The organism is Methanoplanus endosymbiosus (assembly GCF_024662215.1).
Lineage (GTDB): Archaea > Halobacteriota > Methanomicrobia > Methanomicrobiales > Methanomicrobiaceae > Methanoplanus > Methanoplanus endosymbiosus.
In genome coordinates, this window is sequence record NZ_CP096115.1 from 1,960,114 (window position 1) to 2,017,784 (window position 57,671).

The following is a 57,671-nucleotide window of genomic DNA, read 5'->3' on the forward strand; positions in this document are numbered from 1 at the left end:
AAGTCCGGAAGTCCGCACTGCGGGGTAAGCTTGTAGTGCGTAAGGGAGACAACCCAGACCGTGGTTAATGTCCCTGAGTGTAGGTTAAGTGTAAACACTAAATGAGGTCCCAGGCCAAAAACAACTGGAAGGTGAGCTTAGAAGCAGCTACCCTTTAAAAAGTGCGTAACAGCTTACCAGTCTAGGTTTGGGGCGCAGAAAATGGACGGGGCTCAAACCTACCACAGATACCACGGACCATATATTAATATGATGGCGTAGAGAGGCGTTCTGCATGGGCAGAAGCAGGGGTGTAAGCTCCTGTGGACCGTGCAGAAATGAGAATTCTGGCATTAGTAGAAGCATTAGATGGGTGAGAATCCCATCCGCCGGAGGGGCTAGGTTTCCTCGACAATGTTCGTCAGTCGAGGGTTAGTCGGTCCTAAGGTGTATCGTAACTCGAGTACGTCGAAAGGGAAACAGGTTAATATTCCTGTACCATCGGCCAATAATCCTGACGCTTCGGGATATGCTGTGCAGGGCCGTCGCCCTGTTTAATCGTATAAGCTCTTGGAGAACCGCAATGGTGAGAATTGAGTGAAAGCGTGATGAAGTAATACAGCAAATTCCTGGAGCCCGTGAAAAGGGGGCCAGATGACCGTACCGAGATCTGACACAGGTGCCCCTGGCTGAGAAGGCCAAGGCGTATCGGTTTAATTGTGTTTAGGGAACTCGGCAAAATAGCTCCGTAACTTTGGAATAAGGAGTGCCTGCTTGGAGATCAAGCAGGTCGCAGTGACTCGGGGACTCCGACTGTCTAATAACAACATAGCAGACTGCAACTCGGAAACGACTAGTATAGTCTGTGATTCCTGCCCAGTGCGGGCATCTGAAAACCGGGTACAACCGGACGAAGGACCCGTAAACGGCGGGGGTAACTATGACCCTCTTAAGGTAGCGTAGTACCTTGTCGCTTAATTGGCGACTTGCATGAATGGATTAACGAGAGTCCTACTGTCCCAAACACAAGTCCGTTGAACATTTTATCCTAGTGCAGAGGCTAGGGACCCCATATGGGAAGTGAAGACCCCGTGGAGCTTTACTGCAGCCTGTCGTTGTGTTACGGTATTCCTTGCGCAGAGTAGATGGGAGACTTTGATCCTGCCCTTGTGGGGGCAGGTTAGTCGTAATCTGAGACACCATCCTTGGTTTACTGTAACACTAACTCGTTTACGAGGACATCGGTAGGTAGGCAGTTTGGGTGGGGCGCCACACCCTCGAAAAGGTATCAAGGGTGCCCCAAGGTCAACTCATGTGAGTCAGAAACTCACAGAAGAGTGTCAAGAGCAAAAGTTGGCCTGACGCTGATACGAATAGCAAGTATCTGCGAGAGGAAACTCGGGTCTAACGAACCAATACGCGCTTTTGATGAGTGCTATTGACGACAGAAAAGCTACCCCGGGGATAACAGAGTCGTCGCCGGCAAGAGCACATATCGACCCGGCGGCTTGCTACCTCGATGTCGGTTCTTTCCATCCTGGCTGTGCAGCAGCAGCCAAGGGTGAGGTTGTTCGCCTATTAATGGGGATCGTGAGCTGGGTTTAGACCGTCGTGAGACAGGTCGGTTACTATCTATATGGGGTGTCGGGAGTCTGAAGGTAAGATGGAAATAGTACGAGAGGAACTTTCCGTCGTCGCCACTGGTAGACCGGTTGTCCGACAGGGCAATGCCGGGTGGCTACGCGATAAGGGATAAAAGCTGAAAGCATCTAAGCTTGAAACCTGACCTGAAAAGAGACTCCGTCACAGGACGCGGGTAGAAGACCCGTTTGATAGACCTGGGATGTACGCACGAAGGCAACGACGTGTTCAGTCCACAGGTACTAAAGTCCGATAATTCGGCAACGGAAACATTACTTAACCGTTAAAATCCAGACGAAATCGTTGTGTGAATGCCAATATGCCGGATAATTGCAGACAATAATTCAGGTTCGTGACCTGATGTCCGGTCTGTGATTGCGGCCATAGCGGCGGGGAAACACCCGGACTCATCTCGAACCCGGCAGTTAAGCCCGCCCACGTTGGGTGCTGTACTAAGATACGAGAGTTCTTGGGAACCACCTAACGCTGCAATTGCTCATGTGAGTGATTGTCTCTTCTGAAAAGTTAATTGCCTCTACTGGCCAGTTTATCTCTGTAATTTTAAATTCTGCTCTAATGCCGTTTTTTGCTCAATTAGTGTTTATTTATTTTTTGTTTTATTCCCGGAGATCTGTATTATCCCGTGACACGTCATATCTGGCAATGGATGATCAATAATGTCAAAAAAGGAGATCCTGAACCAGATCTTATTTCCCCTGAGATCAGGGAATTTTAATGAAGATTCTAATGATGACGGGACTGAAGAACCAGATATATCTCTGCCGGAAGCCCTGCCGATAACTGTAAACTTTGGACTTCTTGTAAATTGTGATGAATTTAATGTTGATGCAGTCTCCGGTTCAGTAATTGAAACCTTAAAGAGAGTTGATAAAGTATTATCTGAAACTCCTCATATCTTTAAATTTCTTCTTCCGGGATGTCACGGAAAGAAGGAAGAAATGCTCAGAATGGTCTTTGAAAAACTGATCTGCACAGAGGATCTGAGGCTTGAAACTCAGTTTTTCATTCATTCTGAATCTCATGCGGATATTAATGAGTTTTTCATCCCTGGAATTTCATGTAGTATTCAGGAAATCTCCGGAGAAAGACGTGCATTGGGCTATGACCCTATATCAACCACAATTGTTGAAAATGGCACCCTGATGATAATTATCGGTGATTCTGATACTGATGATCCGGATATCAAACCGGGCAGCATATATCTGCTTGCAAAGCGTTATGGAAGAACTGTAGTCTCTGTCAGTCCTGCTGACGGGAAAATAAGTGATTATCCTCATGATGACCGGATTTTTGAATCATATTCATGTCTGAATGAATATAATAAGGAAAAAATCAGTATTCATGCCTTTAAACAGAGAAGGAAAACCTCCATAGAGAAACTCCGGAGTGAATATCTAAAGGCCGGAATAGATGAAGATATGATAAAACCATCCTATGATTATCTGCTTCCGCATTATCTGAAGGCAAGAATTCTCGGCAGACAATACTGGTTTAAATATGCCCTCGTAGGTGTGATGATATATCTTCTTTCAGCCTTTGCTGTCTTTACAATTACTATGCAGACACTGTTTTTCCCGGATAATCCGGAGTTTGTATGGGTTGAAGTTGCTGAAATTGCATTAATTATACTTCTGATGGTATGTTCAAGAACCGGGAATTATCATATTAAGTGGATTGATTACAATTTTCTGGCAGAAAGAATCAGGAGTGCTTTCTTTCTGAGGTTTGTATGCACAGTATGTGAAAAACCTGAAGACCTCCCTTCTATGAGTCCTGTAAGGGTACCAAATGACTGGATGGTTATGACTTTTGAGGCTATAATCTCATCAGGTAAAATGAGTTACTGCAACAGGGAAGTGCCTTTTGACCCGGTAAAAAAATTCTTCATATCAGCGTGGATCCAGAACAGGATCGAATTTTATGAACATGAAGCAGGAATGGCCGGATTAAGATATCACACTTTTGCTATATGTGGAGAGATTATATTTGCAGTAACCATGGTTCTTGCCATTGCTCATGCACTTGGAATCGGTCACTGGGAGAGATTTATGGGTGCCGAAGTTCCGTTGATAATGGCTTTTCTGACAATTACACTCCCTGCATTTGGTGCTGCATTATCTGCAATCAGAGTTCAGAGGGAATATCATAGAAATTCGGAGAGGTACTCACATCTGCTGAGGCACCTTACTGCAATAAAGACGGAGATGATACATATTACAAATATGAGTGATCTATGTGTCCTCTTAAGGGAGATGAATGAAATGACATTCCGGGAAATTAATGACTGGAAGATAGTATTCAGATACCATAATATTGAGGCTGTCTAAGGCGGATCAGATCTTATGAATCTTTTTAATCCACCTGATTATTTTTTCCAAATATTTTTCTGATTTTTCCGGTTCAATACATTATTTTATACAGTCCGGATTTTCAGAGTATTATTCTCCTGAAATTTCTTTAACTCTTCCGACCTGTCCGTCAGAGAGCCTCACCTTAATCCCATGCGGATGGTATGAGGAGTTTGTCAGTATTTCACTCACCTTTCCGTCTGTGAGCTTTCCGCTTCTCTGATCTCTCTTCAGGACAATTTTAACCAAAATTCCGGGAGTGATATTATTTCTCTGTCTTGCATCGGTAATGATAGTCATCTCTTTACTTTTTCTCTTCATTATTTTAGGCAGAAATGAAATATTTCTTTGGTTTGCGGAAATCCGGACTCGTCTGATCTCATCTCTGATGTCTCTTCTCCCCTCTTTAGATCATCTTAGTTATGATCAGGCGCTGTTCTCATATGATTTATTGATCTAATCTTCTCTATATCCGGATGCTTTCTTTTCAGCGTCTATTACTTCCTTTTCTCCGGCGAAGTACTGCATAAGGATAGGATCATATGCAGGAATCAGAGTATGTTCTTGAAACTAAAGGACTTATAAAAAATTTTGACGGCAGACGTGCCCTTGATGGTGTCAGTATGTCTGTATATAATGGTGAGGTCTTTGGTCTTCTTGGTCCAAACGGCGCAGGAAAGACAACGATGATACGGATAATCCTGGATGTATTCAGGCCTGATGAAGGCGATGTAAGGATTCTGGGCGGCCCCTTCTCTGAAAATACCAAGGACAGAATAGGTTATCTCCCGGAAGAAGGGGGACTTGACAGAAAATTAAAGGTTATTGATGCCCTCAGGTTTTTTGCCGGACTTAAGGGTATGACAAATCCCGAACCTGAGATTGAACTCTGGCTAAACCGCATGAAACTCTCTGATTATCGGGAGAAGAAGGTTGGTGATCTAAGCAAAGGTATGTCAAGGCGACTTCAGTTTATTGTTTCAGTAATACACAGGCCTGAGCTTCTGATTCTGGATGAACCGTTTTACGGCCTTGATCCGGTGAACAAAAAACAGATTAAGGACATCCTACTCGAACTGAAGAGAGATGGTATGACCATAATAATGTCAACCCACCAGATGGATGAGGTTGAGAGGATGTGCGACCGCATCCTGATGATTAATAATGGCAGGTCTGTATTATACGGCAATATCAATGAGATAAAAGAGAGATTTGGCTTCTCAGCAGTGGTGGATTATGAAGGCATTCTTCCACAGATGGATGATGAATATATTGAATCGGTGAATGATTACGGCAGCCATGCTGAGATGGTCTTAAAACCCGGTGCAGACAGTCAGAAGATTCTTAAGCATCTGATGAAGTCTGTCAGTATAAGAAAGTTTGAGGTCAGCACAAGATCACTGAATGATATCTTTATTGGGGTCGTTGAAGATGAACAGTAAAACCTTAAAGATAGCGGGGCATGAATTTAAAAAAACCGTCATAAGAAAGGGTTTTATCTTTGGGACATTTGTTCTGCCTCTGCTAATCGTTTTAGTATTTGGTCTGGTATTTTCCCAGATGCCTGCAATAGAAGAGGGATTTTCTGACTCCGGAGATCTCGGTTTTATTGATAATTCCGGAGTTATTTTCCCTTCCGGAAAATTCATTCAGTATGATTCCCGGAGTTCTGCCTCGCAGGCAGTTGCAGCGGGTGATATTTCCGAGTATTTCGTTGTCCCGCAGGATTATATTGAATCCGGAAATATAACTGTTTACTCTGAAAACAGTCCCTTAAGCTCCGGAAATTCAATAGGTGATATTGAGGAGTTTCTCAGGGGCAATATCGTTGAAATTTCTGTCAATGATCCGGTAAATTCCGGAAGAATCATATCTCCGGTATCAAACGCCGGATATGTCACAATCGGCAGTGAAGGTGAAGAGAAGGAGAGTAAATCCGCGGGTATGATCTTAATTACATTCTGCCTCTCATTTATGCTTGTATTCAGCATTCTTACCTCATCAGGCTATCTTATGCAGGGGATCGGTGAGGAGAAGGAGAGCAGAAGCGGTGAACTTATTCTCTCATCTGTATCTGCCGATCAGCTGCTCAGGGGTAAGGTGCTGGGATACGGCGGTGTCGGATTTTTGCAGATGGGCGTCTGGCTTGCAATGGCAGGAGCTGTGATATTATTAATTCCTGTACCCGGACTTTTTGAAGATCTCTCCCTCTCATGGATGTTTATTCTGACGCTTGTATATTTTGTCCTGGGATACTTCCTCTATTCGGTTTCGATATCATGCACCGCCTCAATTGCCTCAACGTCAGCCGAGGCTCAGCAGACCTCTATGATATTTACCATGTTTGCAGTCATTCCCCTGATTATGCTCCAGTTTATTATGGCAGTGCCCGATTCTCCTCTTGCAGTTATTCTGTCATACTTCCCCTACACATCTCCATTTATTATGATGTTTAGAATTGCACTCGGAGATGTTCCGGCCTTTGAGATTTTCCTGAGCCTTGCAGTTCTTGCAGTCTCAATTATGATTGCTGTGAAGCTCTCTGCAAAGATCTTCCGTGCCGGAATGCTGATGTATGGTAAAAAGCCGTCTCTTAGGGAGATCCTGAAATATCTGAAGAACTGATGTCCGGAATGTGGGGCATCCTCTGACAATACTCCGGAATCTTTTTTTTGGTTAATCTGTGGCTTTCTGGCTGATTTTTGCAGTTCTGCCGGTTTTTATCTTTCTGCCGCAATAATCAGTTATATATGTGGCTTTTGGTTTGCTCTTCCGGTTTATATATTTATTAATTCCGGGTGAAAAAATTATCAGTGGGGCTTATTAATTTACTATAAGACTAAGTTAACCATTGGCGTTGGGGGCGCCGGAAAGAGAAGGAGAGAATATCATATGTCAGACAAGATTATGGATAATCAACATCAGATTAATTTTCCAGTGCCTGAGAGACATTACAGTACAGTCCTTCACAGAAGAAATCCTCATGCACAGAGTGAAGATGCCATTATATTTCTCAGCAGCATTTTAAACCGCTACGAAGAGAATCTGAGGGCATCAGGTACACTGCCGGCTCTCTCATCCGGAGTTACAGATCAGTTATTTAAGATGACTGATGCAATGCCGGTCAGTGACCGTTTACTCATTTCAATGGCACTTGTAAATTTTGGAAATCCATCATCGACAGCTCTCTTTATAAATTCTCTACACCATGAAAATAGCATAGTCCGGTACATCTCTGCCGAAAGTCTGGCAAAAATCTGTGATCCGAGATCCATCGATCAACTCTTCACCCTTTACAATGATGAATCCGTGTCTGTACGTCTTGCAGCTGATAAAGCCCTTATTAAGATGCTCTAAGGGTAAATGTTCGCTGTAATATCCATTCAGGTATAAATATCCGGAGAACTGCCAGAAAAGTACCGGAAAAAACTGCGGGGGCAAATAATATTTTCCATAAATATTGCGTCAAAAATCAGAATTAATTACACCAGAATTAAATGATGCGCGTATCTATGGTGAGATATTTTTTGCCGGCCCGGGTAATTTTTTTCAGGGCTGGTTAAGGTTTAATTTTTTATTCATGAAGTTCCCATCCGCAGGTGGGCAAAAGTTTACTCTGAAGAATTTTCTGTGTTTATTATATACGGTACTGATGCATTTTTATAATACTGAAACAGTCTCTCTCCCCACATACATGCTTCAGGTGAAGTGCTTACAAGGTACTCTATAGAATCAAAAAATTTACAGTTGTCTGTCATTAATTTCATCTCAAAATACTTTTCTGTAACTATAATACTGAATGTGTGTGGGAATTTTGAGATGTGAATTTTTACAAAAGATGTTAATCTTTCATCAATATCCCTGATATGTTCTCTCAATTCAGGTCTCTCTTCTGCTTCATCTTCTGAAATAACGAATTCACAGTTGTGGTGGCGGCAGATCCGTGGAAATGATATTGACGGAAGGGAATGGAGTGAATAATCTGAAACACCGTGAAGATATTTCGGCTCAAGAAGATGACTGCTGTTCAGTTCTTCGTTACTTATTATCTCATCCGGAGAATTATAATGAACTTCAGCATGTATCAGTTCGTACAATGTGTCCTTTGCAAAGTCGGGCATCCAGTCGAGTGAGTGCCCTGCCCAGAAGTCTTCATTTCTGTATATAACTGCCGATGTCAGAATATATTCCTCAAGATGTACTGCTACAATTCTGCCCTTTTTTGTGAGGCAGTATTCATGATCCTTCTCATCAATGAGTCCTTTCTCTTTTAACCATGCTATTTTAGGTGATAATGCCACAGAGGAACTTCCGGTAATCTCCCTTAACAGGTACCTGGATTTCATCTCCTCATATAGTGCCAGAAGTATTGTTGTCTGGATGGTAGATCGTATTATTGCCTGGGCATCTGATTTGTTCCTGATAAAAAAAGAGATGTCTTCTTCACTGTAATCCCTTTCTTCCTGTTCACTGCTCAGTTTATGGCATTCCCTGTTAATTGAAATTATAAATCCTTTTATTTTGTCTGCGATTATAGATCCGGGGACAGTGAGCCTGTACTCATTGTTATTTTTATTGACAATATTTTTTTCTTTAAGAGCTTTAAGCCTTGAAGTGATATTCGGGGTGCTTGAATTGTTAATTTCGCATAATTCCCCCATGTTTTTTGGGCCGTCTGCGAGGGCAAATATAATTGTGGCGGCTATATCTGCTATAAGTGGGAACTGAATTGCAGCAAGGTTATCTTTATAGTGCTTAAGTTTCATCTCAAGTGATACTGAATGGCTGGCATCGCCCTCTTTCTTCTCCCCTTTCCTGAGTAATCTCTGGAAGTATGATATATACTGAAGATCTCCCCGACTGTTATAATGCGGCGTGATATAATTCTTATAGCGCTTTCCCATATATTCCTCATAAAAGATTGTCTCCTCTCCTTCTTCGGCGGTTTTATCTATTAAATTATTTTTTATTTCCGCAATCTGATGGGGAAGAATATCATAGAATGACATCCCTGTAATGTCGGGCTTTAAACTGTCTGAAAAAGAATTAATAAAATTTCTGCCCCCTTTGTTGACAGTAATTATTTTTTTGTCAGCATTAAGGAGGTATGCTGAATCAGGGGAATGTTCTATCATATCCTGCATTGCCTGTCTCTTATCCGACTGTGTAATTTTAATTATTCTCTCTTCTACAAGGGGTGGTATTTTTCTTTTAAGTTCAGAACATATACTGTCTATCTCAGCATCCTTTAACAGATAAAAATCAACTCCGGAATTTAAGGCTTCAATTACTACCTCTTCACTGCTTTTTCCGGTGAATATGATATATGGGATGTCATCTCCCCTGCCTCTGATAATTTTGAGCAGCTCCAGTCCATTCATTCCGGGCATGTCATAATCAGATATGATTGTGTCATAGGAGGTATTCTCAGTCATATCGAGTGCCTGCATGCCTGAATGTGCAGAATCTACCTTAAAACCGGTGAGCATCTCCATTGTGGGTTTAAATGTTTTATGCAGTATGCTTTCATCATCCACATAGAGAATGCTGATCTCTTTTTTTATACTCATAAAGCATTTTTACTTGTTGTTTATCTAGTATATATATATTTTTCAATTAAGCGGTTGCATATATCCTCAGATTACAACTATGGATGTATTTATGCTGCTTTATGTGTGGTGTGGAAGGGGATATTTTATATGTCTCCGGATTGTTTTATATTTCTCATGAAACATTCACATTCAGGCACCTGAATGCTTCATTTCTATCTGTTGCAGGCAGAAGTTGCCTGCGCATGAGTGACTTATTGTCAGGACGGTAGTTTATGCAGGAAGGAGTGGAAAAAAAGGCATCACAGCAGACAAAACTGGCACTTGGTTTTTTTGTTATATTTTTCATTCTTATTCTGATCATCTCTGTTGCAACATATACCACTTTTAGAACAAGTTTTGAAACTCAGTATGATGATCGTATGGATGATGCGGTTGTTGTTGTGATAAATCATGTAAATCTGGTTAATACGGGCTTAAATACTTATGAAAATGCCTATGATCGGGAGTTGTTGGAATCATTCTCTCTCTTTTCAGAGGCCTATGAAAATTCCGGCGGTGACCCTTCTGCAATTGATCTCAATGTTCTGAGAGATAACATCAGGCTTTCAAATTTTGGAACACTTGAACTATATATCATCAATGAATCCGGGGTTGTTGAATACAGCACTTATAAACCGGATATAGGGCTTGATTTCAGCAGATATCCGGAATTTTTTGAGAAAATTGATACAATCAGGAAAGGGGATGTATTTGTCGGGGATCGTGCAACAGGTGGGTGGTCCGGAGATGTAAATCTTAAGAAATACGCTTATCTTCCCACATATGATCATAAGTATCTGCTCGAATTCGGTTTTACATCTGAGGTTTTTGAAGAGGGAAGGAAAGTTTTCAAATACGGTGGTATTGGTGACCTGCTCTCGGAACAGAATTACAATCTCGTCTCATCAAAGGTGTATAATATTGCATTTAAAGAAGTCGGAGGTGATCTTGCAGATGACCTTACAAGAGAGAATCTCAGAACAGTTTTTAAGGAGGGTTGTGACCTTGAATATATCAACTCCTCCGGTGAGACGATAACAGAATATATTTTTATTGATCTCAATGACGGAAGCTCTCCTTCTTCAAGCCAGATGAATCTTGCTGTGAAACTGGTTTTTTCAACCGAAAATCTTAATGATACGCTGGATATGCTCTCATTTTACATCTGGATGTTCATCATTCTTGCCTCCGCCATCAGCCTTTTATCTGCCTATTATATAGCATATTACTTCACAAAACCGATCAGATCTATAATCCGTGACATTGAGGTTATTGCCGGAGGTGACCTTGATCATCCGATTAATAAAACCCAGTCTGCGGAAGGTGAATATCTCAGGGGCGAGATTGAGATTCTCGTACGAAGACTTAAGGGTGAGATCGAACTCTTACAGAAAACCTCTGATAATCTGGACAGTGAACTTGAAAAGAACAGGCGAAAAGAGGAAGAACTGAAGAAAGTGAATAAAAAGCTGACACTTATATCCGGAATTACACTTCATGATATTCAGAATCAGATTCTTGCGCTATCTTCATATGTTTATTATATGAGACTTAACAGGGAGAATGGTAAAGATGATGATGATTACTTTAAGTTTATTGATGATATTGTCCTGGCAGTTAAGGATCACATCTCCTTTGCCTCTGATTACAGACAGGTAGGGCTTAAAAAGCCGGTCTGGCAGAATATAGGTGTACTTGTTGATGAAATAATCCGGAAAAGTCCGTTTCCGGATATCAATTTTACAGTCAGTACTGGCAACCTGACTGTTCTGGCAGATTCCATGTTTAAGAGGGTGCTCTTCAATCTCTTTGAAAACTCCGTCCGGCACGGAAAGGGAGTTACTTCTGTCTCTGTCTCATTTTATGAGTCTGAAGGGTCCGGCCACCTTATTATTGAGGATGATGGGTGCGGCGTACCTGAGAAAGATAAAGAAAGGATATTTGAAAAGAAATTTGGGGAAAATACCGGCCTTGGCCTCTTCCTGGTACGGGAGATTCTTGCAACATCCGGCATGGCTGTTTATGAATCCGGCACAGAAGGGGAAGGTGCGAGGTTTGAGATCTCCATACCTGAGGGGTATTACCGCTTCAGGTGAGGTGTTTATGTTATCTCCGCTATTTTTTTGCCTGTGATGTCTGACAGTTGGTATTGATTAACTATTTCTTTATGTTATTTCAGAACATATTGGATCATAATATGGTTTCAGAGAATTTGGAATATAATGATAACAACAGAAAGGTCATCTCCTGTCATGTCCTTGTAATCGGGAGCGGCGGTTCGGGTACAAGGGCGGCAATAGAAGCATCACAATCCGGCGAGACTATTCTTGTTACCCGGACGATTGCCGGAAAGGGTGGATGCACAACTATGGCGGAGGGGGGTTATAATGCCGTTATGAAGGAGGACGACTCATGTCCTTTGCATGAGGAGGACACTCTTAAAGGCGGTGCATATCTCAATGACCCAAAACTTGTTGATATTCTTGTGAATGAATCTCCGGAAAGGATGAATGATCTTGTAAAGTGGGGAGCTGTATTTGACGTGACTCCTGAAAGGGAGATTGCACAGCGTCCTTTCGGCGGGCAGAGATTCCCCCGGACATGCTACGCAGGAGACCGGACCGGCCATGAGATTATGATGACCTTAATTGAGCGTCTGAGAAGCAGTGATGTAACGGTGCTTGCTGAGGTGACAGTCATTGAGCTTCTGAAGGCCGGTGACATTGTCTGCGGTGCTGCCGCGATTGACATAAAAGGTAATCTGGTTATTATTGAGGCAGATGCAGTTGTTCTTGCAACCGGGGGCGGAACACAGGTATATGACATCTCCACAAACTGCGCCACCGGAAACGGACAGGGATTTGCCATGGGTTACAGGGCCGGGGCAGAGCTGATAGATATGGAGATGGTGCAGTTCCATCCTACAGGTGCGGTTCATCCCTATGATGCAAGAGGCCGGCTTATCACCGAGGCTGTCCGTGGTGAAGGTGGTCTTCTCAAAGATTCAGAAGGCCGTCGTTTCATGGAAAAATATGATCCCGTACGGATGGAGTTATCCACAAGGGATGTTGTATCACGTGCCATCGCAACCGAAATTCTTGAAGGTCGTGGCACTGATAAGGGCGGTGTCTATCTTGATGTATCCCATCTGGGTGATAAGGAGATTGAGGAGAAACTCCCGGTTATGCTTGAACAGTTCCTTCTGTCCGGAGTTGACATCAGAAAGGAGCCTATGGAGGTTGCACCGACTGCCCATCATATTATGGGCGGACTGAGGATAACTCCGGAATGCAGGACCACTGTAAAGGGGCTTTTTGCCTGTGGTGAGGTGACCGGCGGTGTTCACGGTGCCAACCGCCTCGGCGGCAATGCACTGGCTGATACTCAGGTCTTTGGCAGACGTGCCGGTTTTTATGCCGGAAGTGAGCCTGAGATGGAGAAGGTTGCTGATGAGCATCAGATTGGCATAATCAGGCAGAAGCTTGATTCTTATCTCTCCGGGGATACAAATCCTGCTGAAATAAAGAAGCGCCTTAAGAGAGTTATGTGGGATGATGCAGGCATATTCAGAACCGGGGAAAAACTCAAACTCGCTTTAAGGGAGATTGCAGAACTGAAGAAGTTAAAGCCAAAGGCTGCTGATTCCGGCTCTTTTATTGACTGCTGGACTATCCAGGATATGCTTGAGGTGGCTGAACTGATTGTTAAAGGGGCAATTATGAGGGAGGAGTCCCGTGGCGCTCATGTGAGAGCTGATATTGAAACTGCGTGGAATGCGGATAAATCTCCGTTTGGGCATACTTTTCAGTCGATTTCACGCTCAGGTATTGAGAAGAAGGAGGATTGCTGATGGAGAATATCAATATTAAGATCTCACGCTTCAGCCCGGACAGAGATGACAAACCGGAGCTGAAAGATTATAACGTACAGCTCAATGACGGTGCAATGGTTCTTGATGCCCTCATTTATGTTAAGGATAATCTTGACCAGACTCTGGCGTTCAGGTACTGCTGCCGGGCAGGCCAGTGCGGGAGCTGTGCCATAAAGATGAATGGTGAACCTGTTTTAGCCTGCATGACTACGGCAGTGGATGGTATGGTCATTGAGCCGCTTGACTTTCCGGTGATAAAGGATCTCATCACTGATATTGAACCTGCACTGAAGGATATTCCGGGAGTTGTGCCATGTGAGTCCTCAGAAATCCCGACAAAAGAGCAGATCGATGCGATAAAGCCTTTAAGGGATTGTATTGAGTGTCTCTGCTGTGTATCTGCATGTCCGGCGATGAAGGTCGTGGATTTTAAAGGGCCGACTGTAATGAGGCAGGAGATGAGACTTGAGCTTGATCCAAGGGATGTAAGAAATTTTGTTCCGGGAGCGGTAAATGAGGGTCTTTTTACCTGCACTTCATGCCAGAAATGCGTCGAGGTCTGCCCGAAGGATATCAGGATGCCACATAAGGCGATAGAGAAACTGCGTGAGCTTGCAAACCGGCAGGGCTTTACACTTCCGAGGCACCAGGAGGTTGCAGAGCTTGTAAAGGTCACCGGAAGAAGTGTTGATCTGCAGAAGGAGACCTTATTCAGCCAGGTTCCTGAAGTTATTGAGCCTGAGGGTGAGGTCAGGGCTGAGGTCGGCTTCTTTGTCGGCTGCATGTACAATATGAGGGTTGTGCAGAACGGTCTTGATGCTCTTGAGGTTTTAAAGAGAAACGGGGTGCGGGTGATTATTCCAAAGGATCAGGTCTGCTGCGGCTCTCCGCTTATACGGACCGGACAGACGTCCTTTCTTGATGAGCTTAAGAGAAAGAATATCGAATGCTTTGAGAAGAGGGGTATTAAGAGGGTGATGACGATGTGCGCCGGATGTGGCTCCACTCTTAAAAACGACTATGATACTCCTTATGAGGTTATTGATATCAATGAGCTGTTAACAGAGATTGGTATTGAGCTTCCTGAAAAACTTGATGTAAAGGTGACCTATCATGACCCATGCCATCTTAAGAGAGGGCAGGGTGTGGAGAGTGAGCCGAGGGAGATTCTCAGAATGATCACCGATGATTTCGTTGAGATGCCGTCTATATGCTGTGGTGCAGGTGGTGGTGTCAGGTCGGGCCTGCCTGATGTGGCTGCAAGCCTTGGTAAGCTTAGAGATGAAGAGATCAAAAAGACCGGCTGTGATATTGTGGTCACATCATGCCCCTTCTGTGAATTTCATATTCAGGATTCCACAGATAAGCCTGTGAAGAATATAAATTCACTTCTTCTTGAGGGCTACCGGAAGAAGGATGCTCTGAAGTCCGAAGATGAGAAGTGATCTGAAACGTTCAGATTTTCTGACCAAAAATCCAAAATATTTATTTTTCTGAATTTAAAACTTAAGCATATAACGGAAGCTGAATAACATTTTGATTGTAATAGGAATTGATCCCGGACTGGCCCGTGTCGGTTTTGGTGTAATTAAGGAAGAGAGGGGAAGGATAACGGCCCTTGAATACGGGTGCATCGAGACCGGTTGTGAACTCAGGTGTTCTGAGAGGCTTCTTGAGATATATAATGCCCTCTCTGAGCTTTTCGGAAAATACGAAGCTGACTGTATCGCAGTTGAAAAGCTCTTCTTTTCAAGGAATACAACCACTGCCCTGAGTGTCAGTGAGGCCCGCGGAATAATTCTTCTGGCAGCGGAGCAGAAGGGAATTCCTATAACGGAATTTACACCAAACCAGATCAAGCAGGCAGTGACTGGTTCGGGCAGGGCTGACAAACGGCAGATGCAGGATATGATCAAAAGGCTGCTTGGCCTTGATAAGATTCCGCGTCCGGATGATGCAGCAGACGGGCTTTCGATTGCTTTATGCCACATTCACATGGTAAGATAATATGATTGCGCAATTGTACGGAATTCCGGTGCAGACCGGAGATAAATGGGCTGTTCTGGATGTCGGAGGTGTAGGTTACAGGGTTTTTCTTCCGAAATCATCACTGGACGGACTCTCCGTATCGGGCGATAAACCTGTCAGAATATATACAAATATGGTGGTCAGGGAGGACTCGGTTGCACTGTACGGATCACTGCACCCGAACGAGGTCGAGATGTTTGCGGTGCTGATCACTGTCTCCGGAGTCGGCCCTCAGACTGCCCTTAATATCATATCACAGATCAGCACTGAGGAGTTTGCATTTGCGATATTAAATGATGATGAGAAGGTGCTGACAAAAATATCCGGAATCGGGCCAAAGAGTGCAAAGAGGCTGATTCTTGAACTCCGGGATAAGATGAAGAAGATCAGCGAGACGATAGTCACCTCTGATTCCGGAACGAAAATTCCGGTGATGAACGATGCTGTCAGTGCCCTTTTATCACTTGGATTTCAGGAGAAGGAGTCAAGGACTGCGGTTGAGGCTGTGGCGGCAGAATGTGGCGATTCCTCCCTCCAGGAACTTATACGCAATGCACTTGCAGAACTTAAGGAGTACTGACTGTTATGGATGAAAGGATTGTCTCACCTGAGTCTGCCGGTGATGACGTTTATGAGGCAACGATAAGGCCGGAAAACCTTGAGAGCTTTGTGGGGCAGGAGCAGGTCAGGGAGTCACTTAGTATTGCAATTGAGGCAGCAAAGATGCGGGGTGAACCTCTGGATCATATCCTCTTCTCAGGGCCGCCAGGGCTTGGCAAGACAACTCTTGCAAATATCATCGCCAATGAGATGGACTCTGCCATAAAGACGACTACCGGGCCTGTGCTTGAAAAACCCGGCGATGTTGCGGCACTTCTGACTGCACTGAAACGCGGGGATATTCTCTTTATAGATGAGATTCACAGGATAAACTCCGTTGTTGAGGAGATACTCTACCCTGCAATGGAGGATCTCTTCATTGATATCATGATCGGTGAAGGGCCGAGTGCAAGGTCAGTAAAGTTAAATCTTGAACATTTCACTCTCATTGGTGCAACGACAAAGCAGGGACTTTTGGGTTCTCCGTTTAGGGACAGGTTCGGTATAATCTTACGTCTTTCGCTTTATACTCCGGAAGAACTAAAGAAAATTGTCTTACGGAGTGCCTCGATATTAAAAATTGAGATTACATATGAGGGTGCCGGGGAGATTGCTGCAAGAAGTCGTGGCACTCCGAGGATTGCTAACCGGCTGCTCAGAAGAGTGCGTGATTATGCCTCTGTTAAGGGTGACGGTACGGTTACAGAGGAGATTGCATCCGGGGCACTGGCTATGCTTCAGATCGATGAAATCGGGCTTGATGAGCTTGACAGGCGGATATTATCCGTAATTTCGGATGACTTCGATGGCGGGCCTGTCGGGGTAAAGACGATTGCGATTTCTGTCGGTGAGGAAGTCCGGACAATTGAGGATGTCTATGAGCCGTATCTCATTCAGATCGGCTTTATAAAAAGGACTCCACAGGGCCGGGAGACAACACCGGCTGCAAAGGAGCATCTTCTGTTGTCCGGAAAATAAGATTTAATCCTCGATATTAATATAACCGGGGACTGATTTCGGATCACTCTCTCCCTCCCCATCAACAGTCCGGTATTTCTGATATGGATGCGTGGTGACATTTTTGTATTTCTGCTCAAGCTTTCCTTCGCGGAGCATGGGGATAATGTAATGTATTCTTAGTGAATCCTTATTCCGGTTAAGAAGAGCAGACAGTTCCTCAAGCGTCAGATCCCGGTCTTTACATAATTCCAGAATGGTTGATATTACAAGTTTTTTTGGGGCCTTCTTTACAGAATTTACAGATTCTGCAATGATCTGCAATGCATCCAAATGTTCGGAGTTCTCTTTCAAATGTTCGGAGTTCTCTTTCAAATGTTCGGAGTTCTCTTTCAAATGTTCGGAGTTCTCTTTCAAATGTTCGGAGCTTGCCTTTGAACATATTTTTCCTCCAAACATTTCATCCTCCATCGGGTGCCTTCCCGGCATGTAGTAGAAAGTATTCCTTCCCGAACCCTCACTTGCCAATAATCCCTGTTTCACCAGGTGATGAAGTGAAATGGTTATGTCGTGTGGGTGCTCTCTGCTTAGCTCTCTGAGCCTGCTGTGATTTACGCAACTTTCAGAATATGCAGTTACCATCGCAAGGCGCTCGACATTTCCCAAATCGCTGAATAGATCTCCAAATTCCAATTTCAACGCATACAAAGCATCTTCCGGCAGGAGACTTGTCATCTTCAGGATGAATACAGTCTGATTACTTTCATGCCTCTCTTCGAGCATTGGCTCACGCCAGTGTTGGAGTTGCCAGTTTAGGTAGATCTTCGGGAACCCTGATCCTGCCTGTTCACCAAGGCCGATGAGCTGAAACATCTTCTGCAGATTCCGGTTACGACAGTCGCTGACTCCGCCACGGATTGCCTCTGATTTAGGAATTCTCATGAGTCCCGGATTCCTGAAACCAAAGAGACCGGGGCGTTTTACGACAAGTAATGAGCAGTTTCCGGAGTAATCTGCATGAATTATCGTATTTACCAGAGCTTCACGCAGTGCCTCGTGTACCGGTGTGTCCTCGATTCTTTCATCACCATTCAGCTTAAAGGGCACTTTCAGATCAGAGGACAGTTTTTTCATTACTGTCCGGTAGAAATCATACAGGCACCCAGACCATGATCCATCCAGAGTGATTCTGTCAATCCATCGGGTATCAGTATTTTCCCGTTCCTGATAATCTACAATATAATTGGGAACTGCATCAAGAATTGAACGGAATTTACCAAACATTAATAGTCCTGCAAGGGTAAGACCTTCTTTTCCAGTCTGGCGGTTTCGTTTCCATCCGCCTATCTGGCGCAGAAATTCTCTGTCATCACATTCATTAAACGGGTGATTTGGTTTGCGATTTGAGAACTGCTGCCGGTATATACGAAATGATTCTTTGTCAATATCATCAATGTTGAAGTCTTCAAGAGTAACGGCATCTCTGGTATCATTTGCCTGCTCACCGAGCATCTGTTTTACCAGTTCGGGCTGACACCTGTAATCGCCCTCATTCTGACGTTGATATGTCCCTTCAAGAGGATTTGTTCCGATATAGACCGGGCGCTGTTTACGTGAAGCCTGTGGGACAGAGACAATTATGATATTTTTATCGTCATCTCTGAGTGATTGTATGTCTTTATTTTGGAGTATGTTTGCACTCACTTTTTTTGGATTGTTAAGATTATTCCAGATGTCCTGAATCATCCGTTCATATTTCAGCAAATTATGAAATACAATACAATCCTCTGTTTCCTGTGCTCCAAGAATTATGATGCCCCCACTGGTATTTGCCATTGCAGAATAGGTCTCCCAGAAGGATTCAGGAACTGCTCCTCTTTTATCCCTTCCAAGTGCAGTTTTTAGTTCAACGTCAAAACCTTCCTTCAGGGAATCCAAGTCAAAAAAGTCTTCATGAATCATATTATGCTCCCTGAGGTGTGCATCAGGCAGCTCCTTTGCTATGCCCCTTTCAGTTTTTGTCTCTTTCATTGTTACCCTATAATTTTATCATCAGTACCTTAGTGGAGCTAAATTTATAGATTTCAAAGCTCATAGCTGAATATAATATTATATCTCTTTTATACTGATGATCTCAACCGGAATTCCCCACTGCTGCACTGTCATAATATCATCCTTTGTATCTGCCAGGAATCTGACTTTAAGCCCGTCTTTTTTTATATCCTCGCCGAGATTTAAGGGGTAATACTTTGTGCCGTCATTTGAGATGATGCCGTAAAATCCTCCTTCGAGATCAACATATGTGACTGTGCCATCCGTATTTATGTCCACATCCGGAGCATCCTTCCATATAGTGCTCTCACTACTGTTTGATATGCATCCTGATATCATAACAGCTGCGGAGGCTAATGCCAGGACAATAATTGTCAGACTGTACATCCGTTTTGATTTGGCAGATGAAGGGATATTCATTAAATTTATTCTGATTTCCAAAATATAAAAAAGTCATTCATGAACCCGCGGGTTCACAGATGGCAGATGAAACAAATGTTTCATAGGAGTATTATCTTGTTTTTCCGGGATTTGGCTGCTGAATAGTGTTTGCTCTTCTCTTCAGTTCTGCAAATCCGGACTGTTCAGATCGAGAACGACACCAATACCTGAATAACCTGTGTCACAGTACTGTGAGAGCTTCAGAATTTCATCAAACCCGGTGCAGTGTCCGGGGTATATCCTGCCTTTGACATTATCTCTCAGGTATTCTCCGGTCTTTTTAATCTTCTCATCCGGCAGTCCGGCAAGGTGAAGCCCGCCCATTATGCCGATTATCTCCTGCTCCTCTCCAAAGGCGGTCTTTGCCTGCTCGACAATGGAACAGATTCCGGAATGCGAACATCCGGTGAGGACAAATATACCCTTATCTGTTCTTAATGCAAGGGCGGTGTCATCCGGAATGGTATCGACAGTAAATCCTTTATCTCCTGTCTCATCCTGATACACCGACCAGTCACCAGGGTCCTCAAAGTCAAAAATCCGGTTGATCCCGCCAAGGAAGACTATATTTTCTGAAAGCTTTACAGGTTCTGACGTGGAGGTTACGCTGAAATATTTTTCAATATCCTCTCTTGTAAATGGATTTCCGATATATCTCAGGCCGTCATCGTCTCTTGCATACCTCTTCCTGAAAAACTCCGGGTGTACAACAACTTTGGTTTTATTGTTCTCATCCGGAACCGGACTGCCTTTCTCTTCTGCCTCCTGAATGGTGTGAATCATATGGAGAATTCCGCCTGTATGGTCATAGTGGCCGTGTGAGAATGCTATGATCTCAGGTTCAAAGACATCAATGTCCATCAGTTCGGCATTTTTTGCGAATAAATCCGTTTTTCCGGTATCGAATAGTATTTTACTCTCGCCGTCTTCAACCAGTGCTGAAAAGCCGTGTTCCCCGGAGAAAGGGGATGCAAATAGGACTGAATTTTCTGTAAGTATTGTTATTTTCATTTGTACCACTCATTTTACAGGTGAAACAGATTAAACTGTCTCTTTTTCGGAGGGCATCTCCGTTGCTGTTGTGTTATCAAGCCTCTCCTGAAGTCCGGCTGTTGCATAGATAGATCGTATGACTGAATCAATCTCTGCAAGGTTTGAATCCGGATTTGTGTTCAGTTCCAGTGAGAGCAGGGGCAGTACAGGGCCGCCGATCTTGATTAGTGCAAGTGATGCACCTTCAGTCTCTTCCTGATCTCCGGTATTAAGAGCATCGATTAACGGCTGATATGCCGGCTCACCTATACATGCCAGGATATTTGATGCCCATTCACGCTGGTTCTTATCATCTGATGACAGCAGTCTGATCATAGGTTCAACTGAAATTTCACCCATCTGGCAGAGGGCTACGGCTGCCCATGTTGCTGACTGTTTATCTTCAGATGAGAGCATAGCACTCAGCTGCGGTATGGCGGGTGTTCCGGTCTCTGCAAGTGCCTCCGCTGCCTCCTTCTTCTCTTCCTGTGTGCCTGATTTAAGAGAGTCAATGTACCCTGAAATCTCTGCATCTCCACTGCTCTCTCCTGTACATCCTGCAAAGAGAGAGATTATCAGAAGCAGGGACAGTAACACTGATGTCCAGAATATTTTCATTATAAATCTGTTGAACCTTTCTGAAGAAAAAAGTCATGTATGCAGAATTCCGGATGAAAAGCATTAATTAGTAATCTGCCTGTTTTAAATTATGGTTATTAGCGAAGTTCCCTGTCCAAAGTGCGGGAAGACCGGATTATATGTCGAAACGCCATCTGACAATGAAGTGTGGGTAAAATGCCATGAATGTGATCTTTTTATCGGCATGAGTGATGAAGACTGGCACAGGATTCATAATTCTCCCAATCTTCATGAAAAAATTGCAAAGCTCTATAGAACAGAATATCCAGGGTCTGTCTCAGGGAGATCGTGCCGTGCGTGTAAATCTGAGAAGGATGATCTTATATTTGGGATCTGCAAATCCTGCCTCTATAAATTTCTGATCGTAATTCTTGTCATAATGGTCATAGGATCCTATGCCATCTGGATGGCTGTGCTGTAATCCGGGATATTTATATCCTATATATTTTTTATTTAACCCTGCGGGAATACCGGTTAACCTATACTATATAATATATTAATAACTCCTGAAATACAATCTCTACATGTATCATAAATCCCATTCTCCTGACAAGAAAAGAGGGTATGGGAATAGATAACATTGAAATGGCTTAATTATCTTATAACACAACAGGCTAAACCTTAAGAATTAAATGTCAGATAATATATGCCGGAAACTGGAGTCTTCCGGAAGAGCAGATATGGATTACAGTTGTGTGACAGTTCCGGGTAAACGTGTTTACAATGAAGATTCCTGTATAGTTGAAGCTGTGGCTGACGGCATACTGCTTGCAGTGGCTGACGGCCTTGGCGGGCATGCTGCCGGTGAGGTGGCATCCGGAATCGCTATTGATACGCTCAGGTCTGTTTTTATGACTAAATACAGAACCGGGGCCGGAATTTTGGGTGCAGAGGCTTTAATGCGCCTTGCATTTGAGGAGGCAGACCGGATTATAACTTCAGAGGCGAAGGATGAACGGGAAGGCATGGGCACGACTCTCTCCGCAGCATTTATTATTGATGGTTCAGTTATTGTCGGAAATACCGGGGATTCAAGGGTTTATCTTCTTGACGGAAGTCTCAGGCAGATTACAAAGGATCACTCTCTTGTCCAGGAACTTGTGGACAAGGGAATGGTGGATGCTGAATCTGCAAGATTCCATCCGATGAAGCATATAATCAGGCATTCTCTCGGTGGTGATTTCAGGGTTGACATAATATCTGATACACTAAGCCCTAAAATAACGCTTCTTCTCTCAACAGATGGCCTTCATGATTATATTGGTGCAGACCGGATTGAAGAGATATTAAAAGAGGGGGATGCCTGTGAGGCAGCAAAGAGTCTCATCGATGAGGCTCTTTCATCTTCAGATGACAATATCACAGCAGTTGTTATGAGGACTGACTGACCACTGTTATCAGGACTGACTGAATACAGCCCTTCTTGATTACCTGAGGGCTTTTAAACTAATTAACATCTCTATATTTACAGAATAAGGATAAGGAGGCTTTTATGGCAGGAATTTATGACGGAAATGAGAAGACAATTGCAATTAATTCTGACCCGGATTTTTATGAGGACTTATCTGAGTACTTAAATGTCCTCTCTAACCCTACAAGGCTCAGAATGCTGAAATTCATTGAACATCATCCAAAAGAAGTGCGTGAGATCGCAAAAGAGATCAATACCAGTTATGAGAACACAAAGAAGCACCTTGATAAACTGCTTAAGACCGGAGTTATAAAAAAAGAGGCCGGTATGGGACGACAGACCTCTAAAGGTGCTCTTCCGGTCTGGAAATATTCGATAATTCCGGGTGGGATGGAAGGAATAATCAGGAATTTAAGTATATTCTCAAATGTTGATGTAAGGATTGGCGAGAGTGAGATCAATGAAAAACTTGAGAATATAAGAAAGATGATTGCAGAAGATTCAGGCTCTGATGTACCTGTCCTGGTTATGCTTGGGGGGGAAGCTGACGGGAGTGCCTATCCTCTCAAATCAGATGATGTCAGGATTGGCAGGGAGGATAATTCTGCTCCCCAGTACAGTTCTTCAGATGACGCTGTTGTAGTTCCGGGTTCATATGAAGCCGTAACAAGAATTTCAAAACCCCATGCACGGTTTTTTAAAAGGCATAATATCTGGTATTTTGAAGACTGTGACTCCACAGGCGGTTCTTTTATAAACAGCGAAAAGATAAGTCCTTTCAGAGAGACTGCGTTAAAAGGCGGAGATATGATTGACCTTGGACGGGGTGCCCGCGGTGCGAGGCTCATATTTAATGCCCTTTAAGTAATATATTATATTATCATAATTCCTTTTTTGGTGGCGGAATTATTATTTTGGGCGAAGGAGGTAGCAGGAATGACAATACCGGATATTCAATCTAAGTCTAAAATTAATGGATTTCTGTACTTTCTTCTTCTGCTGTCACTGCTTATTCTGTTAATCCCGAATGCTGCACTTGGTGCACCGGTTTATGTGGGTGGGAATGACGGCTTTTCAGATATTGCCTCTGCAGTCAATTCAACTAAACCCGGAGATACTGTAATTGTAAATTCCGGTGTTTATGCCGAGAATCTTCTCATTACAAAGTCCATAAATATTATTGGCAATGACTCCGGGCAGGGCACTCCAAAGATTGAGAGTTCATACGGGGATGCAGCTGTTAAGATAAATGCGGATTATGTTACGGTTGATGGGCTTATCATAAGCGGAAACGCTGATTCCGGGGTGGTTGTCCGTGGTAATAATATAACCGTCAGCAATTGCGATATTCAGTCCACTCCTTCCGGAATTACAATATCTCAGTCTTTGTATGTTACAGTCCGGGAGAATACTATTCGCGGGCATGAGTTGGGCCTTTTCATCGATGAGTCTGATGGGTGCAGTGTATATCTCAATGATTTTGAGAATAATGACAATGTCAGATGTCTCTCTTCCGGTGTGGTGTGGCATTCATCCGATACTGTGTATAATTATAGGGGGAATAATTTCACCTCATCTCTGGGCAATTACTGGAATGATTATGTCGGCACTGACGGGAGCGGTGATGGTATAGGGGATGTGCCTTATACCGGTTATTCCGGGGGAAAAGTCTTTGTTCCGGACAGGAATTTCTATGCCGTAAACGGGGTGAATCCTTCTGGAGGCAGAATTTTTTCCGGGGAAAATCTCGTTGAGGATGATTATCCACTCATATCCCATGTTTCTGATTATATGCTCCCGCATCCCGGAGGTTTTTCTGGTGTAGACGGATTCCACGGTAAAACTGTGGGGGATAACCGGAGCAGAATTCCTGAGTATAATATTGGTGATCTTTCCGAAATGAATCTCAGCCGCCCGCCTCAGAATCCTCCTGCTACGCCGTTGCTTTCAGGTGTTTCTCCTCCTGAGGTGGTTGTTCTGATGCTTCTCATGTCCGGTGTTATTGCCGGAATGTTTGATCTTGTAGGAGGTTACAGGGAGGTTGATTACAGGGATACACGCATCAGGAGAAACGGGATAAAATTCCTTTATGGTGGCTATATCGCAATTGCAATTGCAATGCTGTATTCTGTAATTTCATATACCTCACGGCTGATCATCAGAAATATCGATTATGGTATTATTCAGATCTCATTTATTGCTTTGACAACATTTCTGATCGCTTCCTCGGCAATATTGTCATACAATTTTATAAAAGGGGGCGTGCCGGTTCTTCTGAGCAGGCTGCATGCCCCCCTTGCAGCATTTGGGTTTATATTTTATTTTATCTCCATTTATACAGCGCCTGTTGATCTTGGCCCTTTTAACAGTATAATTTATCCTGTATGTCTTATTCTGTCGGTATTCATGCCCCTTCTATATTTTTATATCTATGAGAGTTCTGCGCAGAAATCGGTAAAGGAAGAGATAATTTCTGGTTTTTATCCGGAAGTTCTCTCATCTGATACCATTGTTGCCTCTGTGGATTACAATAATACCACGATATTTGATAATGAATCCGGCATTATGGGCTCGGCACTTTCAGGTTCATATTTCCCCGAATGTCTTGGTGAGCGTTATTCCGATGTGGAATTTATCGGTAAAGGCGGAATTGCCAGAGTATTTAAAGTCTCCAGGAGGGATGACGGTGCAGTTGTTGCTGTGAAAGTTCCGATCAATTTTGATGAGGTTACAGGGCGTTTTTTCATGAAGGAGATGAGGATATGGGAAGAACTGTCTCATAAGAATATTGTGAAGCTTTTTTCAGTCAATATTCTGCCTGTACCCTTCGTTGAGATGGAGTATGTCGTTTCTGACCTTTCGGAGTCAGAAAAACCGCTCTCTGTAATGGAGACTCTTAAGATTATTGAAGGAATAGCTGAGGGCCTTTCATATGCGCACAACCTTGGTATCATTCATCGTGATATAAAACCGCAGAATATCTTAGTGACTGAAGAGGGTATTGCAAAGATCACCGACTGGGGCCTTGGCAAGATGATTGCAGATGGGCATGAGACAACTGTGGTGGGTTTTTCACTGAATTATGCCGCTCCTGAACAGATTGCCCCACGCAGGTTTGGCAGCCCTGATGAGAGGACTGATATTTATCAGATGGGCGTTGTCCTTTATGAGCTGGTCGTAGGCATGAGGCCGTTCTTCGGAGGAGGTGTGGGTGAGATGACTGATGAGATTATCCACCGGATGCCGATGAAACCATCAGAAAACCGCTCTTCTGATGAACCGTTTGACAAAATCATTATGAAATGCCTGGAGAAGATGCCTGAAGACAGATATCAGAATGTCAAAGAGTTTCTCAGTGACCTGAGACAGCTGAAAGAGAATCTCTCTTCTCAGGGTAAGATCTGACTTCTGTCTGATTCCCTCTTTAAAATTATTATTTCATGTTCAGGGTTTATTTTAAGATTTTTTTGTCTGGTTGATCTGTTTTATATCCTGTCAGCCGGATATTTTTCCGTTTAACCATCAGGTTAAAAGCAGTAATCAGTGACATTTTAACCATTTATATAATCAGGCGGTGACTTATTTATCAGGGTGGCAGAGAAGGGAAAAATAACCCCACCTTTTCTGCACATCCCGACAAAATGCCGAGGTGATGATTCAGTAATAGCAGATATTATATGTATCAGAAGATCTGTTCATGAATTATGCCGGTTTAAGAAGAATTCAGATGGTTGCCAGACCTTATCTGAGTAGTCTTCTCTTCCGGCAGATTCTGTTAAATAAAGTAGATCAGACCGGTGACAGAGCAGTCGGGCGGGTCCGGAATGTCAGTTCCGGCCACTCAGTCTGCATTAATTGCCCCATACTGGTGGCAGGTCCGCCAAAACTTCATCATAACCAAAATCCGGGAGAATATCCGGAATTTTTGGATAACCAGACAATAGCAATCTATAACATTATTTGTGGGTCTGTCCGGCCCATAAATCTCCAGATTAACCGATCCAACCATAAAATAATCCTAAATGCCAGAATAGGAATAAGAGAAACAATCCCAAAACTAACAGCAACCAACCCCCCAAACCCCCAATCCCCCAATTTATTATTCGAAATCTCATACAAATACCTGATAATTAATAATCATAAATACCAGAACGAAATAATCATAACAACCAGAACTAAGTAATCATAAATTCCAGAACGAAATAATCAGAAAATTCAGAAATCAGAATTTTTACTCCGGACATATGTAAAGATGTTCTGAGATGTTTTGTTAATCCGGATACAGCCCTGCCCCCAGGTCTTTATCCGGAGTTACAGCATAAATCTATCTAAAATGTGGTGATATTATCGTTGTAACTCTTCTGTTTACAGAGGCCTGATATAATTTTTTTATCGCTTAAAAAAAGTGTCTGTATTTTGTATTTATTTTATTTTCCCTACCTTTCCTGCAAGTTCCACGGCTTTATCCCTGCCGATTATAAGGCTGCCCGAAATATTGATCCAGTGGCAAAGGTCATTCAGATGCTCTTTTTTAAGATCATAAAAATGCAGGCTGTCAAGGTGATATTTGGTCTTCACAGAATATATTCTTTTTTTCGTCTGAACCATTATCACTGCGACATCAGGTATTCATACGCTGAAAGAGCTGCTTTTGCACCGTCCCCTGAGGCGATTATTATCTGCTTGCCCTTTACCGAGGTCACATCTCCGGCGGCGAACACCCCTTCTCTGTCGGTATTCCCGTTTATATCTATTATTATCTCTCCTTTGTCATTTTTAGCTACAAATCCGTCAAGGAAAACTGTATTTGTCTGGTGGCCGATTGCAAGGAAGAGTCCGTCTGTCTTTATTATTTTCTTCTCTTTGGTATCTCTCTTCTCTATCGTAACTGAGTCCAGAAAATCATTGCCGGAAAGTTCTGAGACCACATAATCTGTATATGTATTTATATTCTCTATTCCCCTGTACTGGCTGAGATATATATCATCTGCACGTATTTTGCTTCTGACAATGAGATTGACTTCCTTTGCAATTTTGCTCATCTCAATTGCAGTAGTGAGGGCATAATTGCCACCCCCGACCACAGTGACAATTTTATCCCTGAAGAGAGGGCCGTCACATGTTGAACATATGCTTATTCCACGCCCTATATATCGTTCCTCCTTCTCAAGGCCAAGCCACTTTGGACTTACTCCGCTTGTAATAATTACTGCCCGGCATCTGTATTCTGAGCCGGATTCTGTACCGATTATATATTCATTTCCGTCTTCTTTTAACGAAGAGACGCTGTCAAGTTCAATTGCCATATCCTGGGTTCTGATCTGCTCTTCAAACTTCTGCATAAGATCAGAACCTGAGATGAGCTTAAATCCCATATAGTTCTCGACCGACCATGACTCCAGTGCCTGCCCTCCGATATTTTCTGTAATTATCATTGTACTGAGCATCTTTCTTGAGCAGTACATGGCTGCCGTCATTCCGGCCGGCCCCCCGCCGATGATGATGACATCCGGAATTTTGGCATCTTCCTGCTTCAGTCCGAATATCTCATTGAGTGCGGGAATGTCAAAGCCTATGATGGTTTTTCCTTCTGCGACAGTTACCGGCACACCATACTGGCCGGAAAGTTCAACCATCTCTTTTGCGGCTTCTATATTCTCGCCTACGTCAATGCTCTCATATTTTATTTTTTTCCTCTCAAGAAATGCCTTTAAAAGGCGGCAGTACTGGCAGTTTTTGGTGGAATAAACCCTCACATCAGACATAATATGAGCTATATTGTCTTCTTAATATTAGATATTATCCGTCATTTTTAAAATAATCCGGATTTAAATATGAAATTGACTGAAAATAAGTTATCCGTGCTACAATTTCCGGCTAAAAAATGCTTATTATTCCCGGAGATTTTCTTCCCCGGAAAATTTGTCTGTTCTGATAATTACTCTACTTCCCGAAACATTCTTGCCGGAACACCACAGATGGGGCATCTTTCAGGAATGCTGTCGATCTCAATATTTCCACATACCGGGCAGAGGTAGATCTTTGATGCTTCAAAGTCATCTCCTGCGGATACTGCTTCAAGTGCCTTTTCATACCTTCCTGCATGCACTTCCTCTGCCTTCATTGCATGTGTAAATACCGTTGCGGCTTCTTTTTGTCCCTCTTCATTTGCAGTTTTGATAAATGCAGGGTACATCTCTGTGTACTCTTCTGTCTCACCGGCAACTGATCCTTTGAGGTTCTCCTCTGTTGAACCAAGTTTATTCAAAATTAATAAGAGCCTCTTTGCATGAATGGCTTCTGCCTCTGATGCTGCTTTGAAGAGCTTTGCGACATTTGGGTATCCCTCTGCTGCCGCTTTCTCTGAGAAGATCTCGTACTTACGGTTTGCCTGTGATTCGCCTGCATATGCCTCTTCTGCATTGTCCATTGTAGTCATAATAGTAAACTCCTTTTCCAGATTAAATCATGTCAGTTATACTATAAATGATTATAGCAGTTATTCCGGTGAAACATCCGGATTTTTCATCTTTCTGATATTTCCCTCTGTCCGGTTTTTGGTTTCTGCATGCTTAAACAGGCATAACTTTCCTCTCATCAGTCTTCAAGCGTTGAGATGTCTCCGGGATCAAGCCCCATCGCCTCGGCCTTTAAAACCCTCCTCATAATTTTGCCGCTTCTTGTCTTTGGCAGGCTTTCAACAAATTTTATCTCAGATGGCATCGCTATAGGGCCGATTGTCATTCGTACATGATATTTCAGTTCATTGGAGAGTGTCTCAGAACCTTCAAATCCTGTTCTGAGAATTACTGACGCTTTTATTATATTGCCCTTTAGCGGGTCAGGAATGCCGATAACTGCCGCTTCAGCGACTGTTTCATGCGATATGAGTGCAGACTCAACCTCAGCTGTTCCGAGGTTGTGTCCCGCGACAATGATTATATCGTCAGATCTTCCGAGTATCATTATATACCCATCTTTATCCCTGACAGCGAGATCCCCGACAGTATAACAGCCTTCAATCTGTGACCAGTAATGCCTGTATCTCTCTTCATTGTTCCATATCCCCTTCATCATTGCCGGCCACGGCCCTTTTATCACAAGCAGGCCTGTTTTTCCGGGAGGGAGCGAATTGCCCTGCTTATCGACAACATCAGCTTCAACTCCGGGAAGTGGCTTGCCTGCAAATCCGGGCTTCATCGGTTCACCGATGAGTGTTGTTATCATGTGCATGCCGGTCTCGGTCTGCCACCATGTATCTACAATCGGAACCCTGCTCTTCCCGATAACCCTGTAAAACCACTCAAAGGCTTCAGGATTTAAGGGTTCTCCGACTGAGCCGAGTATTCTCAGTGAGTCAAGGTTATATTTATCCGGCCATTGCTCGCCGTACTTCATAAACATCCTGATGGCCGTTGGTGCGGTGTACATGATGGTCACACCAAACTCCTCGACAATCTCCCACCATATCCCAGGATCAGGATAGTCCGGCACTGATTCACTGATTATAATTGTTGCGCCGTTTGAGAGCGGGCCATAGACTATATACGAATGCCCTGTGATCCACCCCGGATCTGCTGTGCACCAGTAAACATCGTTGTCCTTCATATCAAAGACATACTTTGTAGTGTAATACGTTCCGACGAGATAACCTCCGCAGGTATGCAGTACCCCCTTTGGTGTTCCGGTCGTCCCGCTTGTGTATAATATGAATAAAGGATCTTCAGCATCCATTATCTCAGGTTCGCAGTAGTGGCTCTGACCCTTCATGACATCATTGAAATCCATCTCCATCTCAGAGTAGAGTTCAATCGGTGGATATGATCGTCTGTGCACTATCACCTTTTCAACGGTGGATGCATTGACTATTGCCTCATCCACGATTGATTTCAGGCTGATTGATCGTCCCCTTCTGATGCTCACATCTGCTGTTATGACAAATCTGGCTTTTGAGTCCTTTATCCTTGCATGCAGGGCTTCTGATCCGAATCCTGCATAAACAATTGAGTGTATTGCGCCAAGCCTTGCACAGGCAAGAATTGCAATCACGTGCTCAGGAATAAACGGCATGTAAAAGACAATTCTGTCGCCTTTTTTCACACCGAGTTCTTTAAGGCCGTTTGCAAATCTGTTTACTTCCCTGTACAGCTGCCTGTACGTCAGTACCTTCTCGCCGCCGTCATCTCCCCTGAAGATTAAGGCAACCTTGTTTCTTTTTCCGTCATTTACATGCCTGTCAAGGCAGTTTACTGTGATGTTCAGTTTTCCGCCCGGAAACCATGCTGCATATGGGGGGTTCCAGTCGAGGATTCTGTCCCATTTTTTCTCCCAGACGAGTTCCCCTGCCACTTTTGCCCAGTAGGTCTCCGGATCATCCTTAAAACGCCACAGAGCCTCATAGTAGTCCGGCATGTGTGCATTTGTCCGGTAGGAGGGATCTGCGTGGTATATCTTTGACATGCCTTCCTCCTGCCTGGCGCTACTATCCGGTTCTGGCATAATTGTCATTATTAATCATTATAATTTAAATAGTTTTCTGCTGTCGAACTATGTTTCGTTAATCATCAAATATGTGTCTGCACTCTCTTCCTCTCTTTCTCTCCGCTTTTTGCAGGTTTATCGTCCACAGGGCCGCAGCAGTTAAGCCCACGTATATTCCGGAATAAAACATTCGCTTTTAAAAATGAGAGCAGGTAATACTTACGCGATTGTGGATGAAAGCTATCAGGGATACGTATGTGGGGGACAGGCCGCGTGAAAAGATTGCCTGCAAGGGTGTGGAATGCCTGAAGAACAGTGAACTTATCGCGGCAATAATCGGCAGCGGCATGCCCGGACGTGATGTCTTACAGGTGGCCACTGAGATTGAAAAAATTCTTAATGAGGCTAAGGGAAATCCCGGTTATGATAACCTCCTCTCTGTTGATGGTGTGGGCGCTTCAAAGGCATCCCAGATAGTTGCCTCTTTTGAACTTGTAAAGCGTTATATGCCGCGTGATGCAGTTAAGATCACAAAGCCGCATGATATTCTGCCTCTTGTGGATTATCTGAAGGTAAAAAAACAGGAATATTTCATCTGTGTAACTCTCAATGGTGCCGGGGAAGTGATAGAAAACCGGGTTGTTACGGTTGGCACTTTAAACCACAGTCCTGTCCACCCAAGAGAAGTCTTTGCCGATGCAATATCTGACCGTGCCGCATCCGTAATTCTTGTCCATAACCACCCGTCAGGCAATCCTGAACCGTCAGCAGATGACATTGCTGTGACTGAGAGGCTTTTGAAATCCGGAGAAATTGTTGGGATAAGCATTCTTGACCATATAATCATTGCAAAAAACGGGCTTGTGAGTTTAAGGGAGAGAGGGTATATCTGATTGAAATAAGGGTTAATTTCGTCTTCATTCTCTCTCCATTGGTGGTGTGGGTGTTTATTCTCTAATCCGGGCAGGATCCGGATAATTTTTTCTTTATGCAGCTATTCAGCTTTTACTTCATCTGAATATTTTTTCTTATCCTCGGCGATAATCCTGCACATCTCATGTGACTTTGTATATGCCTCTTTTATCTTGTCAGGCTTTTTTGTTATGTCAATAATACTGTCCATATCATTCTGAAGTACGTCTTCCCAGTATTCAAAATCCGTAATGTCGCAGAAAGCCCTCATCGAAAGCCTGACCCCGTCAAAGTCATAAGGGACATTCATGCCGCCTATTGAGATTAAGAGCGCCTTTCTCCATTTTTTCATCTCTTTTGTGACAAGCGGATCTTTTCGTACGTACTTTGCCATAAAAAATACCTGGAACCTGTCCATGAATGATTTTATGGCCCCCGGAAATCCCATTGTCATAACGGGGGATGCAATGATTAATCCGTCAACTTTTCTGAATCTCTTTAATAACGGTGATACGTCATCTTTTATCATGCAGTCGTCATTCTGTTCGCAGTAAAAATGCTCCATACATGGTGAAAATTTCAGTTTTGTAACATCAACCTTTATGACACTGCATCCCGCGTCCTCAGCGCCCTTGATTGCTTCTGAGAGCAGTCTTGCAGTATTTCCGTCATCAATAGGACTTCCGAGCAGTGCAATAATCTGTGGCTTCATAATATCTTCTCCTGACTGTCCGGAAAATTTTATATATCCTGATGATATTACTTTCCGGTGGTGAAATCTCTTCTTCTTAAACTTTAAATTATCCTGACAGGTAAAATTGTTTCTGTTATGGTTCTGCTGTTAACAGAAAGCACCTTTTTTCCGGATGGCTATTCTGAAATGAAAATAATTATTGTATTACCTTCTGATTTAAATGTTTTTTGCAAATCTCTCTTACCTGATGCAGATATGAAGATAATTACACACTCTGTTTATCACTTATTCTCTCCGGTTGCCATTTATTTACATTTTTCTGAGATAGTTTAATATTATAGCCGGATGATCAGAAAATGAGGTTTTTATTATGACAGAAAATGCAAAAACGGTAAAAGCCGGCGAAAAAGTCGGACCTGGTAAATATGTATGTGTTGATTGCGGACTTGAATTTGAAGTCAATGACTCTCAGCAGGATTTAAGGAAATGCCCTACCTGTGCATGTGAGATGTATCAGTGCTTACCTATTACACATATCAGGCCGGATGTTAAGACTCCTGAGGATGCAAAACACCCTCCGAAGAGATAATTTTTAATTTTTCGGATTTTTATTGCCGGAAATGCCTGAGATCTGTAGATTAATTAATAGATGGGGTGAATAAAATGGTAAATGTAACTGAGGCCGGAGAAGTCTTTGAATGTGAGATCTGCGGCAATGTGGTAGAGGTTAAGGAAGTCGGCGGCGGAGAGCTTATCTGCTGTGGCGAACCTATGAACAAAAAGGAGGAGTGAATGAAATGTCTGATTTAAAGGATCTTGAGGAGAAGATCGGAAAAGTGCCTGCGGTGTTCCGTGATATGGCAGAGAATGACCCTGAGATGTATGAGAAAATTCTTGAATTTGACAATTATATCTGGGCAGACGGTTCCCTTTCCAAACAGACCAAGAAAATTCTTGCAATAGCCATAACTGCGGCAATGAGGGATAACAAGGCACTTGCTGCCCAGATGGCCGGTGCAAAAAATCTCGGCGTAAAGAAGGAAGAGATTGAGGAAGCATTGCGTGTCGCCTTCCTTATTTCAGGTATGCCTGCCTATGCACAGGGCAGAAATGAACTGGATGCCCTTTATAAATAAATCTGTCGGGGGGAAAATAATTATGGAATCTGAATATAAAGAGTTTGAATGCCTTTCAATGCCGGTTATTGGCGAACCTGCACCGGAATTTGAGGCATTAACTACCCACGGGAAGATAAAGCTCTCGGACTACCGGGGATCGTGGGTGATAATGTTCTCGCACCCGGCAGACTTTACACCCGTATGCACCACTGAATTTGCAGCCTTTGCAGGCGTTTATGATGAACTGAAGTCACTGAATGCTGAACTTATCGGCCTTTCAATTGACAGTGTTCATTCACACATTGCATGGGTCAGAAATATTGATGAGAAACTTGGCATTAAGATACCCTTCCCTGTCATAGCCGATCTTGATATGAGTGTAGCGAATAAATTCGGCATGATTCATAAGGGGCAGAGCAACACCTCAACTGTCAGGACGGTCTTCTTCATCGATCCTGAAGGAAAGATCAGAGCGATGATCTATTATCCGCTCTCAAACGGACGGTATATCCCGGAGATTGTCAGGGCTTTGAAGGCATTTCAGGCAAGCGATGAACATCACATTGCAACCCCTGCAAACTGGCAGCCCGGTGATAAGGTGATTGTGCCTCCGCCGGCAACCCAGCAGGAGGCGGAGGAGCGTGCTTCAAAGGGCTATGACTGCAAGGATTTCTATCTTTGCTTTAAGGATATCTGATATATCCAATTTTTTTCCAAAATCTCTATATTCCCGGCGCGTGATGCGTAATGGTTTTATGTTATTCATACATATCAGGCAGATGCTATGGTAATATCCGTTCTTGCCTTTGCCGGAAGTCCCAGAAGGCATGGTAACTCCGAGACCCTGCTTGATTATCTCTTAAACAGCCTTCAGGCTGATGAAGAGGTTGTAATTGAAAAGTATGCCTTATCAGATGTCGATGTAAAACCCTGCCGGGGATGCAATGTCTGTGAGAAGAAGGGTGAATGTGTTATTAAGGATGATTTCGGAACGCTTGCCGGAAAGATCGAATCTGTGGATATAATTGTTCTTTCAGCTCCGGTGTACTGCCTTGGGCTGTGTGCACAGGCAAAGGCTCTGATTGACAGGATGCAGGTATTCAGATCCAGAAAATATGTCCTCGGTATGGAGATAGTCCCTCCTGAGAAAAGGGGGAAAAAAACCGGGGTCTTTATTTCAACGGCCGGGCAGGACTGGGACTGGGTCTTTGATGCCGTAATTCCGACTGTCAAATGCTTTTATCATCTTGCAGGGGTTAAAAACCGGGATGTCGAATATCTTATGGTAAATAATGTGGACGCTAAAGGGGCGGTACAGGCACATCCTGATGCAGTAAGGCTTGCAGAAGAGTCTGCTGCTGCGGTCCTGAAAAAGGTGCGAATGCTTAGAAGTGGTGAGTGATATTACAATAAATGTGCTGGGTATTTCGGGAAGTCCGAGAAAAAATGGCAATACAGAAAAACTCCTTGACTGTTTTTTAAAGGGGGCATATGATGCCGGAGGGGCTGTTGAGAAGATTGAGCTTAGAAAACTCGGATATAAGAGCTGCATGGGGTGCAATAAATGCCATAAGAGCGGCGTGTGTGTTGTACATGATGACCTTACAGGTCTGTATATGAAGATCTTATCTGCTGATATCACGGCCCTTGCCTCCCCGATATACTCAATGTCGGTGACTGCCGAGATAAAGGGCCTCATTGACCGTGGTCAGTATCTGTGGGCGAGGAAATTTATTCTTGAAGATCTTCACTTTGACGAGAACCATGTCAAAAATCATAAGGGCTTTTTTATCTCAACCGCAGGAATGGAGAGGACAGATGTCTTTGATTATGTGAAGCCTGTAGTGACTGCATTTTTTAATGACTGCGGTATTGAATTTACAGATACCATCGCTGCGAATGGCATGGATAAATCCGGAGGTATTGAGGGCCGGCCTGAAATTATGAAGAGTGCCTACAATGCCGGAAGAGAAGCTGTTCTCTCCCTCGCCGGCAGGGATGATTAGAGAAATATTTCTCCTGACTGTACCGGCAGCCGGAAAATTCCCTGCCGTTTTTTGGCTTTTTTGCATGCCAAATCTATTTTTTCATCCGGATTCTGATGATATAACCGGACGTGGACTTGTGTTTTTTACGCACTTTTATCTGTCCTGATGCAGAATTGTCTGTAATGATACTGCCCTTTGGGAATTCATCCGGTGGCGATAAAGCCGGTTCTGCCCCTGAAATGTCACTGAATGATTTTCACAGGAAAATTGAGGAAGCCGATGCTGAGGCAAAAAAGATAATCAGCAAGGCTGATGATGAAATAAAGTCCCTGGATAAAATAATGTGGAAACTTAGGTTTACCACCCCGATTCTTGCTGCGGCAGTGCTTATTAATATCTGGCTTGTCTTCTTCTGCACATCTGATTATTTTCTTTACTGGATAATGTCCTCGTTTATCTTTCTGATGGTAAACCCGTTTCTGATGATGCTGCCGACTGATGTCGATGAGATTAAGTCTTATGTGGCTTTTGTTAAAGATCTCAGCCACCGCGAGAAGAAGAGCCGTGATGAGGTTGAGGGTGCGGGCAGCAGCGAAAAGAAGGATTTTAAACTTTCGGATAAGAAAAAGAAGTTAAAAGCTCTCACAAAGCAGAAGAAGTTCTTCTCAGAATTCGCATGGAATCTCTTCTTCATTAACTGCCAGCCGCTCACTCTTGGTTTTCTTCTTCTCTTCTTTTTATCCTCAGTCTTTGCCTTTGCCGGATGGATGGTGCTTGGGACGTTTGAGAGGTACTCGTCCCTGATTGTGATTATTCAGTCTGTGGCAATTATTGCCTTTTACGCAGGCATTGCATATGCCCAGCCATATTCACGTGGGTTTTTCTCCGGAATGCTGGGTATGCATACCGGTTTTAAGAAGAGATATGAGTCGGGCTGGACGCAGCTGCTTAGATATATCCTCTACTCTGCTGTCATTGTCATTGGCGGCGGGCTGCTCTTCGTTGCGGCTATCCTTCTGCCAGGATTTACGTTCAATACTTTTACATCTGCGGAAGCAGATCTCCAGTTTAAGATCGGTCTATTTCTGATAATCTTTCTCTCACAGATCATATTTGTCAGGCATCTGCAGGGTGCTTACAGCAGAAAGCTTGTATCCGAACTTTTAAACTCTGAGCGTGAACTGGCTGAAGAGGAGTTTTTACCCACTCTTGAGAGGCTCAGGTCTGAATCAGAAGGTGGAGCTGTAACTCCTGAAATGGCAGAAGAACTGAGAGTTGCCGGTATGAATATGCTCAGTCTTGAGATGGTCTCAACAGATTACAGGGCATTGTTCGGCTACTTTCCGGTATGCACTATCATACCTGATATGGATGTCATCAAAGAGATTCCTGACAGGCTGTATGAGGAGAAATAATTATTTTCACAGGCACGTTGAATATGGGCACGGGATTCTCCTGCCCCTCTTCCAAAAAAGCCCTCTTCAACATTCTATAATTATTTAATCCCTTTTTTTCACCCGGAACTCTCCCGGAAAGTCTCTTATTTGACTATAATGCAGTCACTTATGACCAGCGGCATTACTTCCTTTTTCCGGTTCGCAGCCGCCTGGCGGTTCTGAAAAATAAGATGTGGGGGTTTATGCGAAGATCTGAACTATTGAGTCCAGAATTCCGCCGTAGTCTTGTGATATGAGAATCATTACGAGTGATACAATGATGAGCGCTGCAAATACTGCCGGATTCCATGAGAGGATCTTCTTTCCGTCAAGGACACTTACAGGCAGCAGGTTAAAGAATGCTATCATTGAGTTCACTGACATGCCCACAAGTCCGGTTATGGTGAGCAGGAATGGCAGAAATCCTGCGCCAAGCACTGCGCCCAGAATTATAAGCAGCAGGAATGGCACACATAGTATGAGGTTTACCATCGGCCCTGCGGCTGAGATCATGCCATTCTCCTTTGCTGTCATCGGTCTGCCGTCCCTTGAGTAAATGACTGTTGCACCGGGCGCTGCAAATACAACACCGACAAGTGCCGCAAGAGCTACTGCAATTACAAGCATCTGGTTGTCCCTTCTGAATTCAGCCCAGTAGCCGAATTTTATTGCTGTAAACTTATGTGCAAGTTCGTGAAGGGCAAACCCGAGGCCTACTGTTAAGAGTGAGACCCCGAAGAATAACAGAAAAGTTTCCGGTGTTATCCTGTCTCTGACAAATATGAGTGTAAATGCTATGGCAATAGCAAGCCAGGCAATTATCAGGTCGTGCTTTTCCCTTTTAGTAATATGGGATAATATATTATTGGTATTCATTACAACTGACAGTACTTTTCTAATTAGGAGATATTATTCCTGTTGGATGTGGCGGTACTTCTTTGCTGCATCGTAAGGATTAATTTATATCCGGTCGGTGAATTATTTAATCATGGATCTGATGGGAGCAAGAACCCGGATAGAGGAGATTGATATGAAGATAATCGACCTCATCAGTGAGAGGTCTGATCTGGCATCTGTGGTTGCAGAGGCGAAGAGAAGAGAGGGCGGGGCTGTACGTGATGATGAGCAGAGGGAGAAGGTCATCGCACGTGCAGTTGACAGAGCAAAGGAGTCCGGCCTTGATCCCGAACCTGTAAAGGAAATATTTGAGCTTCTGATTCTGATGAATGAATACAGGCAGTGGAAGATTACTGAAGGGGATTAGCTCCTTCAGGAATTTTTGCAGAGATCATAATATACGAGTCATCAAACATAACTCCGTGTACCAGGTACACCCTGCCTGAATCGTCAGGCCCTTTGAGTTTTAACCTCTCCCATCCAAAGACTCCGTTTCTGACAATACCAGTCATCATGATGTCCCTCTCCTTTGTCTTCTCCCATACTGATGAGAAGAGCTTACCCTTCACATCCGCACCATTGCATACGTTCTCTGTAAAGGAGCGGTTAATCTCTAAAATCTCAAAGTCCGGGTGGGAGATTAGGCAGATGCCGACTGGTGAATAATGGAAGGCAAATTTATAAAGCCTGCACTGGTCATTCTTCTTCCGGAGAAAATCCATACTGAAGTTATATTTCGGGTGTTTATATTCATTTCCCGCTTCTGGCTGTTTCTGAGGTAAAAAAGAGTGAAGGTTGTTGAATGGCAGTATCTGCGGGATATTTTACTGCTCATTCCTGGTGATCATCGTTCCCACACCCTCATGTGTGAAAAGTTCAAGCAGGAGACTGTGATCATTGTTTCCGTTTATTATGTGTGTGTAATTAACACTATCTCTGAGGCAGCTGATACATGACTCAATTTTTGGTATCATGCCGCTTACAATGACTCCCTCTTTTATGAGCCTTTCAGCCTCATTTATATTCAGCCTGTGGTATGTCCGTGTCCTTGCCGCATTCATTACACCGTCCACATCAGACATATTGATGAATTTAAATGCCTTAAGAGCAATTGCAATCTCACCTGCGGCAGTGTCGGCATTTACATTGAGGCTCATGCCACGTTTATCTATTGCAATTGGGGCAATTACCGGTATATATTCGTTCTCCAGCAGACATTCAAGGAGGGAGGGATCAACCTCTTCTATCTCACCGACATGGCCGAGATCGACATCCTGCTCAAGATCATCTATCTTTATCCTCTTAGCTCCCATTTTTTTTGCAAAGAGAATATTGCCGTCATTACCGGATACTCCTACACCCCTTGCGCCGAATTTGGTGATGAGGGATACTATGCCGTCATTTATCTTTCCGACAAGGACCATCTGGGCGATCTCAAGAGTCTCTTTGTCTGTAATTCTCAGGCCGCCGACAAATTTCGGTTCTTTACCCATATCCTTCATCTTCTGGGTTATCTCAGGGCCGCCGCCGTGAACAATTACAACCCGCATTCCGACATAATGCAGAAGTACCACGTCCTGAATTACAGTGTCAAGTACGGCTGCGTCCACCATGGCATGCCCTCCAAGTTTTACGACAACAGTTTTTCCGTGAAACTGCTGTATATACGGCATTGCCTCCATTAAAACATCTACTCTGTTCATGTTGTGTATTTCCCGTTAATTTCCACATATTTCTCTGTCAGATCACAGCCCCAGGCTGTTGCGGATTCACTGCCTGAGTCGAGATCTATCACAAAGGTGACAGTTTCGCCTGCCATCATATCCTTTGCCGCCTTCAGGGTATCAGGATTTTTGATGTCATCTGCGGTTATCTCCCCTCTGACAGCAAGGGGAACTCTCTTCTCTCCGTCTGATATATACACTGACACCTTTTCGGTATCAAAGTGAACGCCTGCGCGCCCTGCTGAGGCGATGACTCTGCCCCAGTTCGGATCCTCGCCATAAACAGCTGTTTTCACAAGTGGAGATTCTACAACAGTCTTTGCAACATCTGCTGCATCCTCCTCGGATGCGGCGTTTATGACTGTTATCTCAAGCATCTTTGTTGCACCCTCACCGTCAGATGCTATCTGCTTTGCGAGGGATACACAGACCTCCTCAAGTGCACTGTAAAGCTCGTCAGGATCTGCCCTTCCCATAATTCCGGTGGCAGTGAAGAAAGCGCAGTCGTTTGTTGATGTATCGCCGTCAACCACAACCCTGTTAAAACTCCGGTCAACCGCTTTTTTAAGCATAATGCTGAGTTCTTCTGCCTCAGCTTCAGCATCTGTATAGATGAATGCGAGCATTGTACCCATATTAGGTGCTATCATGCCGCTCCCCTTTGTAATTCCGGCAACAGTAAAGCCTTCTCTTCTGCATACTGCGTGTTTTGGCTTTGTGTCTGTCGTCATTATGGCTGATTCGGCATCATCTTCTGCTTTTTCATCCGGACGAATATCTGATCTTATCCTGCTGAACTGATCTTCAATTATCTCCATTCTCATGAAGCGCCCGATGACACCTGTGCTTGCAACGCCTACCTTTTCAGGGGTTGTCCCGAATGCCTCAGCTGCAAGTTCTGCCATCCTCTCTGCGTCTTTTAATCCCTGCTCGCCGGTATATACATTGGCATTTCCGGAATTGACAATTATTCCGTCTAAATATCCGGATTTCATCCTCTCCCTCATGAGGTGCACAGGTTCTGCTGCGAGAAGGTTTCTGGTAAATACGGCAGCTGCGTTTCCTGAAGCTTTTATAAGTGCGAGGCCGTACCTGCCCTCCTTAATTCCGGCTGCCGTTACACCTTTCACGGCGCATATGCTCTTCATATTATTTTTCAGTCCCCGTTTGATCCTGTCCCTATACCTCTGACGATATCCTGCCTTGTTATGATCCCGACAAGTCTGTTATGTTTTAGGACCGGAAGCCTGGCAATTCCCTCCGAGAGCATAAGCCCGGCGGCATCCTCGATGTCAGCCTCGTCATCTATGGATACAATCTCTGTGCTCATGATATCTGACACCGGGCTGTCACCTATGTCTGACAATGCTTTTTTTGTCTTCTCCCAGTTGATATATTCCCTGATTGGGATCTCTATTATCTCCAGCGGTGACGGCAGCCAGAGGTCATCACTTAGGTCGCCTGTCTCAAGCAGTGAGAGTACGTCTGTCTCTGTCACAATTCCGGCTACTCTCTCGCCGTTCATTACAGGAAGGCCTCCGATTCTTTTCTTCCTCAGAATTCCGGCAGCATCACTCACCTTTGAATTAACTGTTATTGTCACCGGGTTTGGTGTCATTACGTCCCTGACTTTCATAATTATAACCTCCTTTTACGGGAATACCGGGGCATTCACAAGCCCGTCATTCTCTTTATATCCACACATGATATTCATATTCTGTATCGCCTGTCCGCTTGCACCTTTGACAAGATTGTCTATGGCTGATACTGCAACTACTCTTCTGCCCTCACTCTCAACTGCAATATCACAGAAATTGCTACCTCTGACTTCTGCAAGGGTTGGGTTCTGAAGCCGTATGAAGAATTCATTTCTGTAGAAATCTTCATATAATTTTTCTGCCTCAGCCTGTTCTACCGGTTCTCTGAGCAGTATGTGTGCTGTTGTGAGTATGCCTCTGTTCACCGGAAGAAGGTGCGGTGTGAAATGGCAGTCTGCATCTGATCCAAGGAATGCCAGTTCCTGCTTCATCTCTGAGAGATGCCTGTGGTTTGTCCATTTGTAGGCTTTCAGGCTGTCTGCAACATTGGTGTACTGGTTTGTAGCTGACGGGGCAACTCCTGCACCTGAGACTCCTGTTTTGGAGTCAAAGATCACGGTCTCAGCCATACCTGCGAGTGGTGCGGCGGCAAGGGTTGCGCCTGTCGGGAAGCATCCGGGGTTTGCGACAAAAGAGCTGCCCTTTATCTCTTCCCTGTGGATCTCCGGAAGTCCGTATGGTGCTGTAAAGTAATTTTTATGCTCCACTCCGTATGTCCCTTCATATACATCAAGCGGCAGCCTGTAGTCGGCGCTTAAGTCAACAGTCTTAATTCCCCTCTCCATGAGATCAGCGGTGTAATTCATCGCAACCGTATGCGGGACCGCAAGGAATGCAAAGTCTGCATCAACTGTCCGTGTTTCAGGGTCGGTGAATTTCAGACTGCACAGTCCCTTTAAATTCCGGTGGACTGAATCAACCGTCGCTCCTTCTTCCTTTCTTGAGGTGGCGCATGTGACCTCTGCCTGTGAATGGGTGAGAAGAAGCCTTATCAGATCCCCTCCGGTAAATCCGGAGGCACCGATAATTGCAATATCCATAAAATAGTATTTATTAACAAAGCGTAAAATTCCTTTGTCTTTTGTTCAGGTTTATTTCAATGTCTGACCTGACTGATCTGTACTGCTGAATTTGTAAAATAGCCTTTTTGCAATATTCTCAATTCTTTCCCGGTTTTCAAGGTCGATCAGCAGATCTTCGGGCAGTCCTGATGCTCCAAACTCCGCACCTGCCCATGCGCCGCATATGAAGGCTATTGTATCTGTATTCCCGCCTGTCTGAGAGGCTATATTCAGGAAATTTATATCCTCGCCATATCTAAGTATCAGGTACGCTGATAGCGGTACTGTCTGATAGATGCTTACGTTATTTCCGATTGTCTGAAGTGCACTCTCGGCTGATATGCCCTCTTCAGCATACTTTATTGCCAGATCAATCTTCATTGCGAGTTTTTCATCAATATCAGATATTTCTCCGGTGGCCCGGTACAGCGGTTCTCTCTCATGGCTGAGTGTGTACCTGAGAAGCAGTGCAAACCAGAGTGTGCCCGCATATGCCACAGGGCTGCTGTGTGTGACTGAGCATGCTTCAGCGAGTTTCTCCTTTATTTCGGCGGTGTTGGTATATGCAAGGGCAAAAGGGAGTCCAAGAGGTACACAGCCTGCTGTGTCCGAGAAGCAGCCCGGATTTTTATCTCCGGAAACAATATGCCTGCATGCGCTGAGTATTGTTCCGTCCGGAAATCTCAGTTCTTTTTGAAGGTGAAGCTCTTTTAATCTCTCTGAGTAGGATTTTACTGAATAATTCCCGCTTATGAAAAGTTCTGATACTGCAAGGGCAATCTGTGTGTCATCGGTATAACAGCCTTCTTTGAGCCTGGAATTTGGATGAATATGGCTTGGTCTGGCATATTCTGTCCTAAGATGCCTCAGTGATGTTGGTGTTGTCTCATAAGGCATTCCCAGTGCATCGCCCATAGCCGCGCCAAGCATCGCGCCCCTGTATTCATTCTCCATCAGATATACTCTATTTACCTTGTGGTTAAACTTTTTTATTGTAATTCTGTCAGAATTATACCCTCCGGTTAAGGATGATTGTGGGCTATAATTTTCATTTAATGCTTAAAAATCAAATTATATTCACTGTCTTTACTGTCTGGTGCCGGGTTTTTCCAAATAATTTCCTGTTTTTCCGGCTAAAATAAGTATATCCGGGGTTCTTATTCCTTATATTTCGGGTAAATCAGTTTTTCGTAAAATGTTCTGCATCTATTTATGGGTTTTTATTCTCTGAAGATTAAGATATGTTATTTACATCCCTTTTATATATTAATAATCCTGTGTCCGCGTGGGATTTTTGAGGGTGATGTCAGTTGAAACTGTTAATGGTGGATGAAGAACCGGAGATACTGGAGCTTGCCGGGTTTTATCTCAATAAATTTTCATTTTATGATATAGATGAAGTATATTCTGCTGACAAGGCTATTGAATGCCTTAAAATTAATAATTATGATGCGATAGTCTCTGACTACGAGATGCCTGAGATGGACGGTCTGACTTTTCTCAGAAAAGTGAGGGAGAGCTACCCTACTCTGCCTTTTATTATCTTCTCCGGAAAGGGAAGGGATGAAGTGGTCATTGAAGCCTTCAGGTTCGGGGCTGACGGCTTTGTACAGAAGGGCAGGAATGCAATGGCAAATTTTGCAGAACTCTCACATCAGATTGAGATAGCGGTTGCGAGAAACAGTGCCCAGGCTGATCTTAAGGTCAAGGAGCAGGCTATTGAGAGTTCATATAACGGAGTATTTCTTGCAGATGCAGATACCCTGCTGCTGACATATGTGAACCGGTCGGGACTCTCACTTTTTAATTATGCTGATAAATGTGAGATGATTAAAAGGCCATTGCATGATTTCCTTGAAATTCCGGATGAGATTGATATTGCAAGTGATATTCTCTTCCGGGTGAAGGACAAAGGCGGTTTTGTGGGGGAGCTTAAAGGGAGAAGAAAGGATGGTTCTTCCTTTCATCTCCGGATTTCAATTGATATGATTGCTGATGAGGCGACAGGAAAGGATCACCTCTTCGGAACATTTGTGGATATTACTGAACAGAAGGAGTATGAGAAAGAATTTCTCTCCTATATTACCGAAGCTGCGAGAAGAATCCGCGAGCCTCTCTTTCATATATCAGGATCTCTTGAGGCGGCTGCTTCTTCTGATACTGATGACCCTGAAAAATTAAGGCTGATGCTTCTTGTTCAGAAGAAGAATGCCGACCAGGTGATTGAGAATCTCAATGAGCTAAACCAGGCGATTACAAAAGCGAAGGATTACATTCCGGATGAATATCTTGAATATCTGTTAAGGTGAATTTTGTCGGGCATTGATGGTTTTATTAACGGAGGGGGGGCAGCAAAGGTAGTGCTGACTCTGACTCAGGCAGAAAACCTTGCAAATGCAAACTGTGAGATTATAAAAAAATCGGCAGAGGCCGGCAACAGGTCCATAGTTATTACAATGAACAATCCCTCTCCTCTTCTTAAAGATCTCTACAAGTCAAAAGATATTGATATTTCAAAGGTCTTTTTCATAGATGCAATCACAAAATATGCCCTTGGCAGCCTTCCGGGTGACATTGACAACTCTGTCTTCATCACAAGCCCGTCCAATCTTACAGATATTGGTATTGCTGTTACAGAGATGTTAAAGGAGAATCCGGATGAGAGGACTATTGTTCTCCTTGATTCTGTTAATACCATGCTCATCTATATGCCTACCCCGACTCTGACGAAATTCATGCATTTTATGTCCAGCAAGTTAAGGCTTATGAAGAGTACCGGCTTTTATCTCTCTGTTAAAGATGGGCTTGATCCTATCCTTCTGATGCAGCTCAAGACTTTTTCAGACGGGACTGAAGAGATCTGAGTTGTCTCTGTCAGATCGTAATTTTACCGGGAGATTCTGATTGTCTGAATATATCCGGTGTGCTTATTCTGTGGTGAACTACCTCTGGGCTAAAGAACAAGGGCATTTACGCTAAATTTTTTAAAAAAAGGGTCTGGTATTTCTGTTTAAATGAAAATTTCTTCATCTAATCTTGTCTCTTATCTCATCATTGCTTCTTCATTCATCACTTTTGAAGCTCTCTTTCTCTTCTTTTCTGATGGCTGACTCAAAGCATTCTGATGCTTCCTGGAATTTACCGAGGAATGTCAGGCATTTTCCTTTCCTGTACATCGGTGATGCATCCCTGTGGTTTAATTCTGTGCATCTGTCATATGCCTCAATTGCCCCTTCATATTTGCCTATGTATTCCAGTGCCACCCCTTTTCCAAACCAGGCATTTGAATCCTCTGTGCCGCTTTCAAGTGCTTTTTCAAAGGATTTTCCTGCTTCATTGTAGCGGCCGATATTTATAAGGAGCATTCCGCGTGCATTCCAGAGAGCTCCGCTTCTCTTTCCTGTTCTGATTGCATTTTCAAAGCATTCAAGTGACTCATCGTATAATCCAAGTCTTTCAAGAGAATTTGCCTTAATTACAAAGGCCCCTGTGAGGTCATGTTTCTCTTCAAGTATTTTATCTGCAAACTTGATGGCCTTCTCATATCCTCCCATATGCATCTGTGCAAGGGCGCACTGGAAGTAGCTTTCAGCGTCCGGTCCTGCACCCTCAAGGGCAGTTCCGAACTGGACAAGTGACTCTTTGTAACGGCCGGAATTAAGCATTGATGAGGCAAGGCCGAGCCTTGAGATGCGATCGCGTTCATCGGTCTCAAGAACCTTTGTAAATGCATCAGCTGCCTCTTCATAAGAGGCAAGCCTTGTGTACATCTCTCCCCTTATTCTCCAGGCAATCGGGTTTTTGGGGTCATGTAACTCAATATTTTCAGCTGCTTCTATTGCATCCTCATATCTGCCCATCTTAACGAGAAGTTCTGTGAGGTTTATCCAGGTGTCTATATCCCTGTCATTGTCTTCAAGCACTGCGGCATAATGTCCTGCTGCAATTTCAAAGTCCCCTGCTCTCTCACAGACTGATGCAAATGCCAGTCTTGCTTCAGTATCGTCATTGTCTTCTTCATCTTTAGTCTCGATATATCTGCTGAAGGCATTTCCTGCGTCCTGATAGCGGTTTGTGCCGGCAAGTGCAAGTGCCCTTCCCCGCATTACTGCGATATTCTCCGGATCTTTTTCTGCAAGACCGTCAAAGATCTCAGCTGCTTCGTTATAATGGCCCCTTCTTGTGAGCAGAAGTCCGGTTTCAAGCAGTATTCCTCTGTCGTCCGGCCTCAGTTCTGTTGCCTTTTCAAGTGATTTTACGGCCTTTTCATATTCGCCGGTCTTTTCAAGGGCAACCCCTAAGTCTCTCCATCCGACACCATCGTCTCTGTTTGCCCTTACGTAGTGTTCATATGCCTTGGCAGCCTTATCGAATTTACCCAAGGATTTTAAGTCTGTTGCAAGTGCAAGGGCGGCTCCTGTTCTTTCAGGCTCTTCTTCAAGAACAGTCATGTATATGCCGGCCGCTTCCTCGATCATACTGTTTCTGTCAAGAATCCGTGCCTTCTGGATCTTCAGGGTATTGTCCGGTTCAATCAGTTCTGAGAGGTTATTGACTGCATTAAGTGCCTCCTCATAACGGCCGAGCAGTTCAAGAAGGTCAATGTATTCTCTCCATGCAGTAATGCCTGCTTTTCCTGAATTTATTACTGGTGTGAGGCATGTGATGGCATCCTCAAATAAATTCAGTGACATGAGGACTGAAGCTTTTTTGGAGAGGGCTTCGTTGTCATCCGGAAGTATTGTCAGTATCTGGTCAAAGCTCTGTATTGATTCCTCAAACAGGCCGAGTTTGATCTGGCTGTCTGCCCTTCCCTTCCACATCATTACATCGTTTTCATCAAGGTTTAAGGCGGAATCAAAGCATTCAAGGGCTTTTTTATAATTGCCTGTCTGGTATGTTGCAGTGGCCTTCTTATCAAGTGAGTCCTTATCCTCCGGAAATTCGAGTATTATCCTGTTTAAGGCATCTATTGCGCCTTTGTAATTTCCTGTGGCGGTTCTGGAGTCGGCAAGGAGCCGCCATGCGTTATAGTCGTCCGGATTCTTCTCTGTTATTGCCGAGAAGCACTTTTCCGCGTGTACATACTCTCCAAGGTGCATCAGCGCTTCTCCCTGGATCATGAGCAGTCTCTGTTCCCTGATGTCTATTGTATCGTCATCAGATCCCTGAAATTTCTCTTTTTCAAAGAGGCTGAGTTCTCCGTCACTGCCAATCCAGTTTACAAATCCTGCATTGTTGCCTTCCATTACCTGTGAAAAACTGACTGCCGCTTCACTGTAGCGCCCCAGCCATGAGAGGCAGATCCCCCTGTGGTACCATGTGGGTGAGTTTGAGGATGCGGATTTTAACACATTGTCAAAGCATTCAACAGCTCTTGAGTAATCTCCTATCTGCTCTAAGGATATACCCATCATGTGCCATGCCTGGATGTTTTCAGGTGCCCTCTTTACAATTATCTCAAGGGCATGAGATGCTCCGATGAAGTCCCCGTTCCAGTACAGGTCGCATCCTCTCCTGAATGATGCAGAAAGGTCATCAGGGTTTTCTGCCATTATTGTCCTGTAGATCTCTGCTGCCTCTGAATATTTTCCGCACTGTTCATAGATTCCTGCACGGCTGTATGCGGCAGTCAGATCTCCGGGGGCGGCGTTCATTGCATTTGAGTAAAAGATCTCTGCTTCGTCATATTTATTCAGAATCTCCAGTACCTGGCCGGTTTTGATCATTGCAGTGACATTTCCGGGATCTAATCTGAATACGGCTTCAAAGGCCTCAAGAGCGCGGCTCCAGTCAGATGTCCGCATGCAGAGGTTTCCAAGGCGCTCCCTGAGTAAAATATTGTTCTCATCATTTTCGAGGAGTTTTTCACAGCATTTTGCCGCATCTGCAAAATTTCCGGTTGATTCATGTGCCTCTGCTTTTTTGTATATTACATCAATGACCGATGGGTCCTTTGAAAGCACCCTGTCATAGCATTGTATGGCTCCTGAAAAATCTCTCCTGTAATAGAGGGTATTTCCAAGTGACTGCCATGCTGATATGTTGTCCGGAGATGCAGCAACTGACCTTTTGAAAAATCTCTCTGCATCTTCATATTTTCCGGTGTGCACAAGGGCTGTGCCCATCTTAAAGCAGAGTTCCCCGTTTTCAGGCTCTATTTCTATGGCCTTTTCAAGGTTCTTAGCCGCTTCTTCATATCTTCCCTGTTCAAAATTTGCTGAGGATTTGTCAATCCAGGGGTTAGGGTTGCCCCCCTGGCCAATTAATTTGTCAAGAAATGCCATTTATTCTTCCAGACTCCTGTTATGTTATGTAATGTTTCTGCCGGAATTTCTGTTCATGCAGTACCTGTTTTATGGTTCTCTCTGCTCAAATAATGTAGGATTTTTTGTGGGTGTTATAAATCTTCACTGAACCAGAAATTCCTGCAATATCATAGAGATTTATTATCAGTTCTGTTATGTTAATATTAGTCATTATTGTTATCTTATGTTTGGATTCTGGTATTACCCCGGACATTATTCAGGGGATATTTGTATTGTCATGATTCCGGTTGTTCTGTCATGAATCATTTAAGAAATGGTTCTGCTATTATGGTAATAATAATGCCCTGATAATGCTCTGCCTGGCAGGTTTTAGTGCCGTTATCTTTCTTCAGATGGTAAATGTCCGGTGTAATCCGGTATTGGTCCACTTTATGTCTGTATTGTGGTGGCTGCACTATGGACGCATAGTATCTGATGGGTGATGGATACTGTTGTGTAACAGGTATTGGTGAGTTATTGATAGATAATTATTGGAAAATAGTGTAATGACAACTATAAAAGAGCAATTCAATTACATGAGGAAAAATGGATCTGTAAAACCATGTGGTCTGGGGAAGACCGATTGGGGGTTATGGTTTTACATCTCCGGGTGACTATCCCGGCATTTGATTGGGGGGGATATGAGGGTTATTTTAACGTTAAATGATGATGGGGGTGTTTGGGGATTGATCATGGGGGTGTAACGAATTATAACCATCTATTTTGCCGGTAATCGGATATGTGATTAAATTTAAAATTAATAATCACCCTGTGCATCCTCATGCACAATTATCCGTGTGTTGTATTCCTATTTATATTTTTCTAATATAGATGATCCAATCATCTTATCCATATCATTGTCTAAGGGAATGTTATATCAAATAGTATTAATATCTCAAAAAATCAGTTTTATACTATGGATTCAGAACCCTCGGAGCTACCGGCAATTCTGGAGATTTTAAAGGAGAATCCCCGTGGAATGTCTGTTAGGCAGATTTCCGAGGCAATAGGGATGAACAGGGTTACTGTAGCGCGTTATCTTGATGTACTGCGGACTTCAGGCCGTGTCGAGATGGTGCCCTATGGTCAGGCAAAAGTATATTTTTTATCTCACCGTGTCCCGATAAGTGCTCTGCTTGACTTTTCATCAGATTATGTGATTGTTCTTGGAAATGACAGAAAGATAGTTCATGCGAATTCAAATATGCTTGAACTGTTCGATTTAAAGCTCGATGCTCTCTCCGGAGTCTATATTGATGATCTGATGTCTCCGGATAACGATGAAAAGAGCCTCAGACCGTCTATAGATGCTGCTCTTGCCGGCCGGGAGGTCACAGAAGAGATCTGCATTCAGAAAGGCAGTGCCGACATCTGTTTTGAGATGAAGATCATTCCTGCTGTATTTGAGGATGGTGCACCGGGACTTACAATTATCTTTCATGATATTACAGAGAAGAAGAGGACAGAGGAGATGATACTGATTCAGCGTGACCTTGCCTGGCAGTTATCTGCCACGCAGTCATTAAGTGTCGCCCTTCCGCTCTGTATCAGAACCGCAAGGTATATTCTGAACATTGAAGCCGGTGGTGTTTATCTCAAAAATGATGAGACCAATGACTTTGAGCTTGTATATTCTGAAGGTTTAAATGATCTCTTCAGGACAAAGATTGGCACAATAAAAGCCGGATCACGCCTTGGAAGGGATATAATGTCCGGCAGGCCGATCTACGGGAAAACCGAGGAGATCAGATTCGGAGATGATGTCGCTGATATGCTGGTTGGAACGGGGCTTAGATCTCTTGCAATCATACCTTTGCCGGACAATGGGAAAGTTATCGGCTGCTTTTCACTTGGTTCGTACGTTCTTGATGATTACAGCAAATTCAATAAGCGTGAGATAGAGACACTTGCAACATACATTGGCAGTGTCATTTCAAGAATAAAGACTCAGGAAGATCTCAGGATCAGTGAGAAAAAATATAAGACTCTCTTTAATTACTGTGAAAATCCTGTATTTGTTCACAAGTTCAGGGATAACATAAGAGATCCGGGCCGGATAGTTGAGGTAAACAGTGCCGCCTGCGCTGGATTTGGCTACAGCAGAAATGAGCTGTATAATATGTCAATTCTGGATCTGGACTGCCATTTAAGTGATGAGGGTTTAATATCAGTTATTGATGACCTGAAACATGAAAAAGTTGCAGAGTACAGGACCATATACCGCAATAAGGATGGGATTGAAGTGCCTGTAAATGTCAGGTCACATCTCTTTGATTTTGACAAAAATTCAGTGATCCTCAGCGTTGCAAATAAAAATATAATATGATGACGGGTGTTTTCATCCGGAATTTTAATATTAACTGTTTTTAGTGTCTGGTTTTTCGAATATATTTTTGATGAAGGATTATTAAATAATTCACAATGGTTGTTTGTATGAAAAGAAATCTTGAGGATATTCTCCTGTCCACCAAAGAACTGGGTCATATGGAGGAGTTGTTATTACTCCGGAGTTCTGATATGAAGGATGCATCTGCGGATAAAATTTTAAATGAGGTTATTCATCCGACTCTGGAAGACCTTGAATTCTTTCTGCACTATTATCTTGTAAGGGATTATTCTGAGAAGAGACTTAAGGAGATTATCTCAGAATGGATTGATGCACAGATGAAGAAAGGATGAAATATCTGAAATTTTTCCGGCTGAAAAAATGTAAATTCTGTCTGCTGATCACCTGAGTTTATCTTATCGGTCAGCACCTATGCCTCTTTAAGTTTCAGAATAACTTTAAGCCCTTTTTTGTAATCTCCGGGGATTCTGTCCGTAACTTCCATACTTCCTCCAAAGGATCTCATTATCATATCTGCGGTTGCAAGCCCAAGACCTCTTCCCCGTCGTGAATCAGACCCTTTCTGAAATCTTGTCAGGGCTGTCTTTTTAATTCTGTCTTCAATGCCTGGGCCGTTGTCGCTTATGGATATTATTGCTGTTCCATCCTTCTTCTCTGTATTTATACAGATCTTTATGCCATCTCCACCGTATTTTATGCTGTTTTCAATGAGTATATCAAGGACATCTGCCAGCATCTCATCGGCATTTACAGTAATCTTCTCTGTATCTGCTTTTATCTCTGCACTGGTATGCCTTTCAGCTGCATTTCTGATTACAGGGTTTAAATTTACAGGATGGAAGTTCCTGTTTTCATCGTGGACCATTCTGATCCTTGAGACATTCTCAATAATTCCTGTACTGTGTCTGATTCCGGCCAGCATCTTCTCAAAGAAGGGTTTATCTTCTTCAGATGCAGTTTCTGTCAGGAATTCTGCATAACCAAGTGCTGCGGTGTTTGCATTATTTATGTCGTGTGTAAGGATGTCAAGGTAGAGATTTGACTTTTTGTTTGCGATGTACAGATCGGAATTGAGTTTTTCTATCTCTTTTTTTCTGTTGATACTCTCTGTAATATCATTTAAGTTAAGAATTATGTCATCTTCGGAGAGAAGTGATACATTTATCAGTCCGTAATTCCTGTCATCCTTCGCAGATTCGATCTCATAATTTTCAAGTGAGCCTGAAATGTCAATCTCTGCAAGTATCTCTGTGTATTTTTGATCATCCACGATTTCAGTGATATTCTCTGTATCTGCTGCAATATTCCATGAACTTATAATCTCAGTAAATTTATGGTTTTTTTCAGTGATTTTCCCGGTATGTCGGTCAATTAGGGCAATTCCACCTTCTGAGTTTTCAAATATTCCGGAAAACTTCATTTTGTCTGATTTTATCTTATCTGATATCACTGAGACTGTTATGGATATGCTGACATATACGTAAAACTGCATTGTGGCAGAGACAATGCCTTCAATTCCGGGATATTGGGCTGCGTATATTATGAATACATATGCAGCTGAGATTAATGTTGAAGTGATGACCCCTTTTTTAGGGAAAAAAAACGAGATCAGGATTATCGGAAAATATAGTATGTGGGAGACAACTATTGTCACATTGTTAAAGAAGAGAAGGTACGTTACTTCCATTATAAGAAATAAGGCAACAACTATGCCTATCGGTCCCCATCTCCAGATTATTTCCTTTTTCTCTTCATTATAAAAGGAATTTATCATTGGGTAAATGTTGGCAAAAGAAGTATAATAAGGCATTTAATGTGATATATTTCTGCAATCTTCCAAATTATCTGCTGATTTTTTCTCTGAGCAGTCTGTTCTGATATGGAAGCAGTATTTTCCGGTTTCGCGAAATTATTCCTGCGGGATATTACAGTGTGAACTACGCCAGACTTTCGGAGGGAGACTTCCCGCTTTATCTGCTAAAATTGGGTCTTTCAGGGTAAGTTCAGTCATAATTGTCTGAATTATTTTTGAATCATCCCTAAATTTCTGAAAACTCTTTTCAGGTCTGATTTTTTTGCCGGATATATTCGGCATAGGCAGCAAGACCTAAAATGCCGTCTGTTGAGGGGTGGACTTCCATAATATCTGCAATATCTCCGGTTTTGACACCCTTTTCTATCATATGTGCAAGGTATGCACTCACCGGCCCTGATGATGGTGAGCCAAGGTACATGCCGCAGATTTTACCGTCCTCTTTTCTGTATTCAATCAGCGCCCGCCCTGTATTTCTCTCAGATACTGACCAGAATGATCCGGGTCCGGAAGGTGCCGGCATTGCCATCTCCATACATTCATCAGGGTTTTGTGAGCAGAAGGAATGTTCATATCTCAGTTTTACAGACTGAGGAAGTACGGCCGGAAGTTTTTTTGGTATTCTGCCAAGCATTGCATCGGCTGCAATGCTTCCCTCTGCCCTTGCAAGTGGGGTGAGATACGGCCCCCCTGTGACATCGCCTGCGGCAAATACTCCCTTCACTGAGGTCTCCATCCTCTCATCGGTTATTATTGCACCGTTGTCCCTCTTATCCGGGCCATGTATCATTGCCGAACTGGGTATAAGTCCGGTGGCGAATAAAACGGCATCTGTTTCTATATGAACTCCGGAATCTTTCAGAAGAATTCCGTCTGCCCTGCCCTCTCCGGTGATCTCTGCCGGAGTTGCGTTTTCAGTGATGTTTATCTTTTTAAGGTCTTTTAAGGCACTTTCAACGCCTGTATGCGGCATGCCCTTTAAGAGACTGCTTCGTGCAATAATATCTACTTCTGCACCAAAAGAGGAGAATATATAGGCATATTCTGCGGCAATCACGCCCCCGCCTATGATTGATATCCTCTCCGGAATATCCTTCAGGCCGGAGATTATCGTATGTGGGTTATATACTCCGTTAAGGTCTGCACCCGGAATTTTTGGGACAAATGGTTTTGAACCGGTTGAGATGAGCATCTTATCCGGATAAAGGGTCTCCTTTCCGGTATAGACCTCCGGGCAGTTCACCTCCGCTTCTGCGTTCAGAATCTGCACGCCGGCATTTTCTGTCTCTCTCTTCAGGATGCCGGATATTGTGGCATGTATCTCAGTCATCTGCCTGACAGCATCCGGGTAACTGACTGAAATATCTCCTGATATTATGCCGAGACTCTGAAACCTTCTGTTATCATCCAGATGCCTTGCGATCTCATTTAGGGCGCATATGACCATGCATCCCTGATGGAGGCACTGCCCCCCAAGAGGGCCTCTCTTCTCTATGAGAATTACCTCTTCTCCTTCAGATGCAAGTTTTATTGCCCCATACCTGCCGGCAGGCCCGCCCCCGATTACGGTTATCATATTATTCTCCTGCCTGTTCAGAAGAGTTCTACTCCGTCATCCATTGGTTCTTCCAGGAATTCTCCTGTGAAGGCATTGATCTCAACAACTTTGTCTCCGCGAATCTGTATGACAGGAAGATAGACGAGCATAATTTCGGTTGAGACTGTCTCCTCATCCGGTTTTACTTCCTTATCTTCGTAATATATTGTATCCCCTTCGGTTGTGCTTACCCTGACACTCTTTGTCAGTTCCTCCACGAAATCCTGTTTAATCCCTTCTGTTATCTCTTTTTTGTTGACATGGGGCTGAATTATTTCAGCGGATTCTGGAATCCTCTTCTCTTCAACAACACTGAAATTCAGCTCCTCATCCTCTATAAGGGCTTTTTTTCCGGAGACTGCATTTACAAGCCCGAATACTTCTGCATTGAAGTCAATAATATAGCTTTTGTATCTTTTTTCGCCACTGCTTCTGCATTCGTAGAGATAATGGGGGATATAAAGCTTTTTTAGTGTCCCTTTAATTCCTGCAATACGCCTGGCTTTCTCGTCACTGATTCTTGACGGAAGAAGTGGTAGTTCGGGTGCATATTCGTCTGATTTTTCCGAACCGGAAGAATATGGCGTATATCCTGTCTTTTTTACGTCTGTCTGAAGTTTGAGGGCCAGTTTTTCATCAAGGACATATGCAACAACGGCCTGCCCGGAATACTTTGCAAGTTCCTGGTATGACCATATGATGCAGTTGTCTGCATGAACATTGGGGTTCATTGTGAAAATTATCTTTTTGCACTCAGTTTTCCCTGATTCCAGTTCTATGCGGAATATTTTATTGTTGAAATTATTTATCCGGTCTTTGTCATCTGAGCATAACACAACGATACAGTCATCATCAGTATATGCAGAGAGATCAATCTGTTCGTTTCCTTCTCCTGCCTCATATCCTGCACTGTTCAGAATCTCACTTATGGCTTTGACTGCTCTTTCCCTGATCATTTATATCCTATCTTGATTTGAAACGGAATTATTGTTTCTGTTGAATATGAAATGCCACTAACTGCTGATGCATTCGGCAATATGCTGTTTTGTGATGTGGCTTGTTATGTAATACCAGTAGGTATTGAAGAAGCGTACAAATCCGTTTGATTCTGAAAAAAGAGCATTCGCCCGGTCATCAGGAGGATCCATTGATACAAGGACCTTTGAATCATCTACAATGCAGATGCCTGCATATTTTCCCTCAAGTTTCATCTCAGGTTCAATATCTTTCTCAATAATCCATATTGTACAGTTATCCGGTATTTCCCCCTTCCACTCATTGGTAATAATGGTTGCAGAGGCCTTCCTGTCCGGAGAACTGAGTATCTCTCTGAGATTTCTGCTTATTATGTCATATCCGAGAATAAGTCTGATCTCATTTTCTGCTTTTGAAATAATTTCTATGGTTTTTGCAGTAATATTTTCATTGCCATAAATTGTCCATATCAGCTCCTGCTGTCCTTTTTCGTGTGATTCCCGCCTCTCATAAATTTTGTTTAATTCCTCTTTTGCACACTCAGCATCCTTTTTTATGCTGCTCAGAAGGGTTTTTATCGCCTCATCCGGACATGCGGCAGAGAAACGTTTTGGTGTCGTATTTGATACGGCTGTGATATTTTTATTCAGCAGTTTATCAAGGACGGGATATACTGATGCACGCGGTACACCGGATATTTCATGTATTTCTGTAGCTGTTGCCCCTTCAAACCTCAGGAGGGCTATATACACAAGCGCCTCGTATTTTGTAAGTCCGAGGGATTTTAGGGATTCCGTTATTCTGGCAGTCCTCTCTAAAGAGTCGTTCATTAGCATAACCATATATATGGCTGACTCTATTTAATGTTGTCACAAAAAGAACAACAAATGTTCTGTTAATAAAAATATAGAGGATAATTGTAAATGAAGTTAAAATACCTATTATTTGCCTGTCTTATTATTGCGGCATGTGTAATTATGCCGGCAGCAGCCGGATCAAAATACCTCTCCGGAGAACCTGAGATCAGCCTGGCAATATCGGGATCAAATGAATACTCACCCGGAGATGACGTTACACTGACCGTTATTGTCCAGAATTCCGGCATGAAAAATGTGAAGATTATTCAGTCAGATATCGTTGACCGGGATGATAATCCGGATACTGCAAAGATGGTCAATGTCGGCATTGGTTCCGGTGATGCACCTGTCACAATAAAGACTGATTCTCAGATGATTGGAGACATTGCCGGCGGTGCGACAAAGAGTGTCTCATTTAAGATGGAGGTTGACAGATATGCAGAGGACGGAGAATATAACCTTATCGGAGTTGTAAAATACAAATATCTCTACTTTGCAGAACAGTCCGGCACAGATGCCATCACATACTACTGGAAGGATGTAACTGAAGAGATCCCTCTTAAAATAACTGTCAAGCCTAAAATTGTGATTGAAGTCTCAGATGTTAAGACCGATTCGATGAATGTGGGCACTGAGGGCTACATCACAATGAATGTGAAGAACATCGGGTACGAATCCGGTAAAAATTCCGTCATTATAATCTCACAGGACGGAACAAGTGCTGTTATTCCTACTGACTCCAGTGTATTTGTCGGTGATTTCGCACCCGGAGATGTGAAGTCTGTAACCTTTAAGGCATCAGTTTCAGAAAATGCCGAGGCAAAGAACTATCCTCTGCTTGTATCTGTTGATTATAAGGACTCAGACGGTAAAGATCAGACCTCTGACTCAGAGACCGTCGGAGTTGATGTAGGCGGAAAGATCGATTTTGAGATTGTCTCACCTCCGACAGTTCTTCAGGTGGGGGACAAGGGCACAATTGAGATCGAATACAAAAACACAGGTGCTGCAACGGCATACAACGCCAAGGCACGTATCAGTGCGGTTGATCCCTTTACAAGCAATGATGATACCGCATATCTTGGTGATCTTGCACCTGGTGAGACATCAGTCGGACGTTATGAGGTCACAGTTGATTCAACTGCGACTGTTAAAAATTACGGGGTTGATTCTGAGATAAGGTACCGCGACTCACTTGACAACTCACAGATCTCCGATTCAATGAAGGCAGAGATTGAGATTACAGAGAAGTCG

Annotated in this window: 52 protein-coding genes and 2 rRNA genes (2 of these 54 only partly in view); 31 read left to right on the plus strand and 23 right to left on the minus strand. The window is 43.5% G+C overall.

The genetic code is table 11. The annotated features are described in order from the left end of the window. The 3 genes from L6E24_RS08660 to L6E24_RS08670 form a co-directional block, all read left to right on the plus strand. Nucleotides 1-1,885: ribosomal RNA gene (locus L6E24_RS08660) — 23S ribosomal RNA — on the plus strand (it extends 1,042 nt beyond the left edge of the window). Nucleotides 1,886-1,993: 108 nt separating this feature from the next. Beyond that, nucleotides 1,994-2,115, plus strand: a 5S ribosomal RNA gene (gene rrf, locus L6E24_RS08665). A gap of 182 nt (nucleotides 2,116-2,297) precedes the next feature. Beyond that, nucleotides 2,298-3,968, plus strand: a complete 1,671-nt coding sequence (locus L6E24_RS08670) for a hypothetical protein (RefSeq protein ID WP_257741589.1) — start codon at nucleotides 2,298-2,300, stop codon at nucleotides 3,966-3,968. Between the two features lie 111 nt (nucleotides 3,969-4,079). Here L6E24_RS08670 and L6E24_RS08675 read toward each other — a convergent pair whose 3' ends face one another. Further along, nucleotides 4,080-4,310, minus strand: a complete 231-nt coding sequence (locus L6E24_RS08675; protein WP_257741590.1) for a YwbE family protein — start codon at nucleotides 4,308-4,310, stop codon at nucleotides 4,080-4,082. Between the two features lie 221 nt (nucleotides 4,311-4,531). On the opposite strand from L6E24_RS08675, the gene L6E24_RS08680 reads away from it, so the two are divergent. The 3 genes from L6E24_RS08680 (at nucleotide 4,532) to L6E24_RS08690 (ending at nucleotide 7,346) form a co-directional block, all read left to right on the plus strand. Continuing rightward, nucleotides 4,532-5,431 (plus strand): ABC transporter ATP-binding protein, encoded by a 900-nt coding sequence (locus L6E24_RS08680; protein WP_257741591.1) that lies wholly within the window; start codon nucleotides 4,532-4,534, stop codon nucleotides 5,429-5,431. Continuing rightward, the gene (locus tag L6E24_RS08685) at nucleotides 5,421-6,614 is read left to right on the plus strand and encodes an ABC transporter permease (RefSeq protein WP_257741592.1); all 1,194 of its coding nucleotides are present in this window, start codon (nucleotides 5,421-5,423) and stop codon (nucleotides 6,612-6,614) included. The genes L6E24_RS08680 and L6E24_RS08685 overlap by 11 nt, the downstream gene beginning before the upstream one ends. 267 nt (nucleotides 6,615-6,881) lie before the next feature. Next, on the plus strand, nucleotides 6,882-7,346 hold the full coding sequence (locus tag L6E24_RS08690; protein ID WP_257741593.1) for a HEAT repeat domain-containing protein: 465 nt from the start codon (nucleotides 6,882-6,884) through the stop codon (nucleotides 7,344-7,346). Between the two features lie 254 nt (nucleotides 7,347-7,600). Here the strand turns inward: L6E24_RS08690 and L6E24_RS08695 are convergent, their stop codons facing one another. Continuing rightward, entirely contained in the window at nucleotides 7,601-9,559 is a 1,959-nt protein-coding gene (locus tag L6E24_RS08695) for a response regulator (RefSeq protein WP_257741594.1), read from the minus strand. Between the two features lie 254 nt (nucleotides 9,560-9,813). Between L6E24_RS08695 and L6E24_RS08700 the strand changes: the two genes are divergently transcribed. From L6E24_RS08700 to ruvB, 6 genes are all read left to right on the plus strand, one after another. After that, entirely contained in the window at nucleotides 9,814-11,676 is a 1,863-nt protein-coding gene (locus L6E24_RS08700; RefSeq protein WP_257741595.1) for a sensor histidine kinase, read from the plus strand. A 101-nt stretch (nucleotides 11,677-11,777) separates the two neighbouring features. Then, the gene (gene tfrA / locus L6E24_RS08705) at nucleotides 11,778-13,430 is read left to right on the plus strand and encodes a fumarate reductase (CoM/CoB) subunit TfrA (RefSeq protein WP_257741596.1); all 1,653 of its coding nucleotides are present in this window, start codon (nucleotides 11,778-11,780) and stop codon (nucleotides 13,428-13,430) included. Then, the gene (tfrB, locus tag L6E24_RS08710) at nucleotides 13,430-14,896 is read left to right on the plus strand and encodes a fumarate reductase (CoM/CoB) subunit TfrB (RefSeq protein WP_257741597.1); all 1,467 of its coding nucleotides are present in this window, start codon (nucleotides 13,430-13,432) and stop codon (nucleotides 14,894-14,896) included. The genes tfrA and tfrB overlap by 1 nt, the downstream gene beginning before the upstream one ends. 91 nt (nucleotides 14,897-14,987) lie before the next feature. Beyond that, nucleotides 14,988-15,458: a crossover junction endodeoxyribonuclease RuvC gene (gene ruvC / locus L6E24_RS08715; RefSeq protein ID WP_257741598.1), complete on the plus strand. Its 471-nt coding sequence runs from the start codon at nucleotides 14,988-14,990 to the stop codon at nucleotides 15,456-15,458. 1 nt (nucleotide 15,459) lies between these two features. After that, nucleotides 15,460-16,059 carry a Holliday junction branch migration protein RuvA gene (gene ruvA / locus L6E24_RS08720; RefSeq protein ID WP_257741599.1) on the plus strand — a complete coding sequence of 200 codons (600 nt, stop codon included), beginning with the start codon at nucleotides 15,460-15,462 and terminating at the stop codon, nucleotides 16,057-16,059. 5 nt (nucleotides 16,060-16,064) lie between these two features. Then, entirely contained in the window at nucleotides 16,065-17,057 is a 993-nt protein-coding gene (gene ruvB / locus L6E24_RS08725; RefSeq protein WP_257741600.1) for a Holliday junction branch migration DNA helicase RuvB, read from the plus strand. A gap of 3 nt (nucleotides 17,058-17,060) precedes the next feature. On the opposite strand, the gene L6E24_RS08730 is transcribed toward ruvB, so the two are convergent. The 4 genes from L6E24_RS08730 to L6E24_RS08745 form a co-directional block, all read right to left on the minus strand. After that, nucleotides 17,061-19,067, minus strand: a complete 2,007-nt coding sequence (locus L6E24_RS08730; RefSeq protein ID WP_257741601.1) for an RNA/DNA-binding domain-containing protein — start codon at nucleotides 19,065-19,067, stop codon at nucleotides 17,061-17,063. A gap of 78 nt (nucleotides 19,068-19,145) precedes the next feature. Next, complete coding sequence (locus L6E24_RS08735) at nucleotides 19,146-19,508, minus strand: YgdI/YgdR family lipoprotein (RefSeq protein ID WP_257741602.1); 363 nt, start codon at nucleotides 19,506-19,508, stop codon at nucleotides 19,146-19,148. A gap of 141 nt (nucleotides 19,509-19,649) precedes the next feature. Further along, nucleotides 19,650-20,540, minus strand: coding sequence for an MBL fold metallo-hydrolase (locus tag L6E24_RS08740; protein WP_257741603.1), 891 nt, complete (start codon nucleotides 20,538-20,540; stop codon nucleotides 19,650-19,652). A 30-nt stretch (nucleotides 20,541-20,570) separates the two neighbouring features. Continuing rightward, nucleotides 20,571-21,179: a HEAT repeat domain-containing protein gene (locus L6E24_RS08745; protein ID WP_257741604.1), complete on the minus strand. Its 609-nt coding sequence runs from the start codon at nucleotides 21,177-21,179 to the stop codon at nucleotides 20,571-20,573. Nucleotides 21,180-21,270: 91 nt separating this feature from the next. On the opposite strand from L6E24_RS08745, the gene L6E24_RS08750 reads away from it, so the two are divergent. The 5 genes from L6E24_RS08750 (at nucleotide 21,271) to L6E24_RS08770 (ending at nucleotide 26,794) form a co-directional block, all read left to right on the plus strand. Next, a complete protein-coding gene (locus tag L6E24_RS08750) occupies nucleotides 21,271-21,621 on the plus strand; it encodes a hypothetical protein (protein WP_257741605.1) in 351 nt (116 codons plus the stop codon). 211 nt (nucleotides 21,622-21,832) lie between these two features. Continuing rightward, nucleotides 21,833-22,588 (plus strand): PP2C family protein-serine/threonine phosphatase, encoded by a 756-nt coding sequence (locus tag L6E24_RS08755; RefSeq protein WP_257741606.1) that lies wholly within the window; start codon nucleotides 21,833-21,835, stop codon nucleotides 22,586-22,588. A 104-nt stretch (nucleotides 22,589-22,692) separates the two neighbouring features. Then, complete coding sequence (locus L6E24_RS08760) at nucleotides 22,693-23,475, plus strand: FHA domain-containing protein (RefSeq protein WP_257741607.1); 783 nt, start codon at nucleotides 22,693-22,695, stop codon at nucleotides 23,473-23,475. Nucleotides 23,476-23,547: 72 nt separating this feature from the next. Next, nucleotides 23,548-26,016 carry a protein kinase domain-containing protein gene (locus tag L6E24_RS08765; RefSeq protein WP_257741608.1) on the plus strand — a complete coding sequence of 823 codons (2,469 nt, stop codon included), beginning with the start codon at nucleotides 23,548-23,550 and terminating at the stop codon, nucleotides 26,014-26,016. A gap of 292 nt (nucleotides 26,017-26,308) precedes the next feature. Then, nucleotides 26,309-26,794, plus strand: a complete 486-nt coding sequence (locus tag L6E24_RS08770; protein WP_257741609.1) for a hypothetical protein — start codon at nucleotides 26,309-26,311, stop codon at nucleotides 26,792-26,794. Between the two features lie 239 nt (nucleotides 26,795-27,033). On the opposite strand, the gene L6E24_RS08775 is transcribed toward L6E24_RS08770, so the two are convergent. The 4 genes from L6E24_RS08775 to acs form a co-directional block, all read right to left on the minus strand. Then, nucleotides 27,034-27,189 carry a hypothetical protein gene (locus L6E24_RS08775; RefSeq protein WP_257741610.1) on the minus strand — a complete coding sequence of 52 codons (156 nt, stop codon included), beginning with the start codon at nucleotides 27,187-27,189 and terminating at the stop codon, nucleotides 27,034-27,036. Between the two features lie 32 nt (nucleotides 27,190-27,221). Then, nucleotides 27,222-28,376 carry an FAD-dependent oxidoreductase gene (locus L6E24_RS08780; RefSeq protein WP_257741611.1) on the minus strand — a complete coding sequence of 385 codons (1,155 nt, stop codon included), beginning with the start codon at nucleotides 28,374-28,376 and terminating at the stop codon, nucleotides 27,222-27,224. Nucleotides 28,377-28,549: 173 nt separating this feature from the next. After that, on the minus strand, nucleotides 28,550-29,050 hold the full coding sequence (locus tag L6E24_RS08785; RefSeq protein ID WP_257741612.1) for a rubrerythrin family protein: 501 nt from the start codon (nucleotides 29,048-29,050) through the stop codon (nucleotides 28,550-28,552). A 158-nt stretch (nucleotides 29,051-29,208) separates the two neighbouring features. Then, nucleotides 29,209-31,071 (minus strand): acetate--CoA ligase, encoded by a 1,863-nt coding sequence (gene acs, locus L6E24_RS08790; protein WP_257741613.1) that lies wholly within the window; start codon nucleotides 31,069-31,071, stop codon nucleotides 29,209-29,211. 254 nt (nucleotides 31,072-31,325) lie between these two features. Here acs and radC point away from each other — a divergent pair, with 254 nt between their 5' ends. Continuing rightward, nucleotides 31,326-31,985, plus strand: a complete 660-nt coding sequence (gene radC, locus L6E24_RS08795) for a RadC family protein (protein WP_257744006.1) — start codon at nucleotides 31,326-31,328, stop codon at nucleotides 31,983-31,985. A gap of 101 nt (nucleotides 31,986-32,086) precedes the next feature. Here radC and L6E24_RS08800 read toward each other — a convergent pair whose 3' ends face one another. Beyond that, nucleotides 32,087-32,716: a flavodoxin family protein gene (locus tag L6E24_RS08800; protein WP_257741614.1), complete on the minus strand. Its 630-nt coding sequence runs from the start codon at nucleotides 32,714-32,716 to the stop codon at nucleotides 32,087-32,089. A gap of 352 nt (nucleotides 32,717-33,068) precedes the next feature. On the opposite strand from L6E24_RS08800, the gene L6E24_RS08805 reads away from it, so the two are divergent. From L6E24_RS08805 to L6E24_RS08835, 7 genes are all read left to right on the plus strand, one after another. Continuing rightward, a complete protein-coding gene (locus L6E24_RS08805) occupies nucleotides 33,069-33,287 on the plus strand; it encodes a zinc ribbon-containing protein (protein WP_257741615.1) in 219 nt (72 codons plus the stop codon). Nucleotides 33,288-33,361: 74 nt separating this feature from the next. Next, a complete protein-coding gene (locus tag L6E24_RS08810) occupies nucleotides 33,362-33,490 on the plus strand; it encodes a desulfoferrodoxin FeS4 iron-binding domain-containing protein (protein ID WP_257741616.1) in 129 nt (42 codons plus the stop codon). A gap of 5 nt (nucleotides 33,491-33,495) precedes the next feature. Next, nucleotides 33,496-33,834 (plus strand): carboxymuconolactone decarboxylase family protein, encoded by a 339-nt coding sequence (locus tag L6E24_RS08815; RefSeq protein ID WP_257741617.1) that lies wholly within the window; start codon nucleotides 33,496-33,498, stop codon nucleotides 33,832-33,834. Nucleotides 33,835-33,856: 22 nt separating this feature from the next. Next, a complete protein-coding gene (locus L6E24_RS08820) occupies nucleotides 33,857-34,513 on the plus strand; it encodes a peroxiredoxin (RefSeq protein ID WP_257741618.1) in 657 nt (218 codons plus the stop codon). A gap of 87 nt (nucleotides 34,514-34,600) precedes the next feature. Beyond that, nucleotides 34,601-35,218 carry a flavodoxin family protein gene (locus tag L6E24_RS08825; protein WP_257741619.1) on the plus strand — a complete coding sequence of 206 codons (618 nt, stop codon included), beginning with the start codon at nucleotides 34,601-34,603 and terminating at the stop codon, nucleotides 35,216-35,218. Continuing rightward, nucleotides 35,208-35,822: a flavodoxin family protein gene (locus L6E24_RS08830; RefSeq protein ID WP_308219115.1), complete on the plus strand. Its 615-nt coding sequence runs from the start codon at nucleotides 35,208-35,210 to the stop codon at nucleotides 35,820-35,822. Before L6E24_RS08825 ends, L6E24_RS08830 begins: the two co-directional genes overlap by 11 nt. A gap of 164 nt (nucleotides 35,823-35,986) precedes the next feature. Further along, complete coding sequence (locus tag L6E24_RS08835; protein ID WP_257741620.1) at nucleotides 35,987-37,219, plus strand: hypothetical protein; 1,233 nt, start codon at nucleotides 35,987-35,989, stop codon at nucleotides 37,217-37,219. A 222-nt stretch (nucleotides 37,220-37,441) separates the two neighbouring features. Here the strand turns inward: L6E24_RS08835 and L6E24_RS08840 are convergent, their stop codons facing one another. Beyond that, on the minus strand, nucleotides 37,442-38,116 hold the full coding sequence (locus L6E24_RS08840) for a zinc metalloprotease (protein WP_257741621.1): 675 nt from the start codon (nucleotides 38,114-38,116) through the stop codon (nucleotides 37,442-37,444). Nucleotides 38,117-38,228: 112 nt separating this feature from the next. On the opposite strand from L6E24_RS08840, the gene L6E24_RS08845 reads away from it, so the two are divergent. Beyond that, nucleotides 38,229-38,504, plus strand: a complete 276-nt coding sequence (locus tag L6E24_RS08845; protein ID WP_257741622.1) for a chorismate mutase — start codon at nucleotides 38,229-38,231, stop codon at nucleotides 38,502-38,504. Here the strand turns inward: L6E24_RS08845 and L6E24_RS08850 are convergent. From L6E24_RS08850 to L6E24_RS08875, 6 genes are all read right to left on the minus strand, one after another. Further along, nucleotides 38,488-38,859, minus strand: a complete 372-nt coding sequence (locus tag L6E24_RS08850; RefSeq protein ID WP_257741623.1) for a hypothetical protein — start codon at nucleotides 38,857-38,859, stop codon at nucleotides 38,488-38,490. The two genes, L6E24_RS08845 and L6E24_RS08850, sit on opposite strands and share 17 nt — an antisense overlap. Nucleotides 38,860-38,961: 102 nt before the next feature. Continuing rightward, nucleotides 38,962-39,840 (minus strand): acetylglutamate kinase, encoded by an 879-nt coding sequence (gene argB, locus L6E24_RS08855; protein WP_257741624.1) that lies wholly within the window; start codon nucleotides 39,838-39,840, stop codon nucleotides 38,962-38,964. Then, on the minus strand, nucleotides 39,837-41,009 hold the full coding sequence (argJ, locus tag L6E24_RS08860) for a bifunctional ornithine acetyltransferase/N-acetylglutamate synthase (protein ID WP_257741625.1): 1,173 nt from the start codon (nucleotides 41,007-41,009) through the stop codon (nucleotides 39,837-39,839). Before argJ ends, argB begins: the two co-directional genes overlap by 4 nt. Nucleotides 41,010-41,017: 8 nt before the next feature. Next, complete coding sequence (locus L6E24_RS08865; protein ID WP_257741626.1) at nucleotides 41,018-41,497, minus strand: CBS domain-containing protein; 480 nt, start codon at nucleotides 41,495-41,497, stop codon at nucleotides 41,018-41,020. A 15-nt stretch (nucleotides 41,498-41,512) separates the two neighbouring features. Further along, the gene (gene argC, locus L6E24_RS08870) at nucleotides 41,513-42,499 is read right to left on the minus strand and encodes an N-acetyl-gamma-glutamyl-phosphate reductase (protein WP_257741627.1); all 987 of its coding nucleotides are present in this window, start codon (nucleotides 42,497-42,499) and stop codon (nucleotides 41,513-41,515) included. A gap of 51 nt (nucleotides 42,500-42,550) precedes the next feature. After that, entirely contained in the window at nucleotides 42,551-43,474 is a 924-nt protein-coding gene (locus L6E24_RS08875) for an ADP-ribosylglycohydrolase family protein (protein WP_257741628.1), read from the minus strand. A gap of 368 nt (nucleotides 43,475-43,842) precedes the next feature. Here L6E24_RS08875 and L6E24_RS08880 point away from each other — a divergent pair, with 368 nt between their 5' ends. Both L6E24_RS08880 and L6E24_RS08885 read left to right on the plus strand, forming a co-directional pair. Next, the gene (locus L6E24_RS08880) at nucleotides 43,843-44,829 is read left to right on the plus strand and encodes a response regulator (protein ID WP_257741629.1); all 987 of its coding nucleotides are present in this window, start codon (nucleotides 43,843-43,845) and stop codon (nucleotides 44,827-44,829) included. Between the two features lie 3 nt (nucleotides 44,830-44,832). Then, nucleotides 44,833-45,384, plus strand: coding sequence for a DUF7504 family protein (locus L6E24_RS08885; protein WP_257741630.1), 552 nt, complete (start codon nucleotides 44,833-44,835; stop codon nucleotides 45,382-45,384). Nucleotides 45,385-45,582: 198 nt separating this feature from the next. On the opposite strand, the gene L6E24_RS08890 is transcribed toward L6E24_RS08885, so the two are convergent. Continuing rightward, the gene (locus L6E24_RS08890; protein WP_257741631.1) at nucleotides 45,583-48,807 is read right to left on the minus strand and encodes a tetratricopeptide repeat protein; all 3,225 of its coding nucleotides are present in this window, start codon (nucleotides 48,805-48,807) and stop codon (nucleotides 45,583-45,585) included. Nucleotides 48,808-49,744: 937 nt separating this feature from the next. Here L6E24_RS08890 and L6E24_RS08895 point away from each other — a divergent pair. Together L6E24_RS08895 and L6E24_RS08900 are read left to right on the plus strand one after the other, a co-directional pair. Further along, on the plus strand, nucleotides 49,745-51,154 hold the full coding sequence (locus tag L6E24_RS08895) for a PAS domain S-box protein (RefSeq protein WP_257741632.1): 1,410 nt from the start codon (nucleotides 49,745-49,747) through the stop codon (nucleotides 51,152-51,154). A 107-nt stretch (nucleotides 51,155-51,261) separates the two neighbouring features. Further along, complete coding sequence (locus L6E24_RS08900) at nucleotides 51,262-51,507, plus strand: hypothetical protein (RefSeq protein WP_257741633.1); 246 nt, start codon at nucleotides 51,262-51,264, stop codon at nucleotides 51,505-51,507. Between the two features lie 77 nt (nucleotides 51,508-51,584). Here L6E24_RS08900 and L6E24_RS08905 read toward each other — a convergent pair whose 3' ends face one another. The 4 genes from L6E24_RS08905 to L6E24_RS08920 all read right to left on the minus strand — a co-directional run bounded on the left by L6E24_RS08905 (nucleotide 51,585) and on the right by L6E24_RS08920 (nucleotide 56,390). Then, nucleotides 51,585-52,985, minus strand: coding sequence for a sensor histidine kinase (locus L6E24_RS08905; RefSeq protein ID WP_257741634.1), 1,401 nt, complete (start codon nucleotides 52,983-52,985; stop codon nucleotides 51,585-51,587). Between the two features lie 250 nt (nucleotides 52,986-53,235). Then, on the minus strand, nucleotides 53,236-54,564 hold the full coding sequence (locus L6E24_RS08910; RefSeq protein ID WP_257741635.1) for an FAD-dependent oxidoreductase: 1,329 nt from the start codon (nucleotides 54,562-54,564) through the stop codon (nucleotides 53,236-53,238). 17 nt (nucleotides 54,565-54,581) lie between these two features. After that, the gene (locus tag L6E24_RS08915; RefSeq protein ID WP_257741636.1) at nucleotides 54,582-55,541 is read right to left on the minus strand and encodes a hypothetical protein; all 960 of its coding nucleotides are present in this window, start codon (nucleotides 55,539-55,541) and stop codon (nucleotides 54,582-54,584) included. Nucleotides 55,542-55,598: 57 nt separating this feature from the next. Beyond that, on the minus strand, nucleotides 55,599-56,390 hold the full coding sequence (locus L6E24_RS08920; protein WP_257741637.1) for a TrmB family transcriptional regulator: 792 nt from the start codon (nucleotides 56,388-56,390) through the stop codon (nucleotides 55,599-55,601). 93 nt (nucleotides 56,391-56,483) lie between these two features. Here L6E24_RS08920 and L6E24_RS08925 point away from each other — a divergent pair, with 93 nt between their 5' ends. Next, nucleotides 56,484-57,671: the 5' portion of a COG1361 S-layer family protein gene (locus L6E24_RS08925; RefSeq protein WP_257741638.1), read on the plus strand. The gene runs 96 nt beyond the window's last position; only the first 1,188 of its 1,284 coding nucleotides appear in the window; the start codon lies at nucleotides 56,484-56,486; its stop codon lies off the right edge, out of view.

What these genes read in the sequence shown, in the direction of transcription:
- ruvA (WP_257741599.1), top strand. Translation starts at nt 15,460, where the DNA reads ATGATTGCGCAATTGTACGGAATTCCGGTGCAGACCGGAGATAAATGG.
- L6E24_RS08735 (WP_257741602.1), bottom strand. Translation starts at nt 19,508, where the DNA reads ATGAATATCCCTTCATCTGCCAAATCAAAACGGATGTACAGTCTGACA.
- L6E24_RS08835 (WP_257741620.1), top strand. Translation starts at nt 35,987, where the DNA reads ATGATACTGCCCTTTGGGAATTCATCCGGTGGCGATAAAGCCGGTTCT.
- tfrB (WP_257741597.1), top strand. Translation starts at nt 13,430, where the DNA reads ATGGAGAATATCAATATTAAGATCTCACGCTTCAGCCCGGACAGAGAT.
- L6E24_RS08765 (WP_257741608.1), top strand. Translation starts at nt 23,548, where the DNA reads ATGACAATACCGGATATTCAATCTAAGTCTAAAATTAATGGATTTCTG.
- L6E24_RS08785 (WP_257741612.1), bottom strand. Translation starts at nt 29,050, where the DNA reads ATGACTACAATGGACAATGCAGAAGAGGCATATGCAGGCGAATCACAG.
- L6E24_RS08675 (WP_257741590.1), bottom strand. Translation starts at nt 4,310, where the DNA reads ATGAAGAGAAAAAGTAAAGAGATGACTATCATTACCGATGCAAGACAG.
- L6E24_RS08845 (WP_257741622.1), top strand. Translation starts at nt 38,229, where the DNA reads ATGGATCTGATGGGAGCAAGAACCCGGATAGAGGAGATTGATATGAAG.
- L6E24_RS08680 (WP_257741591.1), top strand. Translation starts at nt 4,532, where the DNA reads ATGCAGGAATCAGAGTATGTTCTTGAAACTAAAGGACTTATAAAAAAT.
- argC (WP_257741627.1), bottom strand. Translation starts at nt 42,499, where the DNA reads ATGGATATTGCAATTATCGGTGCCTCCGGATTTACCGGAGGGGATCTG.
- L6E24_RS08920 (WP_257741637.1), bottom strand. Translation starts at nt 56,390, where the DNA reads ATGAACGACTCTTTAGAGAGGACTGCCAGAATAACGGAATCCCTAAAA.
- argJ (WP_257741625.1), bottom strand. Translation starts at nt 41,009, where the DNA reads ATGAAGAGCATATGCGCCGTGAAAGGTGTAACGGCAGCCGGAATTAAG.
- L6E24_RS08695 (WP_257741594.1), bottom strand. Translation starts at nt 9,559, where the DNA reads ATGAGTATAAAAAAAGAGATCAGCATTCTCTATGTGGATGATGAAAGC.
- L6E24_RS08730 (WP_257741601.1), bottom strand. Translation starts at nt 19,067, where the DNA reads ATGAAAGAGACAAAAACTGAAAGGGGCATAGCAAAGGAGCTGCCTGAT.
- L6E24_RS08900 (WP_257741633.1), top strand. Translation starts at nt 51,262, where the DNA reads ATGAAAAGAAATCTTGAGGATATTCTCCTGTCCACCAAAGAACTGGGT.
- L6E24_RS08915 (WP_257741636.1), bottom strand. Translation starts at nt 55,541, where the DNA reads ATGATCAGGGAAAGAGCAGTCAAAGCCATAAGTGAGATTCTGAACAGT.
- L6E24_RS08890 (WP_257741631.1), bottom strand. Translation starts at nt 48,807, where the DNA reads ATGGCATTTCTTGACAAATTAATTGGCCAGGGGGGCAACCCTAACCCC.
- L6E24_RS08770 (WP_257741609.1), top strand. Translation starts at nt 26,309, where the DNA reads ATGAATTATGCCGGTTTAAGAAGAATTCAGATGGTTGCCAGACCTTAT.
- L6E24_RS08910 (WP_257741635.1), bottom strand. Translation starts at nt 54,564, where the DNA reads ATGATAACCGTAATCGGGGGCGGGCCTGCCGGCAGGTATGGGGCAATA.
- L6E24_RS08875 (WP_257741628.1), bottom strand. Translation starts at nt 43,474, where the DNA reads ATGGAGAATGAATACAGGGGCGCGATGCTTGGCGCGGCTATGGGCGAT.
- L6E24_RS08825 (WP_257741619.1), top strand. Translation starts at nt 34,601, where the DNA reads ATGGTAATATCCGTTCTTGCCTTTGCCGGAAGTCCCAGAAGGCATGGT.
- L6E24_RS08850 (WP_257741623.1), bottom strand. Translation starts at nt 38,859, where the DNA reads ATGGATTTTCTCCGGAAGAAGAATGACCAGTGCAGGCTTTATAAATTT.
- L6E24_RS08820 (WP_257741618.1), top strand. Translation starts at nt 33,857, where the DNA reads ATGGAATCTGAATATAAAGAGTTTGAATGCCTTTCAATGCCGGTTATT.
- L6E24_RS08745 (WP_257741604.1), bottom strand. Translation starts at nt 21,179, where the DNA reads ATGAAAATATTCTGGACATCAGTGTTACTGTCCCTGCTTCTGATAATC.
- L6E24_RS08840 (WP_257741621.1), bottom strand. Translation starts at nt 38,116, where the DNA reads ATGAATACCAATAATATATTATCCCATATTACTAAAAGGGAAAAGCAC.
- L6E24_RS08905 (WP_257741634.1), bottom strand. Translation starts at nt 52,985, where the DNA reads ATGCCTTATTATACTTCTTTTGCCAACATTTACCCAATGATAAATTCC.
- L6E24_RS08800 (WP_257741614.1), bottom strand. Translation starts at nt 32,716, where the DNA reads ATGAAGCCACAGATTATTGCACTGCTCGGAAGTCCTATTGATGACGGA.
- L6E24_RS08690 (WP_257741593.1), top strand. Translation starts at nt 6,882, where the DNA reads ATGTCAGACAAGATTATGGATAATCAACATCAGATTAATTTTCCAGTG.
- L6E24_RS08780 (WP_257741611.1), bottom strand. Translation starts at nt 28,376, where the DNA reads ATGTCTGATGTGAGGGTTTATTCCACCAAAAACTGCCAGTACTGCCGC.
- L6E24_RS08815 (WP_257741617.1), top strand. Translation starts at nt 33,496, where the DNA reads ATGTCTGATTTAAAGGATCTTGAGGAGAAGATCGGAAAAGTGCCTGCG.
- L6E24_RS08865 (WP_257741626.1), bottom strand. Translation starts at nt 41,497, where the DNA reads ATGAAAGTCAGGGACGTAATGACACCAAACCCGGTGACAATAACAGTT.
- L6E24_RS08755 (WP_257741606.1), top strand. Translation starts at nt 21,833, where the DNA reads ATGTCAGATAATATATGCCGGAAACTGGAGTCTTCCGGAAGAGCAGAT.
- L6E24_RS08670 (WP_257741589.1), top strand. Translation starts at nt 2,298, where the DNA reads ATGTCAAAAAAGGAGATCCTGAACCAGATCTTATTTCCCCTGAGATCA.
- L6E24_RS08760 (WP_257741607.1), top strand. Translation starts at nt 22,693, where the DNA reads ATGGCAGGAATTTATGACGGAAATGAGAAGACAATTGCAATTAATTCT.
- L6E24_RS08685 (WP_257741592.1), top strand. Translation starts at nt 5,421, where the DNA reads ATGAACAGTAAAACCTTAAAGATAGCGGGGCATGAATTTAAAAAAACC.
- L6E24_RS08700 (WP_257741595.1), top strand. Translation starts at nt 9,814, where the DNA reads ATGCAGGAAGGAGTGGAAAAAAAGGCATCACAGCAGACAAAACTGGCA.
- acs (WP_257741613.1), bottom strand. Translation starts at nt 31,071, where the DNA reads ATGTCAAAGATATACCACGCAGATCCCTCCTACCGGACAAATGCACAC.
- L6E24_RS08805 (WP_257741615.1), top strand. Translation starts at nt 33,069, where the DNA reads ATGACAGAAAATGCAAAAACGGTAAAAGCCGGCGAAAAAGTCGGACCT.
- L6E24_RS08740 (WP_257741603.1), bottom strand. Translation starts at nt 20,540, where the DNA reads ATGAAAATAACAATACTTACAGAAAATTCAGTCCTATTTGCATCCCCT.
- L6E24_RS08895 (WP_257741632.1), top strand. Translation starts at nt 49,745, where the DNA reads ATGGATTCAGAACCCTCGGAGCTACCGGCAATTCTGGAGATTTTAAAG.
- radC (WP_257744006.1), top strand. Translation starts at nt 31,326, where the DNA reads ATGAAAGCTATCAGGGATACGTATGTGGGGGACAGGCCGCGTGAAAAG.
- L6E24_RS08880 (WP_257741629.1), top strand. Translation starts at nt 43,843, where the DNA reads ATGGTGGATGAAGAACCGGAGATACTGGAGCTTGCCGGGTTTTATCTC.
- tfrA (WP_257741596.1), top strand. Translation starts at nt 11,778, where the DNA reads ATGGTTTCAGAGAATTTGGAATATAATGATAACAACAGAAAGGTCATC.
- L6E24_RS08750 (WP_257741605.1), top strand. Translation starts at nt 21,271, where the DNA reads ATGGTTATTAGCGAAGTTCCCTGTCCAAAGTGCGGGAAGACCGGATTA.
- argB (WP_257741624.1), bottom strand. Translation starts at nt 39,840, where the DNA reads ATGAACAGAGTAGATGTTTTAATGGAGGCAATGCCGTATATACAGCAG.
- L6E24_RS08810 (WP_257741616.1), top strand. Translation starts at nt 33,362, where the DNA reads ATGGTAAATGTAACTGAGGCCGGAGAAGTCTTTGAATGTGAGATCTGC.
- ruvB (WP_257741600.1), top strand. Translation starts at nt 16,065, where the DNA reads ATGGATGAAAGGATTGTCTCACCTGAGTCTGCCGGTGATGACGTTTAT.